At 28.9% G+C, this 57671-nt stretch carries 51 protein-coding genes (1 of these 51 only partly in view); 9 read left to right on the top strand and 42 right to left on the bottom strand.

Annotation, left to right across the window (positions count from 1 at the left end; translation table 11 throughout):
- The 4 genes from ACJDTP_RS04825 to ACJDTP_RS04810 all read right to left on the bottom strand — a co-directional run.
- Positions 1–518 carry the beginning of a putative polysaccharide biosynthesis protein gene (locus ACJDTP_RS04825; protein WP_077837930.1) on the bottom strand. The gene continues 1099 nt to the left of window position 1, outside the view, so the window shows 518 of its 1617 coding nt (coding positions 1–518); its start codon is at positions 516–518; the stop codon falls past the left edge of the window.
- 9 nt (positions 519–527) lie between these two features.
- Positions 528–1502: an RluA family pseudouridine synthase gene (locus ACJDTP_RS04820; protein ID WP_103697699.1), complete on the bottom strand. Its 975-nt coding sequence runs from the start codon at positions 1500–1502 to the stop codon at positions 528–530.
- Positions 1503–1595: 93 nt separating this feature from the next.
- A complete protein-coding gene (locus ACJDTP_RS04815) occupies positions 1596–2777 on the bottom strand; it encodes a M20 metallopeptidase family protein (protein WP_103697698.1) in 1182 nt (393 codons plus the stop codon).
- A 153-nt stretch (positions 2778–2930) separates the two neighbouring features.
- Positions 2931–5024 (bottom strand): cell division protein FtsA, encoded by a 2094-nt coding sequence (locus ACJDTP_RS04810; RefSeq protein ID WP_406760635.1) that lies wholly within the window; start codon positions 5022–5024, stop codon positions 2931–2933.
- Between the two features lie 266 nt (positions 5025–5290).
- Here ACJDTP_RS04810 and ACJDTP_RS04805 point away from each other — a divergent pair, with 266 nt between their 5' ends.
- Positions 5291–5920 (top strand): hypothetical protein, encoded by a 630-nt coding sequence (locus ACJDTP_RS04805; RefSeq protein WP_406760634.1) that lies wholly within the window; start codon positions 5291–5293, stop codon positions 5918–5920.
- 500 nt (positions 5921–6420) lie between these two features.
- Here ACJDTP_RS04805 and ACJDTP_RS04800 read toward each other — a convergent pair whose 3' ends face one another.
- Positions 6421–8163 carry a solute:sodium symporter family transporter gene (locus ACJDTP_RS04800; protein ID WP_406760633.1) on the bottom strand — a complete coding sequence of 581 codons (1743 nt, stop codon included), beginning with the start codon at positions 8161–8163 and terminating at the stop codon, positions 6421–6423.
- A gap of 450 nt (positions 8164–8613) precedes the next feature.
- Between ACJDTP_RS04800 and ACJDTP_RS04795 the strand changes: the two genes are divergently transcribed.
- The 3 genes from ACJDTP_RS04795 to ACJDTP_RS04785 all read left to right on the top strand — a co-directional run bounded on the left by ACJDTP_RS04795 (position 8614) and on the right by ACJDTP_RS04785 (position 13376).
- Entirely contained in the window at positions 8614–10353 is a 1740-nt protein-coding gene (locus ACJDTP_RS04795) for a sensor histidine kinase (protein WP_406760632.1), read from the top strand.
- Between the two features lie 59 nt (positions 10354–10412).
- Positions 10413–12038 carry a response regulator transcription factor gene (locus tag ACJDTP_RS04790; RefSeq protein WP_406760631.1) on the top strand — a complete coding sequence of 542 codons (1626 nt, stop codon included), beginning with the start codon at positions 10413–10415 and terminating at the stop codon, positions 12036–12038.
- A 342-nt stretch (positions 12039–12380) separates the two neighbouring features.
- Entirely contained in the window at positions 12381–13376 is a 996-nt protein-coding gene (locus ACJDTP_RS04785) for an arabinose ABC transporter substrate-binding protein (RefSeq protein WP_406760630.1), read from the top strand.
- Between the two features lie 94 nt (positions 13377–13470).
- On the opposite strand, the gene ACJDTP_RS04780 is transcribed toward ACJDTP_RS04785, so the two are convergent.
- Positions 13471–15486, bottom strand: a complete 2016-nt coding sequence (locus ACJDTP_RS04780) for an ATP-dependent helicase (RefSeq protein ID WP_103697692.1) — start codon at positions 15484–15486, stop codon at positions 13471–13473.
- 300 nt (positions 15487–15786) lie between these two features.
- On the opposite strand from ACJDTP_RS04780, the gene ACJDTP_RS04775 reads away from it, so the two are divergent.
- Positions 15787–17271, top strand: coding sequence for a nicotinate phosphoribosyltransferase (locus tag ACJDTP_RS04775; RefSeq protein ID WP_406760629.1), 1485 nt, complete (start codon positions 15787–15789; stop codon positions 17269–17271).
- Between the two features lie 142 nt (positions 17272–17413).
- Here ACJDTP_RS04775 and ACJDTP_RS04770 read toward each other — a convergent pair whose 3' ends face one another.
- Both ACJDTP_RS04770 and ACJDTP_RS04765 read right to left on the bottom strand, forming a co-directional pair.
- Positions 17414–17650: a hypothetical protein gene (locus ACJDTP_RS04770; protein ID WP_241394402.1), complete on the bottom strand. Its 237-nt coding sequence runs from the start codon at positions 17648–17650 to the stop codon at positions 17414–17416.
- 142 nt (positions 17651–17792) lie between these two features.
- Positions 17793–18119, bottom strand: a complete 327-nt coding sequence (locus ACJDTP_RS04765) for a hypothetical protein (protein WP_011968671.1) — start codon at positions 18117–18119, stop codon at positions 17793–17795.
- A 413-nt stretch (positions 18120–18532) separates the two neighbouring features.
- Here ACJDTP_RS04765 and perR point away from each other — a divergent pair, with 413 nt between their 5' ends.
- Both perR and ACJDTP_RS04755 read left to right on the top strand, forming a co-directional pair.
- Positions 18533–18940 carry a transcriptional regulator PerR gene (gene perR, locus ACJDTP_RS04760; RefSeq protein WP_406760628.1) on the top strand — a complete coding sequence of 136 codons (408 nt, stop codon included), beginning with the start codon at positions 18533–18535 and terminating at the stop codon, positions 18938–18940.
- A 137-nt stretch (positions 18941–19077) separates the two neighbouring features.
- Positions 19078–20001, top strand: a complete 924-nt coding sequence (locus ACJDTP_RS04755) for a hypothetical protein (RefSeq protein ID WP_103697689.1) — start codon at positions 19078–19080, stop codon at positions 19999–20001.
- Between the two features lie 291 nt (positions 20002–20292).
- On the opposite strand, the gene ACJDTP_RS04750 is transcribed toward ACJDTP_RS04755, so the two are convergent.
- From ACJDTP_RS04750 to hisZ, 21 genes are all read right to left on the bottom strand, one after another.
- On the bottom strand, positions 20293–20817 hold the full coding sequence (locus ACJDTP_RS04750) for a hypothetical protein (protein ID WP_078114952.1): 525 nt from the start codon (positions 20815–20817) through the stop codon (positions 20293–20295).
- A gap of 113 nt (positions 20818–20930) precedes the next feature.
- Complete coding sequence (locus tag ACJDTP_RS04745; protein ID WP_077837945.1) at positions 20931–21179, bottom strand: hypothetical protein; 249 nt, start codon at positions 21177–21179, stop codon at positions 20931–20933.
- 31 nt (positions 21180–21210) lie between these two features.
- Positions 21211–21681: a hypothetical protein gene (locus ACJDTP_RS04740; RefSeq protein WP_077843493.1), complete on the bottom strand. Its 471-nt coding sequence runs from the start codon at positions 21679–21681 to the stop codon at positions 21211–21213.
- A 221-nt stretch (positions 21682–21902) separates the two neighbouring features.
- Positions 21903–22499, bottom strand: coding sequence for a ribosome biogenesis GTP-binding protein YihA/YsxC (yihA, locus tag ACJDTP_RS04735; protein ID WP_077843492.1), 597 nt, complete (start codon positions 22497–22499; stop codon positions 21903–21905).
- A complete protein-coding gene (lon, locus tag ACJDTP_RS04730) occupies positions 22489–24819 on the bottom strand; it encodes an endopeptidase La (protein WP_077843491.1) in 2331 nt (776 codons plus the stop codon). Before lon ends, yihA begins: the two co-directional genes overlap by 11 nt.
- Before the next feature lie 307 nt (positions 24820–25126).
- Complete coding sequence (gene lonB, locus ACJDTP_RS04725; RefSeq protein ID WP_077837949.1) at positions 25127–26803, bottom strand: ATP-dependent protease LonB; 1677 nt, start codon at positions 26801–26803, stop codon at positions 25127–25129.
- A gap of 246 nt (positions 26804–27049) precedes the next feature.
- On the bottom strand, positions 27050–28339 hold the full coding sequence (gene clpX / locus ACJDTP_RS04720) for an ATP-dependent Clp protease ATP-binding subunit ClpX (RefSeq protein ID WP_011968662.1): 1290 nt from the start codon (positions 28337–28339) through the stop codon (positions 27050–27052).
- 42 nt (positions 28340–28381) lie between these two features.
- Complete coding sequence (gene clpP, locus ACJDTP_RS04715; RefSeq protein ID WP_077837950.1) at positions 28382–28981, bottom strand: ATP-dependent Clp endopeptidase proteolytic subunit ClpP; 600 nt, start codon at positions 28979–28981, stop codon at positions 28382–28384.
- A gap of 155 nt (positions 28982–29136) precedes the next feature.
- Complete coding sequence (tig, locus tag ACJDTP_RS04710) at positions 29137–30420, bottom strand: trigger factor (RefSeq protein WP_077837951.1); 1284 nt, start codon at positions 30418–30420, stop codon at positions 29137–29139.
- Between the two features lie 95 nt (positions 30421–30515).
- On the bottom strand, positions 30516–31331 hold the full coding sequence (locus ACJDTP_RS04705) for a hypothetical protein (RefSeq protein WP_406760627.1): 816 nt from the start codon (positions 31329–31331) through the stop codon (positions 30516–30518).
- Positions 31332–31460: 129 nt separating this feature from the next.
- Positions 31461–31655 carry a hypothetical protein gene (locus ACJDTP_RS04700; RefSeq protein WP_077837953.1) on the bottom strand — a complete coding sequence of 65 codons (195 nt, stop codon included), beginning with the start codon at positions 31653–31655 and terminating at the stop codon, positions 31461–31463.
- 655 nt (positions 31656–32310) lie between these two features.
- The gene (hisE, locus tag ACJDTP_RS04695) at positions 32311–32637 is read right to left on the bottom strand and encodes a phosphoribosyl-ATP diphosphatase (protein ID WP_077837954.1); all 327 of its coding nucleotides are present in this window, start codon (positions 32635–32637) and stop codon (positions 32311–32313) included.
- 31 nt (positions 32638–32668) lie between these two features.
- Positions 32669–32998, bottom strand: coding sequence for a phosphoribosyl-AMP cyclohydrolase (hisI, locus tag ACJDTP_RS04690; protein ID WP_077837955.1), 330 nt, complete (start codon positions 32996–32998; stop codon positions 32669–32671).
- 58 nt (positions 32999–33056) lie between these two features.
- Positions 33057–33818, bottom strand: coding sequence for an imidazole glycerol phosphate synthase subunit HisF (hisF, locus tag ACJDTP_RS04685; RefSeq protein ID WP_077837956.1), 762 nt, complete (start codon positions 33816–33818; stop codon positions 33057–33059).
- Between the two features lie 4 nt (positions 33819–33822).
- Positions 33823–34545 carry a 1-(5-phosphoribosyl)-5-[(5-phosphoribosylamino)methylideneamino]imidazole-4-carboxamide isomerase gene (hisA, locus tag ACJDTP_RS04680; RefSeq protein ID WP_077843489.1) on the bottom strand — a complete coding sequence of 241 codons (723 nt, stop codon included), beginning with the start codon at positions 34543–34545 and terminating at the stop codon, positions 33823–33825.
- A complete protein-coding gene (hisH, locus tag ACJDTP_RS04675; RefSeq protein WP_406760626.1) occupies positions 34542–35162 on the bottom strand; it encodes an imidazole glycerol phosphate synthase subunit HisH in 621 nt (206 codons plus the stop codon). Before hisH ends, hisA begins: the two co-directional genes overlap by 4 nt.
- A gap of 127 nt (positions 35163–35289) precedes the next feature.
- Positions 35290–35877, bottom strand: coding sequence for an imidazoleglycerol-phosphate dehydratase HisB (gene hisB / locus ACJDTP_RS04670; protein ID WP_041895193.1), 588 nt, complete (start codon positions 35875–35877; stop codon positions 35290–35292).
- Between the two features lie 216 nt (positions 35878–36093).
- A complete protein-coding gene (locus tag ACJDTP_RS04665; protein WP_077843487.1) occupies positions 36094–37134 on the bottom strand; it encodes a pyridoxal phosphate-dependent aminotransferase in 1041 nt (346 codons plus the stop codon).
- Positions 37121–38419: a histidinol dehydrogenase gene (gene hisD, locus ACJDTP_RS04660; RefSeq protein WP_406760625.1), complete on the bottom strand. Its 1299-nt coding sequence runs from the start codon at positions 38417–38419 to the stop codon at positions 37121–37123. Before hisD ends, ACJDTP_RS04665 begins: the two co-directional genes overlap by 14 nt.
- Before the next feature lie 131 nt (positions 38420–38550).
- Positions 38551–39180, bottom strand: a complete 630-nt coding sequence (hisG, locus tag ACJDTP_RS04655; protein ID WP_077837961.1) for an ATP phosphoribosyltransferase — start codon at positions 39178–39180, stop codon at positions 38551–38553.
- Between the two features lie 2 nt (positions 39181–39182).
- Positions 39183–40328, bottom strand: coding sequence for an ATP phosphoribosyltransferase regulatory subunit (gene hisZ / locus ACJDTP_RS04650; protein WP_103697683.1), 1146 nt, complete (start codon positions 40326–40328; stop codon positions 39183–39185).
- 276 nt (positions 40329–40604) lie between these two features.
- Here hisZ and ACJDTP_RS04645 point away from each other — a divergent pair, with 276 nt between their 5' ends.
- The gene (locus tag ACJDTP_RS04645; RefSeq protein WP_406760624.1) at positions 40605–41354 is read left to right on the top strand and encodes a YoaK family protein; all 750 of its coding nucleotides are present in this window, start codon (positions 40605–40607) and stop codon (positions 41352–41354) included.
- Between the two features lie 59 nt (positions 41355–41413).
- Here ACJDTP_RS04645 and thiI read toward each other — a convergent pair whose 3' ends face one another.
- The 6 genes from thiI to ACJDTP_RS04615 all read right to left on the bottom strand — a co-directional run bounded on the left by thiI (position 41414) and on the right by ACJDTP_RS04615 (position 48896).
- Entirely contained in the window at positions 41414–42571 is a 1158-nt protein-coding gene (gene thiI / locus ACJDTP_RS04640) for a tRNA uracil 4-sulfurtransferase ThiI (RefSeq protein WP_077837964.1), read from the bottom strand.
- Positions 42571–43719, bottom strand: coding sequence for a cysteine desulfurase family protein (locus tag ACJDTP_RS04635; RefSeq protein WP_406760623.1), 1149 nt, complete (start codon positions 43717–43719; stop codon positions 42571–42573). Before ACJDTP_RS04635 ends, thiI begins: the two co-directional genes overlap by 1 nt.
- 227 nt (positions 43720–43946) lie before the next feature.
- A complete protein-coding gene (locus tag ACJDTP_RS04630) occupies positions 43947–44837 on the bottom strand; it encodes an NAD(P)-dependent oxidoreductase (protein ID WP_406760622.1) in 891 nt (296 codons plus the stop codon).
- A 50-nt stretch (positions 44838–44887) separates the two neighbouring features.
- The gene (locus ACJDTP_RS04625; protein WP_077843480.1) at positions 44888–45712 is read right to left on the bottom strand and encodes a RelA/SpoT domain-containing protein; all 825 of its coding nucleotides are present in this window, start codon (positions 45710–45712) and stop codon (positions 44888–44890) included.
- A 446-nt stretch (positions 45713–46158) separates the two neighbouring features.
- Positions 46159–47379, bottom strand: coding sequence for a dicarboxylate/amino acid:cation symporter (locus tag ACJDTP_RS04620; RefSeq protein ID WP_173711092.1), 1221 nt, complete (start codon positions 47377–47379; stop codon positions 46159–46161).
- A gap of 47 nt (positions 47380–47426) precedes the next feature.
- Positions 47427–48896 (bottom strand): UDP-N-acetylmuramoyl-L-alanyl-D-glutamate--2,6-diaminopimelate ligase, encoded by a 1470-nt coding sequence (locus ACJDTP_RS04615; protein ID WP_406760621.1) that lies wholly within the window; start codon positions 48894–48896, stop codon positions 47427–47429.
- Positions 48897–49202: 306 nt separating this feature from the next.
- On the opposite strand from ACJDTP_RS04615, the gene ACJDTP_RS04610 reads away from it, so the two are divergent.
- Positions 49203–50063: an AraC family transcriptional regulator gene (locus tag ACJDTP_RS04610; RefSeq protein ID WP_077837969.1), complete on the top strand. Its 861-nt coding sequence runs from the start codon at positions 49203–49205 to the stop codon at positions 50061–50063.
- Between the two features lie 73 nt (positions 50064–50136).
- On the opposite strand, the gene msrA is transcribed toward ACJDTP_RS04610, so the two are convergent.
- From msrA to ACJDTP_RS04575, 7 genes are all read right to left on the bottom strand, one after another.
- On the bottom strand, positions 50137–50610 hold the full coding sequence (gene msrA / locus ACJDTP_RS04605) for a peptide-methionine (S)-S-oxide reductase MsrA (RefSeq protein ID WP_406760620.1): 474 nt from the start codon (positions 50608–50610) through the stop codon (positions 50137–50139).
- A 172-nt stretch (positions 50611–50782) separates the two neighbouring features.
- Positions 50783–51730 carry an alpha/beta hydrolase gene (locus tag ACJDTP_RS04600; protein ID WP_406760619.1) on the bottom strand — a complete coding sequence of 316 codons (948 nt, stop codon included), beginning with the start codon at positions 51728–51730 and terminating at the stop codon, positions 50783–50785.
- 313 nt (positions 51731–52043) lie between these two features.
- A complete protein-coding gene (locus tag ACJDTP_RS04595) occupies positions 52044–52994 on the bottom strand; it encodes a DUF3800 domain-containing protein (protein ID WP_406760618.1) in 951 nt (316 codons plus the stop codon).
- A gap of 439 nt (positions 52995–53433) precedes the next feature.
- Positions 53434–54666, bottom strand: coding sequence for an anti-sigma-I factor RsgI family protein (locus ACJDTP_RS04590; protein WP_406760617.1), 1233 nt, complete (start codon positions 54664–54666; stop codon positions 53434–53436).
- Position 54667: 1 nt separating this feature from the next.
- Entirely contained in the window at positions 54668–55222 is a 555-nt protein-coding gene (locus ACJDTP_RS04585; RefSeq protein WP_077837974.1) for a sigma-70 family RNA polymerase sigma factor, read from the bottom strand.
- Positions 55223–55589: 367 nt separating this feature from the next.
- Entirely contained in the window at positions 55590–56663 is a 1074-nt protein-coding gene (locus ACJDTP_RS04580; RefSeq protein ID WP_077869743.1) for an anti-sigma-I factor RsgI family protein, read from the bottom strand.
- A 217-nt stretch (positions 56664–56880) separates the two neighbouring features.
- A complete protein-coding gene (locus ACJDTP_RS04575) occupies positions 56881–57021 on the bottom strand; it encodes a hypothetical protein (protein ID WP_011968634.1) in 141 nt (46 codons plus the stop codon).
- Positions 57022–57671 lie beyond the last annotated feature (650 nt).

Here is a 57671-nt window from a genome sequence, read left to right as displayed (position 1 = left end):
GCACAAGCTAAACTAATTGCGATATTTATTACTTGTTCTAATACTTGTGATACCGCAATTGCAGTCATGCTATTTCTTCCTTGAAAATATCCTCTATATGATGATAAAAGTGATGTAACAAATATACTTGGTGCAAGCATTAAAATTCCGTAAGAAGCTGCTGGATTTCCAATCATATTTCCAATAGGAAAAGCAAACAGCATTAAAAAAATAGTTAATACCGCACCAACTAATGATAAGAGAGTTCTTGATATTTTAAGAGTTCTTACAGCATCGTTTGGTTTTCCCAATGCTGTAAGCTCTGCAACAACCTTAGCAATAGCTGGTTGAGTACCAAGGTTGGTAACTGCATATACAAATAAAAACACTTCATAACAATTCTGATATATCCCATATCCATCTAATCCAATTATTCTTTGAAGCAGTGGTATATAAAAAACTGATATAACTTTGGTTAAAAGCCCTGCTATTGAAAGAATTAAAAAGCCTCTGCTACTATTGGCTGATTGCTCTTCCATAATTACCTCCTATCTAAGTGAGAACTTAAATACATCTTGCTTTATTTTTTTAAATATTGGAGGTAATGCCAATGCTATAGTCTTGTTTTTTAGATATTCTAATTTTCCGTTAATTTTTCTAAAATTCAACTTATAAGCATATAAATACTGAAAATTTAGACCATATTTACTTTCAAAAAATGAATTTAATTTCTTATCTCCATATTTATTATCTCCAATTATAGGGTTTCCTAAATGTGCTAAATGCGCTCTAATTTGATGACTTCTTCCTGTAATCAAGTGTATTTCTAAAAGTGAATATGCACCATTGCTTTCCACTATACTTATTTCCATTGATATTTTTTTTGAGTTCTTAACCTCAGTATCGTATATCTTAGATGTGTTAGTTTCAGGATTCTTTAATATGTACGCCTCATAAAGTCCAGCTCTTATTTTTCCTTTTGCCAAAGCGTAATAATATTTTCTTATTTCATCTTCTCTAATGGCTTCATTTATGGCCTTTAAACCTTCGAAAGTCTTTCCGAAGATGACCATTCCTGAAGTATTTCTATCTAATCTATTGCATGCTGCTGGTGTAAATGTTATTTCGTTTTCTGGAATATAGTCACCCTTGTCATTTAAATAAGAAAGAACATAATCTGTAAGAGTTGGTTCTTCACTATTATTGCTATCTGAATGAACTAATACATCTGGCCATTTTTCAATTACTACTACATTTTCATCTTCATATGCAATCTTGATTCTTTTAGGATCAACTTTAATAAACTTTTCTTTTTTATCTTCTTTGTTACTTTGTATGTATTTTATTTCTACTACATCGCCTTCTTGTAAGAAGTATTTCTCATTTTCTTTTTTTCCATTAACCCTTATATCTTTTTTTCTTAAAGCTTTAAAAATTGCGCTTAATGGCACATCTTTTAATAATTTTCTTAAAAATTTATCTAATCTCTGACCTGCCTCGTTTGGACCTATTTCTATTTTCAAATATAATCACTCCTAAATTTATTACCCTTAGCATTATCTAGTTTTTTAAACATATTGTCAATTTATTTTACATAAAATTGCAAAATAATACTATTACTTTGTTAAATAATTAAATGCTGCCAAAGCTTGAATAGAAACTCCAATTGGAAGACAATCCTCATCTATATTAAACAAATTACTATGTGCTGGCTCAGTAGTATTCTTTTCTTTATTTCCTGAACCTAAAAAATAAAATGCGCTTGGTCTTTCATTTGCAAAATAAGCAAAACTTTCAACTCCCATTTTAGGCGCTTTTTGTTCTAAAACATTTTCTTTTCCTAAAATTTCATTTGCGCTATCACTTATTAAATCTACAAACTCATCATCATTATATAAGCAAGGATAACTTTCTTCTATTTTTATTTCTGCTTTAGCTCTTGACATAACTGCAATCCCATTTACAATTTCATTTAATCTTTTTATTGCAAATGCTCTATCTTCTTTTGTCATTGTTCTAATCATTCCACTTAAAGTAGCTTCTCCTGGAATAATATTCTGAGCAGTTCCTGCATGTAATGTACCAACAGTTATAACAATCGGATTAACTGGTGATATTTCTCTACTTACTATTGTTTGAAGTGCTACTACAATATGACTAGCAATAACAATAGGATCAACAGTAGTATGAGGTGATGCTCCATGACCTCCTTGACCTGTTATCTTTATACTAAACGGATTTGAGGCTGCATTAACTACACCTTTTTTTATTTTTATAGTGCCACATTTTGTTTCCTCATCAACGTGAAGTCCAATAACGCAATCAACTCTTGGATTATCTAAAACTCCCTCATTTATCATAGGCGTAGCTCCACCAGTAGTTTCTTCAGCAGGTTCAAATAATAACTTTACTGTACCGGAAAACTTATCTTTATTATCATTTAATAATTTTGCTGCTCCCATAAGTATTGTTGTATGAGCATCATGTCCACAGGCATGCATTCTTCCATCAATTTTTGACTTAAATTCGCAAGTTTTCATATCCTTAATAGGAAGTGCATCAATATCTCCTCTTAAGGCTATAGTTTTATTATTTCCTTCTTTCGTACCTTTTATAATTCCGCATACACCTGTTTTTGCTACTTCAATATACTGAATGTTATTAGCTTCTAAAAAATCCTTAATTACTTTAGAAGTTCTAACTTCTTCAAATCCAAGTTCTGGATGTTCATGTAAATCCCTTCTTATTTTTACAAGTTCGTCTTTTATAAGATTAGCTTCTTTCTTGAAATCTATCACTTCTCTAATTCCTCCATATTTAATAATAATTAAATTTTTAAGCATATTTAAAGAAGACAATATGCCAATTGTACAAAATAAATTCGCATATCGGCTTATTTTAATTTTGAATATGCCTAAATTTAAAATATTAGCTTTAAGAAATAATAAGCTTTAATTATCACTCCAAAAAACTTCTATTATATCTCCATCTTTTATATTTGCTGTGTATGGTGCCTTTTCCCCATTTAAATTCAAGTTAATTATTCCTTTTGGAACTGTTAAGTCAAAATCTATATATTCAAATATATCTACTATTAGATATTGAACTTTTCCTTTCAATATTACGCTTTCTCCATTGATATTAACTGTTATATTATTAATTTCATCTTTAGCAATTGCTATTTCAATTTTGTCTGAATCATTATTTTCAGAATCTTCATCGCAGCTTTCTACATTCTGTATTTGTGTCGTCTCTTTATGATTTTCCTTATCATTTAACTGCGCAGCCTCTTCATGTCCTATATATGAATCCATTGCTTTAATTACAATGTGATCACCTTCTGAAATTTCATAATTATCTTCTAAGTATTCTCCACCTTTTAGTAATATTACTTCTTCTTTTAATATATACTTCTTAAATTCATTAACTTTACATGGCAAGAATACTCTTATTTCATCACCATTTTTTATTGTATAATCTAAACTTTCTATTTTCTCATTAACAAGCGTTACAGGTTCTATATTCATAATATTATCATCTAAATAAATAGAAACTGAATTTATGTTTCTTATATTTTCTGATAATTTAGGTGCTGCATCTTTTCCATTCTGTGCGTATTCTAGTATTATATTGTCATTTGCTTTAACTTCTGTTTCAAGAGTTGCTTCTTCTCCATTTATTGTGATCTTTGCATTAGTTCCATATTCACCAAAAACAATTCTTTTACATCCATTATAGTTAAACCTGACACTTTTACCATTTTTGCTTATAAGCAGCGATGGATTTATTCCCGCCTGAAGCAATACATCCATTATATTATGTTTATGGGAGTTAAATAAACTAATTGGGTCATTATTTAAAACAACATCAATAAAATCATTGCCCATACTACGTATCGCTGTTAAAGCTATTCCTAGAACAGTTACACCTGATGATCCCATATCATTATCTGAAACACACTCTATCACTGCCTGCCTATCTTTAATAGCTATTCTTTGAGGTGGTAATTTTAATTTATCAGCAATGGCCTCTAAAATTCCGGGTGTATGAGCTCCACCTCCTACTAAAAATACAGCACTTGGAGCCTTGCCCCCATTTAATTCTAAAATCTTTTTAGATATTTCTTCTCCAGTCTTAATAACAATAGAATCAATTAGTTTGTATACACTTTCTGATGATATTGTATTTTCCATACCCAGAACATCAATATATTTTATTTCTTCTTCTTTTACTATAGATCTTTTTATATTTTCAGCTGTATTAAAGTCTACTAAATATTCTTGAACAATAGTTTCTGTAATCTCATCTCCAGCCATTGGAACCATTCCATATGCAGATATACTTTCTTTAGAACTTATGGCTATATCTGAAGTTCCAGCTCCTATATCTACAAGCGCGATATTAAGCAGTCTTAAATTTTTAGGTATAGCAGCTTCCATAGCAGCTATAGGCTCTAAAGTCAAATTTACAACCTTTAGGTTAACCCTATTCATTACTGCATAAAGTGAATCAATTACAGATCTAGGTAAAAAAGTTGCTATAACTTCTGCCCCTATGTTTTCTCCCTTATGCCCTAATAAATTAGATATTAAAAACCCATTTAAGTAGAAATTTCTAACTGAATATCCAACACAATATAGTTTTCCTTCAGTTGTAGAAGCTATCTGATCTTCTGCTTTTTTTACTGCACTCAATTCAAGACTTCTTATGATTTCTTTATTAACTTCTTCATCATCATTAAGCTCAATATCTGCTCTTACATCAATAGTTCTTAAAAATCTACCTGCCGCCGCAATAGATACTTCATTTAGCTGTATTTCAAGTTCATCTTCGAGATAATTCTTAACTTTTTGAACAACAGACGCCACTAAATTAATATCGTGTATTTGCCCATCCACCATGGCTCTTTCTTCATGCTCTAAATATTTCTCACATACAACTTGGAACTTCTTATCTTTTACTATTCCTACTGTACCTATAATTGATCTAGTTCCTATATCTAAGGCAAAAATTATATCCTTTTGATTAAATCTTTTTAATTCCATATAAACACAACCAACCTTTATTGTTTTATTTATATTTTTAACTCCTGCATAAATATACTATAAATTATATATTATAAGCCAATTACATACAATGACTTAAAATATTTGTTCACAATTTTGCCTTACTTCAACTTATTTACTTATTAACTTCCCTCTGCTAAAATGGTAGAAGGTGTAATTGCCGTGATTTTAATACATTAAAATGATTAACTATAGAAATAAATGTATACCAAATTAAAATCATTAGTTTTTAAGAGGGGGATAACATGCAAAGTAGACCTAATATATCTTTATTAAAAAATAACTACTTAGAGACCTATCATGCTATACAAGCATGTTTGATGCAACATAACTTTAGCCTTTTATTACCAAGAAATATAGAAAAACAAATTTTTGATATTGTATTTACAGCTCAAAATCAGAAAGTTCCAACAAAAAAATTAGAATGCAACAAGGATCTGGATAAGTTTTGTAATAAGTTAATTTATGAGTATAATTCTTCAGTGTCTGCTATTCAACAAGCACTTGAAGGAATATTTACTTTTTCAATACTGGTTTTTTTCTTTACTTTACTAGATGTTTTATTTGAAAAAGGAGTATTAATGAGTACCTTAATTACTTGTATTCTAATATCTATAGGGTATTTCATCTCAAATACTTTTTTAAGACATAAGGAAACATCCAGTGCTAAACTTCGCTCCTTATTAATCTTTGGAATTGTGTTAATTCCATTTATGATTATGTCTTTTCTAAAGACTAAAATTCCTTCTTTAGCTGTCACCTTTCCATTTCTTGATAGTTTAATATTAACATTAATAACTGGTGTTATTAGCTTTCTTTCATACTCCATACTTTCAAAAAAGTATGATTTGTTTATATTTATAAGACGTAAATAATTTAATATTTTAGAATGTATATATACCTCAATTTAATTTATACATTATTATTTTAATTAGCACTTAGATTATTAGAATTTTAAATGTAAGTTTATTATTGCAACATATATAAAAGCTAGAAAGTATTAAACTTTCTAGCTTTTTGCCTTGATTATAATAAATACAAAGCTCCTATAAAGGAGCTAAGTAATGTTAAAAGAAAATAAATATTAAAAGGATGTTAATATTATATGAGAACATTAATCATTTAATGCACATCATTTATTGTTCTAAATAAAGCATTAATCAAAAAGTCTAAAATCTCCCCCTTAAATAAATAAGGTGGGAGATTTTATCTGAAGAGATGTTTGAAATTATATGGGTATAATATATTATGCAGAAACTCCTATAATAGTACTAACTTTATCAACTTACTAAATGATTGCTTAAGTATAATTTCTGCTTATACATAATGGGGATTAAATATGTGCATCTATACTAAATCCCCAATGACTTTTTAGTTAAAAATCCAATTTCTCTACTGAATTTCTGTAAACTAACTCTGCATTATCTCCCGCTTTCTTTCTTAGACCTCTTGCCTTTACTACTTTCACTAATCCATACATTACTACTGCAATTACGGCTATAGGTATCAATGTTCTAATTCCTATTCCATTTCCACTGGCAAATCCTAATTTTGAGCAAACAACATACATTGATACCATCAAGAATAATACTACTCCACAAGCTTCATAACGATATTCCCATGGCTTAATATCTACTACCTTATTGTCTTTTAATACATATTCCTTTTCTCTTGGTTTTATTTTACCAATGATTAGCATAATCATACATGTGATTACAAATAAGATTCCTAATTGATGAAGAAAATGCATTTCTGGTTTTATTATTAATTGAAGTGTTCCATAAGTTAATACAAAGAATATTATTGATATTTTTGCCGCTATAGCCGGTACCTTTTTTGTTACATATCCTATAAAAACTATTGTGAATATAGGCACATTGAAGAAACCATTTACTGTTTGCAAGTATTGGAATAACCCTTGTGGTGCATACATTATAAATGGTGCTATAGTCATTGAAATTATAGCTAACACAAGTCCAAATATCTTACCCTTTGATATTATTTCCTTATCAGACTTTCCTTTTCCAAATACAGGGCTATATACATTTAATGCAAATAAGGTTGATGCACTATTTAACACTCCATTAAATACACTTAATACTGATCCAAACATAGCTGCTGCAAAGAACCCAATTAGAGGTTTTGGCAATACATCGTTTACTAGTCTTGAATATAATAAGTCTGGATTTTCAACACCTGCTCCATATATATGAAAAGCTACTATTCCTGGTACTATAACTATTAATGGTGTTAATACTTTTAAAAGTCCAGCAAAAATTATTCCCTTTTGCCCTTCCGCTAAATTTTTAGCCGCTAATGCTCTTTGAATGATTGCTTGATCAGTTCCCCAATAATAAAGATTAACTAAAAGCATTCCTGTAAATAAAGTTCCAAAAGGTATAGGATCTTGTGATGTTCCTATAGCATTGAATTTATCCGGATGATTAACTAATATATTTGATAATCCTGTTGAAAAGCTGCCATGACCAAAATATATTATTCCAAAGATAGGTACTATTAATCCACCAATAGCTAGTCCTATACCATTTAGCGTGTCTGATACTGCAACTGCTTTTAATCCACCAAGTATAGCATAAATAAATCCTATTATACCGATAACCCAAACCATAATCCAAATACTAGCTGTATAGCTTATACCAAACATTTCTTGCACATTAAATATTTGAGCCAATGCAATAGCACCTGAATAAAGAGTTATTGGAAGTAAATTCGAAACATAACCTAATAAAAATAATATTGAGACTATCTTTTTAACACCTGAATCGAAACGTTCTTCAAGAAAATCAGGCACAGTTGTAACCCCTTGTTTTAAATATCTTGGAAGTAAAAATAAAGCTACAATTACAAGAGTAATACCAGAGCCAACTTCCCAGCCCATAACACTCATATTACTTGAGTAAGCTTGAGCACTCATGCCTACAAAATTAGATGCACTTAAATTTGTAAGTAATAAAGATGCCCCTATCACACCACCTGTCAAACTACGTCCACCTAAGAAATAAGAATCTTTTGAATTATTTTTTTGCCCCTTTAGCTTACGATACGTAATTGTTGCTACTAATACGATACAAAATAAAAATGAAATAACGGTTAACATGCTTTTTTCCTCCTTTAAAATTACGAACGTTTACATATCACATAGAATTCCACAATTGATTTTAATAAGTGCCCTAAATATAAACTGTTCATATTTCCGTAAACTACAGTATGTTATTGTTTTCTGTAATCGTTAATCACATTATATTGAAATCGTTCCATTATAAAAATCTTATTTATTAACTTTTCTTATAAAATATTAACTTAATTAAAAATAAATTTTATATATCCCTCTTTCATCGTTGGTTTTAAAAAATAATAAACATTTCTTTACTCCGATTTCCATACAGTACTCAATTAAAAATATTCATCATTTTTAATTTAAGATATATTCTACACCACATCTTTAATTTATAATTAGCCAGTACATAAATTTAAATCCACTATTAAGTACATACCTTCACTAGAATTCCTATACTCTTAGTGCTATAATTTCCTATGGTGATGATCAATGAAGGTAAAAAAAATCACAAAGATAAGAAATCGAATAACTATATATTTTTCAATTATAATACTTGGATTAACTTTAGCTGTTACGTCCTCTATAAGTTCTATTTTTTCTAAAGAAATAATTAAACAATATAATAACGTTGCTACTGAGAAAATAACTGTAATTTCTAAAATCCTTAATGAAAATTTAGATTCTATAAGGCATGATTCTTATATGATTGAAAATGATAAAAATATTTATGATTATATGTCTAAAGTTAATAGAAATAACTCTGCAACTCCAGAAACTAATACAGAATTTTTTAATACTCTTTCAGAATATTGTAAATGGAGTAACTATATAATTTCTATAATTCCTTTAACAACAGATAAAAAAATAATGGATCCTCTTTATTCACAATATCCTTATAGTGAATTAATTTATGGAAATAAAGAATTGGACAACTTTATTGAAAGTGGATATTCAAACAAATTTTCTTCTCCTAATACTTTTCCATTTAATTATGAGAATGCCGACTATGAAAAAAGAACAACTATAACTTATTTTTCTAGGTATTTGGATAAAGAAAACTACTCCCTTATCGGCTACCTTATGATCAATATAAAGAAAAAGAATTTATTTATGAACATAGATGATTACTGCCATGGAGTCTTTGATAGCACTTTTATTGTTGATAAAAATGGTAATCTGATTTATAAAATAGGAAATATTGATTATGACAATATAATGCTTGAAAAAGTTAATAATGATACTGTAAATGTTAATAACGTAAAGTATATGGAATTTAATAGTGTTATAGAAGCATATCCAGAATGGAGAGTCATTGGATTAATATCTTTGGACTCTTTAACCAGAAACCTTGATTCTATTCGATGGTTAATTTATTGTATTGGTATTTTTAGTATTGCAGTTGTAATTTTTATCAGCCACTTTACTTCAAAGAAAATTACAGATCCTATATATGACATTACAAAAGCAATGAATAAGTTTGAAAATGGAGAATGGCCAGACAAACTAGAGGCCAAAACCGAAGATGAACTTAAGTATCTTATAATTAGTTTTAATAAAATGATTTACAATATAAAAAATCTAATTGAACAAATCTATAAGGAAGAAGAGGAGAACAAAAAGCTTGAAGTTGAATCCATGAAAACCCAGCTGGATTTACTGCAATCACAAATAAATCCTCATTTTATACATAATACACTAAATACAATAAACTATTTGGCTATAAAAAATAATCAAAATGAAATAAGAGAACTTATTCAATCCTTTAATGGTCTGCTAAGGCAAAGCATATCAACAAGTAAAAAGCTTATAACCTTAAAAGATGAACTTACATGCACTCAAAATTATCTGAAGATACAGAAGTATAGATATGGAGATATAGTTAAACTAGTATGTAATATTCCTGAAGAATTGAATAACTGTTTAGTGCCAAAACTTATTCTTCAGCCACTTATTGAAAATTCTCTTTATCATGGAATAGTACCTAAAGGCTGTGCTGGGACTATAAAAATAGATATATTGCCACAAAAAGATTTTATAAAAATAAAAGTTATCGATGATGGCGTAGGAATTAGTAAGAGAAAATCAACTCACAAAGGCTTTAATGGTATAAGCCTAGATAACATAAGCGAAAGACTCAGACTATATTTTGGAAGCGAGTATGACTTAAAAGTATATAGCAAAACAGGAATTGGAACTTGTATAGAATTCAATATTCCATACATTTACTAGAGCACATTCGGGAAATAACAAGTCAGTGTGCCTTAATTCTAAAAAAGGAGGCAAATAGCATGTATAAAGTAATGATTGTAGACGATGAAATACCTGCACGAGAAATTCTCTTATGCATCATAAATTGGGAAGACACTGATTTTAGAATAGTATATAGTGCTTCAAATGGTAAGGAAGCACTTGACAAATATACTGATATAAAACCAGATCTTATTATTACAGATATACAAATGCCTATTATAGATGGCTTAGATTTAATAGAAGAAGTACAGAAAATAAATAAATCTCAAAAATTTTTAATATTAAGCTGCTATGAGGACTTTACGTATGCGCAAAGAGCTATGAAAATGGGCGTAACAGACTACTTGATAAAAGATTTAATAACACCTAATGATCTATATGGAATATTAGCAAAAACTAAAACTGATCTTGATAATATAACTATAAAAAAGAGTGAAATAAAAAAAGAACATAAACTTTTAAATTTTCTAAGGGAAAATAAGGATATTGCACTAAGAAAGCTTATATTTAATGATATAAGTCAAGATGATTGTTATAACCTTATTGAAAACCTTAACCTTAATCTAAATGGAAAACTTTTTGTTCTTTTCCTCATCCAGATAGATAACTTTTTTAAATATATAGAAGATGAGAATTTCTATACAAATACCCTTAACGAAATAATAAAAAATGTTTCTGAAAGCATCGAAGAACTCAATATTGGTGAATGTTTTTATAGTGAAAATGGAGAATTCACAGCTATTGTACGCTTGACGCCAACCATTAGTGAAGCAGATATAATAAATGAATGTTATTATTTAGCACAGGAAATAAGAAAAAGGATTTCCCTCATGCATAATATCAGCTTAACAATAAGTGTGAGCTCAACATTTAAAAAGCCATTTAAAATAAAGAAATACTTTGATGAAGCATTTAAACTTTCTAAAATGAAAGTATTCCTAGGCAATGATACTATAATTTTAAATAATACCTTTGTTAAAAATTTAGACTTAGATACTGATACTTTAGTAAAAAGAATTAATGCCATTAATATAGCTATTGAACAAAATAATATTGAAAACTTAAAATCAGAGTTAACTCACTTATATGATAAAGATATACGAGGATTTATGCAGTTTAATTATCTAAATTATATAAACTCCTCGCTCCTAGATTTAGTAGTAAGAACCTGTAATAGATATTCTATAGCTTATGAAGATATTTTTTCAACTTCATACCTACCTATAGAAATATTATCAACAAAAGAAACCGTTGAAGAAATGAGCGGATGGTTTATTGAGATCTTTACTAAAATAATAAATATTAATTTTAATAACTCTTTTAAAAATAAATATAGTAAAAAGGTTGCTGATTCCATAGATTACATAAACAAAAATCTCTTTAATCAATCTCTTAGTCTAACAGATATAGCAGAAAACATTAATGTCCATAAAGTTTATTTATGCAGAATCTTTAAAGAAGAAACAGGTGAAAATGTTACGCAGTATATTTTAAGAGCTAGAATTGAAAAATCTAAAGAAATAATTTTATCAACTAACTATAAGCTTTATGAAATATCAGACAAACTTGGATTTAATAGTCCTCAACAATTTAGTATTTTATTTAAAAAAGTTACAGGTATCACTCCAAACCAATTTAGAGACTCTTATTTTAAAAATCTATAGTTGGGTGATGGCTTGCCGAAATCAGAAATATTTTTGTTACGTAGGACTATGAAAATTGCGCTGAAAGGTTCTAAGTTGCAGGTTGCACCCAATTTAGCATGCTCCCACTAAAAGTAGTGACAAGCTAAATTGGAACAACCTACAACTAATAACCTTTAACAGCTCATTTTCAAATGCCTACTACACAAAAATATTTCTGATTTCTAGTTAAGATATTCACTTAAGATTTATTAAACATGTTCATCTATACTATATATTACCTATTTCTAATATAGTGATTTAGTTAATTTATAACTACTCCAAATATATATTTTAACAATTGTGAAAGGAATTTATATTTACATGAATAAGAAAATACTTTTAGTTGTAATAATAATTTTATCTAGTTTTGCTTTCTCTTGTGATACTACAACTTCTAAACAGAGTTTAAAAAAATCTGATTTAGTTATTGCTGTTATTTACAAAACTTTAGATGAAGCTTGGTTTCAGGAAGAAAGTGAAGCTGCAAAAAAGAAAGCTTTGGCTATGGGAGCAAAAGATGTAATTACTATAGATGCTAAAATGAATCCTGATGTGTATTTATCTGCTTTGGATAATTTAATTACTCAAAAAGTAGATGGTATATTAATATGCGTTCCTGATCAAAAATTAAGTAAAATCACTGTAGATAGATGTAAGAAATCAAATATTGCTGTTATAGCCTGCGACGATCCTCTTACTGATGATGAAGGTAATTATATTGCACCATTTGTTGGAATAGGTTCTAATCAAATCGGAAGGGATATGACTAGTCTCATGGTTGATTATTTAGAAAAGAATAATAAATTAAGTGATCCTAATTCTTCAGGACTTCTGCTTATGTCAATGGATTCTGTATCTAGTTGCATACCTAGAACTGAAGGACAATTAGAAACATTTAAAAATAAACTTCCAAGCTTTCCAAGAGAAAATATTTTTCAAGCTGAATATAATGGACAATCAGAAAAAAGTTTTTATTCTGCTGCCTCAACTATAACCTCTAATAAAAATATAAAAAATTGGTTTGTCATGTCTGCAAATGAAGCTGGCACCATTGGTGCAATAAAAGCACTGGATCAATCTGGTCTTGCAGAAAATTCTGTTGCTGTAGGGGTAGGTGGATATGTAGCAAAGGATGAATTTCAAAAAGAAAACTCTCCTCTTATAGCTTCCGCATACATAAGTGCTACAGAAGTTGGAGAAATCGCAGCTCAGGAACTTATGGAGAATCTTTTACTTAATAAAAATATTCCTGATAAATATTTGGTAAAAGATAAAGTGATTACAAAAGATAATTATAAAAATCTTGTGATTAAATAATTTAACAATAAAATAACTCCATTCACATAATAATTTCTCAACTGTTACATGAATGGAGTTCTACCAACTTAAATTTAATTATTATCTTTTTAATTTAACATTTTGATATTAAATTGTTATCAACCAAAATTTTCAAAGAAAAACTTCTAAAAATTCCATCATCAAACTTCAATTTAATCTTATCTTTGTCATTTTCATCAAATCCAGCAATCTCTCCAATACCATACGTTCTATGGGCTACTTTATTTCCAATCTCGTATCCATAAGTATCAACTGGCATATCATTTAATTTTCCTTCGATAATAAACCTCGAAACATCCTTAAATTGGCCTTTCCTGCTTCTCGGAGAAAATAGATAAAGGTTATCTATTGCCCTAGTTATTCCAACATAGAAAAGCCTTCTCTCCTCTTCTATATTATCTTTTATACTATTTGAATGTGGGATTGTTTCTTCTACACAATTTATAACATAGACATTTTTAAACTCCATTCCTTTCACACCGTGTATAGTACTTAAGATAACGCCTTCTCTCTTAGTTTTTCTTTTACTTTCCTCTATACTTTGTTTTACTTCCTCTATATGTTCTAGAAATTCAAATATAGTTTTATATCCTTCTGCTGATAATTTAAATTCTTCTATTATATCTTCTAAATCCTCAAAACTTTGATTAAATTTATTAGCATATTCCTGAAGATAATCTCTATATCCTAAATCCATTACTATATATGCGATTGCTGATGATAAAGATATCTTATTTAAATAGTTTATATCCTTTCTTAGCTCATCGAGTTTTTTCTTTTGAAATGGTGGTGTATCATCTTTGCTAATCATTATAGTGAATGGACTTTCTTCTCTATCATAATTTTTTATATAAAATAAATTTCCCTTACTTATATATCTGAAAGGCCTATTTATTATTTGCAAGAAACTATTTCTATCGAACTCATCTACACTTAATCTTAAGTATGAGATTAAATCTCTACAAATAAAATGCTCAAAAAAATTATATTCTCTATCAAGTAGCGTAAATGGAATCTTTCTTTTAGTTAATACATCAATAATAGACATAGACTCTATATTAGTCCTATACAATACTGCATTTTCTTCATAATTAATTCCTAAAGTTTTATTATTTATAACTATATCAGTCAAACTTTCTGCCTGCATCTTTTCATTATATGGATTAAACCACTTAACAATGCCATCACACTCTTTATTCCATTTTATATCTTTATTATTTCGCTTTTCATTATAGCCTATTACAGCTTTTGATTTATCAACTATATTCATTCTACTTCTATAATTTATAGATAAATAATATTTTTTCCCACCTATAAATATTTTATCAAAGTTAACCATATACTCTGGCTTTGACCCTCTAAAAGAATAAATACATTGATCTTCATCTCCCACTGCAAAAAGATTATTATCTTCCCCCTCATTTATTAACCTTAAGAAATCTATTTGCATTTCATCACAATCTTGAAATTCATCAACTAAAACATACTTGAATAATTTCCTATAAGACAACAACATATTCTTATCATTCTTTAGCAGATCTAATACTTCTATAGCTAGATCATCAAAATCTCTTTTATTATGTTCTCTTTTATACTCTTCATATTTTTCTAATGCTTCTTCAAAAATTTCTTTTGCAATTGATGGCTTAAACTCATTTAGAGGAACTCTTGAAGTTTTATACAAAGAAATGTTATTTATTGCTTCTTTAATCTTATCTTCATTAACTTCATCAAAGTATTTGCCTAAAATATTACTAACTATTTTGTGAACAACGGCTCCATCAATTATATCGATATTTCTTCCACATCTCAAAAGTATCTTATAAAATAATCCATGGAATGTCCCAAAAAATGGTGAACTGTTCGTATTGAATTTAGATACATATCTATTCTTCATATTCTGAGCTGCAGCTTTTGTAAATGTAATTACTATTATATTTCCATTAGCTACTCTTTTATGCTTTACTAGATAATCAACTCTATTTATTATAACCGTAGTTTTTCCAGATCCAGGTGCTGCAACTATCAAGACATTTTTTTCTTCTGCCTTTACTGCATCCATCTGATATTTATCAAGATCGTACCCCACTGTAATGCTCCTTCTTTCATTCCTATTTACATTTCAGCATTTATGAATTTCTTTATATAAGACTTACATATTTTAAATTCTTTCCATAATTACTATATGAATTTCATTTTCCTCTCATAATACTGAATATTTTCTACTTAAATTCAAAAAATTAATATATGTCTGATTTTAAGTTATAAGCAACTATATTGTAATCAAACTCTTATAGATGTACAATAGTTTTATGCATTTTAATTTATAATGGATTAAACGATAATTATAAAATAAAATTATTTACATGTTTTTTTAAAGGAGATTATTATGGATAATAAATCTAGTTTTAATGTTAAGGATGAACGAAATTTAACGATGTTAGTTGATTTTTATGAATTGACTATGGGTAATGGTTATTTCCGTAAAGGACTTAAAGACAAAATAGCATATTTTGACATGTTCTTTAGGCGAATCCCCGATGATGGCGGATACTGTATAATGGCTGGAGTTGAACAATTAATTGATTATTTAAGTACTTTAAAATTTACTGATGACGATATTACTTATCTAAGAAATAAACACGCCTTCTCCGAAGAATTTCTTGACTATCTAAGAGACTTCGATTTTAGTTGCGATGTTTGGGCTGTTCCAGAAGGAAACCCAGTATTTCCAAACGAACCTCTTGTAACTGTTCGTGGTCCCGTAATTCAAGCTCAATTCCTTGAAACAATGATTCTTTTAACAATAAATCATCAGACACTGATTGCCACAAAAGCTAATAGAATTTGTAGAGCAGCGGATGGGCGTCCTGTAATGGAATTTGGTTCAAGAAGAGCTCAAGGTTATGATGGTGCAATTTATGGTGCTAGAGCAGCTATTATAGGCGGATGTAGTTCAACAGCCTGCACTATGTCAGACAGAATGTTTAATATCCCTGCTGTTGGAACTATGGCTCATAGTTGGGTTCAATTATATGATACAGAATATGATGCTTTTAAAGCCTGGGCTGAAATTTATCCAGACGACTGCGTATTACTTATTGATACCTACAATGTCATAAAGTCAGGAATTCCAAATGCAATAAAAGTATTTGACGAAGTTTTAAAGCCTCTTGGTAAAAGACCTCGTGGCGTAAGAATAGATTCTGGTGATATTACTTACCTAACAACAAAATGCAGAAAGATGTTAGATGAAGCTGGATATGAGGATTGTGGAATTGTAGTCTCAAACTCTCTTGATGAGCACATTATAAAAGATGTATTAGACCAAGGTGCATGCATAAACTCTTTTGGAGTTGGGGAGCGACTTATAACTGCTAAGTCAGAACCTGTTTTTGGTGGTGTTTATAAATTAGTTGCATTGGAAGGTGATAATGAAATTATCCCTAAAATTAAAATAAGTGAAAATGAAGAAAAAATAACAAATCCAGGTTTTAAGAAGATAATAAGAATATTTGATAAAAACTCTCATAAGGCCATTGCGGATTTAATTACTTTAAGAGATGAAAACATTAACGAGAATGAACCATTAATAATATTCGACCCTATTCACACATGGAAGAGAAAAAAAATCAAGAACTATTACACTAAAGAACTTCAAGCCCAAATATTCAAAAGTGGAAAGTGCGTGTATAAATCTCCTACAGTTTTAGAAATAAAAGATTTTTCAAAACTTGAAACTGATAAGCTGTGGCCTGAAGTACTTAGATTTGAAAATCCTCATACTTATTATGTTGATTTATCACAAAATTTATGGTCTTTAAAACATTCTCTTCTTCATAAATATACAAACTCTTATGAAGCACAAGAGTAAGACTATATAAAACTAAGTTAATTAGTGAACTTGTCTAAAAATATTATAATATATTTATAGATTAAATAAAGATATACTTCTTTTATTTATAAAAATATAGATTAGAATATATGAAAATATTCTAATCTATATTTCTTTAGCATTAATAGTTAATATTTATTCTCTTTTCGTCATCATATATAGACAAATTTAGAAAACCATAGTCTTCTTTCATAATTTCCTTAAAATCGATACTGGTTGACTCACTACATTCATTAAAAACACAACACTTATCCTCTTGCCCTTTTAATGCTTCACTTTTTATAGGGCATTCGCTATAACACTCCACTTTCTCTTTTGTTGTTGACCAAAATGGACACCTACTCATAAAACCCGCCATCCTTTTCTCATCCTAATAATTTATAAATCTCATAAATTTATGAATTCATTATATTACAAACGCCCTTAAAAGTAAAGATTTTACAATGGAATTCTATGTAAAATTAAGGAGCATTTTTTATAATGCTCCTTAATTTTTATAATTATATTTGACAAATATTCTTAACAACTGATATATTTATAAGTTCATTTTGGAATGCTCTAAGCAATGCTTTTTCCAAAACTTTTTCTTTATCAAAGTTCTCTATGTCTCTACATTCAGAAAAAACTTTATTTTTCTCGCCTTTAACATTTTTATAAGTTAATGTCACATATGGCTTGTCATATTCTACTTCTAATATTTTTATTCCCCAAGATATTTGTGCGAAGTCTCCATCAACAGTTAATTTTGTTAATTCCTTTAACTTCTCATTATCCTTGCTTGGATCATTTACAATTATTAATTCGTCCCCAACTTTATATTTTCCCACAAAAATACGCCTCCTCATCAATTTCTATTTATATTTTTATCATAGGCTAAATGATTTTGATTAAGTCTGTAATAAAAATTATCATTTTTTTGTAGAAATAGTAATTATAATTACTGTAGTATGTTAATTAATTAACATACTCTGCTTAGTTATATTTTAACAGACTTTTCTTTAATGTACAACAAATTTTTGATATTTTCATTCAATTATCAGAAAATTAATTGAAATTTGGTATTTATTTATAATTAAATGTTCAAATTAAACAAACTCAATCTTTTTCTTTGCATTTTTATTAACAATATTTCTCTAAATAATAATAATTGTTTAAAAATAGTATTAATTAATTAATTGACTCTTTATTTATTTTTATGTTATAATCGATACATAAAACTAATAGAAGTGAGGTTTTTACAATGGATCAAATAGCTTCAGTTTTTAAAGAAAAAAAGCTAAAATTAACTCCTCAACGTCTTGCAGTATATAACTATTTAATTAATACTACTTCTCATCCTTCAGCAGATGTCATTTATTCTGATATCCATATCCAATATCCAACTATGAGTTTAGCTACTGTATATAAAGCATTAAAAACATTAGTTGATGTAGGATTAATTCAAGAAATAAATGTTGGTGAAGGAAACTTTAGATATGATGGAAATTCATCACCTCATCCTCACTTACAATGCTTAAGTTGCGGAAGAGTCGATGATTTTAATGATCTATCTCTAGATAATCTTAATGCTTTTGCAAAAGAGCATACTGATTATCAGATTGTTTCAAATAAGGTTTATTTTTATGGTTATTGTAGCAACTGCAAATAATTGTTATCTTTTTCATCCTGATCATAACTTAGGCAAGAAATATTTTGCTTGAAGTTATGGTCTTTTTTTATTTTATCGCTTTTATATTATTAATATGCATCACTATATCAACATATAATTTATTGAGGTGATACATAATGAAAATCATAATATTAAAGAAAAGGATTTTAGTAAACTCAGTACTATATATATCAGCATTATTTTTAATTTTAAGTATGGTTTACTTTATTTCTAATAAGTTTAAGTCCTTACAAACTATGTCTCCAATAAACATTACCCAAAATACACAATACGACTTAACAGGTGATGGCAAAAAAGATACTTTTCAATTATTAAGTTCACAAAATAAGGTTGATTTTAATATAAATTGTTTTGATAATGATCATTATCTTTCAAATCAGCTTAGTGACAAAACACTTTTCACAACTAATCTTCATTTTGAGCCTAAAGTTTATTTTCATAATCTTTCTAGAGATAATATTCCTGAAATTATACTTCTTGGCTCTAAAAATAATAAATCTACCTCTTATGTATTTAAGTGGAATAAGAAAAACTTTGATTTGCTTTATTCAAGTAATAATAATATTTTTGGTATATTGGATTGTAAAAATTCTAAGACTCCTCAATGTTATTCAATATCATCATCAGAAGGGCTTTCTTCATTAAATAGCTTTATGCTCATTAATAATGATATTTTAGATACTAGTAAGGATAATACAAATCTTCCATCATTAGATTCTGCAACAAGTTTTATTAATTTAGTTGAACTTCCTTACGTAGTTGATGATCTTCCTGATATCTTCTCTTCTGCAATTGACAAGGAGAATTTATCTTTACTTTGGAGTTTAGACAAAGATAATTATTCGTATACTTTTCAAAATGCCTTTTTCTATGATTATAAGTGGACTGACTCATTAGAGCCGTCAGCTATAAGGTGGAGACTATCTTTTGAAAAAAGCAATCTTAAAGGTACAAATAATAAGAGTGAGTTGATATTATTAATAGATTTTGAAAAGCAAGGTTCTTCTTATAAAATAAATAGTATACAAAAAGCTAAATAAATATAAAAGGCCGCATTAGCGGCCTAAAGGGGGATGAGGGGTTACTTAATGAAGTAAAAAATTTATCCGATAGTTGAACTGCCATTAACACATCAAACTCTTTAAATGTTAACCAAACGGCATTAAACTTCTGGATAAGTTTAACTAGATTTTAGATGGAAATACCTATCTAAATCAAGTCTTACTTAATAATAATCCATTAAGTTTGTAAGAGAATACTTTCTCTATTACATTAATATTATTGACATGATTTCTTTTTGTATACACAATTTAAAAAATAATTTTTATTTTTTACGCTTCTTTGAGTTCTCCATTCTTATAAGCTTCAATGATTCTATCAATAAACTTTATTCTATCCGGATGAGCATAGCTTCTAATTGCCATTAAAAATTCTAAGTTCGCATCCTTATCCTTAATGTTTTTATTGGTTGTAACATTGCTCTTTTTAACACCTTTATCTTCATTTAGATTTTCAGAATTTTTAGGATTCGTATTGCTAGAATATTCTTTAGGATTTGAATACATATTCTTATTATTTACATTACTTTGACTTCCACTCATATTTCCTTGAAATAAGTTATTATCTAAATTTAACCCCATCATTTGAGCTATTGAATTTAAATTTCCCAAATTAAATCCATTTGTATTCATTGAAGCTAACATATTCCCCATATTATTCATATCAAAATTTCCACCTAGTAATCCCATTAACTGCATAGGATCAATTCCAAAAGGTGCATTTCTAGCATTATCATTAATATTAGAACTAGTATCACTTGATGTTTGACCTTGTTCTCTATGTTTATGCTTAGCCATTTTAAAATCCTCTCACTTAAAATTGTCTCTTTTTAATATATGTATATCATTCTAAAAATGTTTATATTTTTATGCATTTTTTTAGAGGGCTTTAAAGCCCTCTATCCACTATCCTAGCAGCAATAACTACCTTGGTTTCCACTTCCTAAAAAGTCAGTGAAACAGCCACCACATAATAAGAATAGTAAAATAATCAAATAAGATTTATTGCAGTTTAATAAACCTGATCCGCATGCTATTAATAGGAATATAATTGGTGTGCAGCCACTTCCTCCGCCTCCAAATAAACCTGAATTATTAGACTCACAGCAGCACTCATGATGTTTCTTTTCACAGCAACATTTATTCTTCTTTCTAGACATATTTATCTCTCCTTCCTAAAAATTCAGAATTTTAGCAGCTAGCACCGCAACCAAAATTGTTATTATATCCTCCGCCTAAGCCAGGATTGAATCCGCCTCCAATTCCACAGCCACCATTAAAGTTATTATTGCAAAGGAATAGTATTACTAATATAAACAAATATGGTGAGCAGTTGCTTAAGAATCCACTACCATAGCTTCCGCTTCCGCTACCGCAGCAACACTCTTTTTTCTCACAGCAGCATTCTTTTTTTTCACAGCAGCAGTCATTTCCTCGTCTATTTCTGCCGCATCCACAGTAAAATAATATTAATAAAATCCAAATCCAGCTACCAAATCCGCAGCCACAAGCATTTCCAAATCCTTGTTGTCCAAAGCCATAACCTGCTCCTGGAAATCCTCCTATACCTGGTCCTCCGAAGTTTGGCCCGCAACTAGAACTGTTATCACAACAATCGTCATCACATGAATTTAAACCATTTAGGATATCATTCATCTCCATATTTATTCCTCCTTGGAAATATTTTTTTCTTTTTTATACTATATATTATTCCTACCTAAAATTTTTGACACTATTTTTTATAACTTATAATTATTTAAATTTTTTATCAACTATTTTAAGAAATAATGTCATTACTTAAATAGAAATAACCTCTTACAAATATTATATCTGTAAGAGGTTATTTGTTTACTATTATGCAAAAATTTATAAAAAGTATTTTACTAATCTAAATCTGTCGCAAATTCTAAGAAAAGATTATCTATTAGTTCATCTTTCCCATCTTTATTTAATGATGAGAAAAAATATAATTTGTCATCTGGATTTAATTTGAGCGTTTCTTTTATAACCTTCTCGTTTTTCTTCAATTCATTCCGTGTAAGTTTATCGCTCTTTGTAGCAACTACTATAACATCATAACCAAAGTGTTTTATCCATTCATGCATCATTATATCGTCACCTGTTGGCTTATGCCTTGAATCTACAAGCAAAACAACTCTTTTTAGCTGTTCTCTTCCAGTCAAATACATTTCAACAGTTTTCCCCCAGCTATCCTTCTCCGCCTTTGAAACTTTTGCATATCCATATCCAGGCAAATCAACTAAATAAAAATCATCATTTATAAGAAAAAAGTTAACTAATCTAGTTTTTCCTGGAGTCTGACTAACCTTTGCAAGTTTTTTTCTATTGGTTAATGAATTTATCAGCGAACTCTTTCCTACATTAGATCTTCCAACAAATGCAACTTCCACTCTATTATCTATAGGATATTGATTCTTCTTTACTGCTGACGTAATAAAATCTGATTTCTTAATTCTCATTAGTATCCTCTCCAATTAGTGCATTTTTCAATACCTCATTAACTTCTTTAGCTGAAATAATATTCAAGCTATTTCTAATCGAATTCGGTATCTTATCTATATCTTTCTCATTTTCTTTAGGAATTATTATAGTATCTACTCCTGCTCTAAATGCTGCTAAAGATTTTTCCTTTAGCCCACCAATCGGAAGCACTCTTCCTGTTAATGTAACTTCACCTGTCATTGCTACATTATGCTTAACCTTCTTACCAGATAGTGCTGATACAAGTGCAGTTACCATAGTCACGCCTGCCGATGGACCATCCTTAGGCACTGCACCTTCTGGTGCGTGAATATGAATATCCTTTTCCTTATAAAAAGTTTCATTTATCCCAAACTTAATCGCATTAGCTCTAACATAACTGTATGCTGTTCTTGCCGACTCTTGCATAACATCTCCAAGCTTACCTGTAAGTTCAAGTTTTCCTGAACCAGTCATAACCATAGCTTCTATTGGAAGCGTATCGCCTCCATATGCAGTCCATGCCATTCCTGTAACTACTCCAACCTTGTCCACTTTGTCTATTTGATCAAAATCAAACGTCTTCTTACCTAATAATTTTTCAACGCTTTCATTATTAATCAAAAATTCTTTTTGTTCTCTTTTTAACATTTCTGCTAATACTTTTCTTATTAAAGAACTTAATTTTCTTTCTAACCCACGAACTCCTGATTCTCTTGTATATCCTTCAATGACCATTTTAATAGAATCATCTTCTATCTCAATTTTATCTTGTGGAATATCAAGTTCTTTAAATATCTTAGGAATAAGATGATTTTTAGCTATATTGAATTTTTCTTCATACGTATATCCAGATACTTCAATAACTTCCATTCTATCTAAAAGCGGCCTTGGTATGGTTTCTAAAGAGTTTGCTGTTGCTATAAACATAACCTTAGACAAATCCATTGGCACTTCTAAATAACTATCTCTAAAATCTTTATTTTGCTCACTATCTAATATTTCTAATAATGCATCAGATGGATCACCTTTATAGCTTGAACTAATTTTATCTATCTCATCAAAAAGCATTAATGGATTCATAGATTTTGCCTCTTTCATTGCATAGACTATTCTACCTGGAATCGCACCAACATATGTCTTTCTATGACCTCTTATTTCAGCTTCATCCTTCATTCCACCTACAGATATTCTTGTATATTTTCTATTAATGGCATTAGCTATAGATTTTGCTATAGATGTCTTTCCTACACCTGGAGGGCCAACCAAACAAAGAATAGGTCCTTTTTGAGACTTACTGAATTGTTTTACTGCCAAATACTCTATAATTCTATCTTTAACGTCTTCCAATCCATAGTGTTCATTATCTAAAACCTCTCTTGCTTTAGCAACATTAATATTTTCCTTTGTATTCTTACCCCAAGGGATATCCAATACCCAGTCTAAATATGCCTTTACAACATTGCCTTCTGATGACGTAGGACTCATATTTTTAAGTCTTGATAACTCGTAATTAACCTTTTCTTTAACTTCACTAGGAAGTTTAGCTTTCTTGATTTTTTCTTCATACTTAGCTATTTCCTTCTTGTCCTCATCATCTTCACCTAATTCTTCTTGAATAGCACGCAACTGCTCTCTTAGATAAAATTCCTTCTGCTCTTTCGCAACTGTATTCTTTACTTTATTAGCAATCTTTTTTTGGATTTTTGCTATAGAAATCTCTATTTTAATTCTTTCTAATACTTTCTCTACTCTCTTGGTTATATCTACTATTTCCAAAATTTCTTGCTTAAGCTTTTCATCAGTTATTGCATAAGAAGCTACCATGTCTACAAACTGACTTGGTTTTTCCAGTGAATCTATTGATTTAACTGCTTCTCCAAAATTATCTTCACTTAACTTAAGTAGTTTCATAAATTCTTTATCCAAGAATTTAATATAGGCGTCTAATTCCTCATTCTTAACCACTTTATCATCTAATTTTTTTACTGAAACTTTTATATAACTTTCTTCTTCCTCTATATATTTAACTATTTTACCTCTTTCTTGGCCTTCCACAAGAACTCTAATAGTATTATCAGACATCTTTAAGATTTGCTTTATTTTACATATGGTTCCAATCGAATATATTTCATCTTGATTAGGTTCTTCTATCATTGAATCTTTTTGGCCTACAAGAAAAACTTCTTGTTCATCTAACATAGCTTGTTCAATAGCTGCTATGGATTTTTCTCTTCCCACATCAAAATGTACAACCACACTAGGAAAAACAGTCAATCCTCTTAAAGGAATTAGCGGAATCGTATATAGCTTTTTCATAGTACTATTTCCCCCCATATCTTAATTACATTATTTATTTTGACTTATCTAGTATACACATAATAAATATTTTTTTCAATGATTCTAAAAATAAAAAACTCATTATATATTGTATAGTTTACAAAACAAGTATACCTAGTCACTTGCTTTGTAAACTTACAATAATTTTATTTAATAAAACAGCATATACATTACTATAAATACTATTTAGTTTATCTATTATAACATAATATATTAATTTTAAAAGAAAAAGTGTAAAAATATTAAGATTTATTCATATTTTACTGTACTAATTAAAAATATAACTTTACAAGTTATTCAAAATGTTATTGCCTTCAGCTGATAATATTTCTCGCTCACTTTCATTAATTATATCTTCTTCTATAGCCAACTTAATTACCTCTTTAAAATTTGTTACAGGAATTATTTCTATTTCACATATTTCATGTAGTGATTCATCATAATTTTCTTGTGGAATTATAACTTTTTTTGCACCAGCTTTAAAGGCTGCAGATATTTTGGCCTTAACTCCTCCTATAGCTTTTACAGACCCTAATATGCTTATTTCTCCAGTCATAGCAACAAACCTATTTATTTTCTGTTTAGTTATAGCGCTATAGATAGCTGTTGCAATACTTATACCAGCTGATGGGCCATCAACTGGAATTCCTCCTGATATATTTACATGTATATCATATCTATCAGTTGATAAATCGAATAAATTATCTAATACTGTAAGCACATTTTGAACAGATGCAAAAGCAGTGCTTTTCATTTTTATTTTTTTATTGTTATTAGTTATCTCTTCCTCTTCAACTATTCCAGTTATTTTAAGTTCGCCTCTTCTACCTGTAACTTTCTTACAACTAACTTCAAGAGGCATTAACATTCCAATGTTTGCTCCATATACTGCTAATCCATTAACAACCCCAACTCTAGATTGAGATGGTATCTTATTTGAAATTATTTTATTATACTGTCCATTCTCTAATACCCATTTAATATCATCTAATGTAATCTCACTTCTATCTTCATTAATAGCAATTCCAGACGCCAGCTGAATCAAATTTATTACTTCTCTACCATTTGTGCAATATTTACTTACTTCTTCAACACCATCTTTTGAAATTTGCAATCCAACTTTATTAACACAATTTTCAGCTATTTTCTCTATTTCTTCAGGCAATAATGCTCTAAAAAAGATTTCAACACATCTTGATCTTATAGCTGGTATGATTTCATGTGGCGCTCTTGTTGTTGCTCCTATTAATCGAAAATCTGCAGGAAGCCCATTCTCAAATACTTCCTTTATGTACTTAGGCATATTAGCATCTTCTGAACTATAATATGAACTATCTAAAAACACTTTTCTATCTTCTAATACCTTTAATAACTTATTTAACTCAATTGGATGAAGCTCTCCAATCTCATCTAAAAATAATACACCTCCATGAGCTTTTGTAACAGCTCCTGCCTTTGGTTGCGGAATTCCAGCTATACCTAAAGAACCAGCTCCTTGATAAATCGGATCATGCACTGAACCTATTAGCGGATCTGCTATTCCTCTCTCATCAAATCTCAATGTGGTTGCATCTAACTCAACAAATTTTGACTTTTCTGTAAATGGCGATAGTTTAGATTTTCTAGCTTCCTCCAACACCAATCTAGCTGCCGCCGTCTTTCCAACCCCTGGTGGTCCGTAAATTATAACATGTTGAGGATTCGGTCCGCAAAGAGCAGCCTTTAATGCTTTAATACCTTTTTCTTGCCCTATTACCTCATCAAAGCTAGATGGTCTACTTTTTTCAGTAAGTGGCTTAGATAAACTTATTTGTCTTAATCTATTTAGATTATTTAATTCCTTAGTATTTTCCCTATCAATTATTATCTCCCTATTTTTTTGTGGTTTACTTATTGCATTACACATAACATAAACCATGAGAATTAGAACTATAATTTGCAAAATCATTAATATATTTGTCATAATCTTTAAATATACTTACCTTTACTAATATATACATTATTTTCCTTATTATTACTAAAGTAAATATACTTTGCCTCCTTCAATTTTTATTATTAGTATTATTTGCTTATTATTGCAAATATATTCTTGATTTTGAAATATAAATAAAAATAATCCAATATTTAAAATACTAAAAACTTGTAAAAAACGCTAAATAAGTCAGTATATATTAAAAAATATATACTGACTTATTATTCTCGCTAATAATTAAGCTGATTCAATATCTTTCTTAGTTCTAGCTTTTACTAAAGTAGGTCTAATCTTTCCTTCTTCTACTCTTTCAATTCTAGGCTGCTTTTTCTCTTTAATAGCCTCTTCAGTTATTATAACATTAGTTATTCTATTGTCAGAAGGTATCTCATACATTATTTCATTCATTATATCTTCAATAATAGCTCTTAAACCTCTAGCACCTGTCTGTCTGCTAATCGCTTCTTCTGCTATTGCGATTAATGACTTTTCGTCAAACTCTAACTTAACATCATCTAACTCGAATAATTTCTTATATTGCTTTACAAGAGCATTTTTAGGTTTAGTTAAAATTTGAATTAAAGCTTCTTTATCTAAAGACTCTAACGTAACTAGTATTGGAAGTCTTCCAACAAATTCAGGAATTAGCCCAAACTTTAATAAGTCTGCTGGCATAATTTCTTTAAGTAAGCTTCCAACATCCTTTTCATGTTTAGCTTGAATTTGTGCTCCAAATCCCATAGAACTCTTTCTTGTTCTATTTTCTATTATCTTATCAACACCATCAAAAGCTCCACCACAAATAAATAATATATTAGAAGTATTTATTTGGATAAACTCTTGATGAGGATGTTTTCTTCCACCTTGTGGAGGAACAGATGCAACAGTTCCTTCTAGTATCTTTAACAATGCTTGTTGAACACCTTCACCTGATACATCACGAGTAATAGATGGATTTTCTGATTTTCTAGCAATTTTATCTATTTCATCTATATAAATAATGCCTCTTTCAGCTTTTTCTACATCATAATCTGCATTCTGTATTAGTTTAAGAAGAATGTTTTCTACATCTTCTCCAACATATCCAGCTTCTGTTAATGTTGTAGCATCAGCAATTGCAAAAGGTACATTTAAAAATCTTGCTAATGTTTGAGCAAGTAGTGTTTTACCTGAACCAGTTGGCCCTAGTAGTAAAATGTTACTTTTTGATAATTCAACATCAATATCTTCTTTATTAGTATTAATTCTTTTATAATGATTATAAACTGCTACTGCTAAAGATTTTTTTGCTCTTTCTTGCCCAATGACATAAGAATCTAAGTATTCTTTAATCTCATTTGGCTTTGGTACACTTTTAGGGTCAAAATCAACAGTTTCTTGGAATTCATCTGCTATAATTTCAGAACATAAATCAATACATTCATCACAAATATATACTCCAGGACCTGCAATTAATCTTTTTACTTGTTCTTGAGTTTTGCCGCAGAAAGAACACTTTAACTGCTTCTTTTCATCATATTTAGCCATACATTCACCTCACTTAAAAACGTATAAATTGAAAATTCAATCTTATTTATCTTTTCCTATTTTATGCGTAGTTATTACTTCATCAACTAACCCATAAGCTTTAGCTTCTTCTGCAGACATGAAGTTATCTCTTTCTACATCTGCTTTAATTGTTTCTAAAGGCTTACCAGTATTTTCACTTAAAATTCTATTTAAAGTTTCTTTCATCTTTAATATTCTTTTAGCATGTATTTCAAAATCTGTTGCTTGACCTTGAAAACCGCCTAGTGGTTGATGTATCATAACTTCAGCGTTTGGAAGTGCAAATCTCTTTCCTTTTGTTCCAGAAGAAAGTAAAAATGCTCCCATTGAAGCTGCCATTCCTATACATATTGTTGATACGTCACACTTAATATATTGCATAGTATCATATATAGCATTTCCAGCTGTTATTGATCCTCCTGGACTATTTATATATAGATATATATCTTTATCTGGATCTTCACTTTCTAAAAATAATAATTGTGCTACTATTAAATTAGCACTATCATCATTTACTTCTCCACTTAACATGATTATTCTTTCTTTTAATAATCTTGAAAATATATCATAGGAACGTTCTCCTCTACTTGTTTGTTCTACAACCATAGGTACTAAAGCCATATAAATCCTCCTTTTACTATTATACTTTTTCTAATTCTAATTATATATTTTTTTTATTACTTTGTTAATTATTATTTGAATAAATTGCCAGAAAAAAATTTTTTTCTGGCAATTTATAATTAGCATTCTTATTTTATATTATATATTAAAATAAATTATTTGCAATTTTCTTTTAAGAATTTTAAAGTATTTTCTAATATTATGTCTTTTTCAATCATGTTTCTTTGAGACTTAACTAAGATTTTAGCCATTTTTTCTGGGTCTTTTGGTCCATAAATCTTTCCTAATTCTAAAGCTCTTGCATTTAATTCTTCTTCAGTTGCTTTAATTTCTTCTGTTTTTGCAATAGCTTCAAGAACTAAATCAGCTTTAACTTTTCTTTCTGCATTTTCTTTCATAAAGTCTCTCATTTTTTCAGTTGTATTTCCTGTGAATTCCATATATTGTTCTAAGCTTAAACCTTGATATTTTAATCTTCCTTCAAGATCTTGCATCATGGCATCAATTTCTTTATTTACCATAACTTCTGGAATATCCATTTTTGAGTTTTCAATTACTGCAGTTATAACAGCTTCTTCGAATTCTCTTTCTGCTTTTTCATCGTTATTTTTTTCTAATGTCTTTTTAAGATTTTCTTTTAATTCTGCAAATGTGTCAACTGCTGATACATCTTTAGCAAATTCATCATCTAATTCTGGCAATTCTTTAACTTTAATTGACTTAATTTCGACTTCAAACATTGCTGGTTTTCCGTTTAATTCTTCTTTTCCGTAAGCTTCTGGGAAAGTAACATTTACTTCTTTTTTGTCCCCAACTGCTAAACCGATTAATTGTTCTTCAAAATTATCAATGAAAGTACCAGAACCTATTTCTAAAGAATAATCAGAGCCTTCTCCACCTTCAAAAGCAACTCCATCTATGTATCCTTTGAAATCAATAACAGCTATATCCCCTTTAGCTATATTTCCCTCTGTTTTAACTTCTATTCTAGCATTTTTTTCTTGCATTTCTTTAATTTGCTTATCTATTTCAGTATCTTCTACTTCATATACAGGCTTCTTTATATCTAATCCTTTATACTCTCCAAGTTCTACTTCTGGATAAGTAGTAACTGTAGCAGTATAAACTAATTCTTTACCTTCTCCTAATTCTACTATATCAACTTGTGGATAATCTACAGGTCTAATATTTTCTGCATTTAATGCTTCTGGATATGATTCATCTATAGCAAAATTAACAGCATCATCATAGAATACTTCAACTCCATAGAACTTTTTAACCATTGCCATAGGAACTTTTCCTTTTCTAAATCCAGGTATATTATATCTGCTCTTATTCTTATTATAAGCTTTAGTTAATGCTGCATCGAATTTTTCAGCTTCAACCCTTATTTCTAATTTTATCACATTTGTTTCTATTTTTTCCACTTTAGCTTTCATTTTATTCTTTCCTCCTAAATAGTGTGCATCTAATTTAACTAAGTCATTATACCATAAACACTTAAATCTTATCAAATAATTTATTAATATTATCTCTATTGAATATAATTACCATTTACATCGATAAAATAAACTCTACCATCAACAGTAATTTTAACGCCTTTTTCTTCCTTTTCACCAATTTCTATATTAGCTCCAGCTAAATCCCAGATAACCTTATCTTCATTATTTGAAATATCAGTCATCCATACATACTTTTTAAGATTTCCAGCTCCAAAATATGGCCTATTAGTTACAAATATTATTTTATCTTCACTAATAAATTTTGGATTCTGATTCCATAAGTATTTTGGATTTGATTGAATTGTAGCTTCTTTAGTAAAAACACTTCCACTTGTAGATACATATTGATCTTTTGATATCACCTTGTTTGTTCCATCTAAATTATATAGAGTAATTATTGAATTTGTATCTCCTACAATTATTTCCTTACCAGATGGACTTATGCTGTAACTAACACCACTATCATTAGTATCTAAAGTTTTAAAAACTTTTCCAGCATTAGCATCATCTACATAAATTGCTTTTGCAATATTTCCACTCGCTAGAGTTATATTTATATATTCTTCTACCGGTTTTTGAGGCTCTTCTTCAACTACCTCCTCATCTTTTTTTTCATCAGATGTTTCTTCTTTTTCTGCTTTAGTTTGTTCTGAAGAATTATTAGTATCACTATCAATCCATGCCTGTATATTTTGTTTAATATTTTTATAATCTATTGGATTATACGCTATTTTAATTGATAGCGCAGATGTTATTAATATTATTGCCAAAAATATTATTATCGCATTTCTTCTTCTTCGCTTCATCCTTTTTTCATATTCTCTACTAAAAATACTTGGCTTTCCCAAAGATGGCCCCCTCCAAATCTTTCTAATGTATTATAATATAAACAAATTCATTATATATTATTCTTTTGTTTAAATCTACAATATATTTTATATTTTTGTAATCATATAATCCTAGATCAAAAGATAATATTATTTTTTACAACTGTTCTTGCTATTACAATTTGAGCACTTATCCTTTTTATTTTCTCCCTTTAAACAGCAGCCTCCGCATTGCAATAACCCTTCTTTTTTAAGTTCCTCTAGTGTTAATTTACAAACATTTTCTGAATACTCTTCATAATCTATAGTGTTTTTCAATAAGTCTTCCTTATATATTTTAATCATTTTTTTCTCCTACACATATTATTTTATTTTTAAACTTGTCATTATATATTTTAATATTGAATTTATATATTAATATAATAATTAAAAATTTTCACTTCTAAATCTATATCAAATTTAAATTAGTTTCTACATAATATCTATATTATACACCTATAAATTCTTATAATTTTTTCTATACAAAAAGACATTTACTTAGCAACGTAAACCTTACTTATTCCCCTTATATTTTAATTGTCATAATATAAAAAATTATTGTTTTTTTTTGTGATTATTGTATAATTAAATTATCAATATTGTAACAAATATGCCCATACACTTTATGGTTTATCGCCATAAAATTTTATAAACCCACAATAACATGTTCATTTATTTCCTTTCTCGAGTGGACATGCGAAAACCTGTACTATATATACAGGTTTTCTTTTTTATATTTGATATTATAAGTATTCTTGCCTATAATTAATAAAAAAACTTACTTTGTGTTTATCTAATATTATAATACTCAACTTATAATTGACAATCAACCGTTAAAATTTTGTAATTCTAAAACTTATGTTATTCAGATTTCAGCATCTTAACATCAAAAAAAGGATTGTTCAGACAAACAATCCTACTTTTATACTTATAATACCGATTAATTACAAATAGAATTTATTTAAACATTTGTTATCGGTTTTCTCTCACCTTTAAAATTATTAATTTTAGTTCTCCTCTTTTCCAATTCTGCTCCTACTTCTTCAATTGAAATATTCATTTGAGCCATTAGAACAAGTAAGTGATAAGTAAGATCACAAATCTCATTTATCTGTTCTTCTTTATTATTTTCTTTACAACTAATTATAACTTCCGTACATTCTTCTCCAACTTTTTTTAATATCTTGTTTGTTCCCTTTTCAAAAAGATACTTCGTATAGGATCCCTCTTCACCTTCCGTTTTTCTTTTTAATATAGTCTCATATAAAGCTCTTATATTTTCATCCATTTTTAATCCTCCAATACTTCCCATCTATAAATTACAAATCTCTATAAAAACAAGTTCTATTTCCTGTATGACATGCAGCCCCAACTTGTTCAGCTAATATCAAAATAGTATCATTATCACAATCTATTTTTATTTCTTTCACATACTGAAAATGTCCCGAAGTTGCTCCTTTATTCCAAAGTTCATCTCTACTTCTACTATAAAACCAAGTTGTATTATCTTCTAATGTCTTATTTAAACTTTCTTTTGACATATAGGCTAACATTAAAACCTCTTTAGTTTTATAATCTTGAACTATAGTTGGAATCAATCCATTCATCTTTTCAAAATCAACTTGCTCTACTCTCTTGCAACTCTCCATACAATTCTTCTCCCTTCAGGTATATACTAGCTATTTGCTTTTTTATATAATATTAAACTTATATACGTACTGAAATATTTTTATCATGTAAATATCTCTTAACTTCATCAACAGTTAATTCCCCATAGTGAAAAAGAGAAGCGGCAAGTGCTGCATCCGCTATATTATTCTTAAATACATCATAAAAATCTTCTAAACAACCGCATCCACCTGAAGCTATTACTGGAACATTAGTTATATTACTTACAGCTTTTGTTAATTCCAAATCAAAGCCTTTTTTAGTTCCATCTGCATCCATAGATGTTAAAAGAATTTCTCCAGCTCCAAGCGCTGTTGCTTCTTCAATCCACTTTAGCAGATCCAGTCCTGTATCAATTCTTCCTCCGTTTATTACAACGTTCCATCCTGTATTATCAGTTCTTTTCTTTGCATCAGCTGCCAATACTATACATTGACTTCCAAAATAGAAAGCTCCTTCTTTTATAAGCATTTTATTTCTAACAGCTGCTGAGTTTAAGCTCACCTTATCTGCTCCTGCTCTAAGTATTAACTTTATATCATCTAAAGTTTGAAGCCCACCGCCTACTGTAAATGGGATAAAAATTTTTTCAGCTACACTTTGAACAACTTTTTCCATTATGCCCCGTCTTTCATGAGTTGCTGTTATATCTAGGAATACTAATTCATCTGCACCTTGACTATTATAATATTCTGCAAGCGCAACAGGATCGCCTACATCGACCAACCCCTCAAAATTAACTCCTTTAACAACTCTTCCTTCTTTTACATCAAGACATGGAATAATTCTCTTAGTATGCATTCATTTATCTCCCCTCTTTAGAAATTTCTATTGCTTTTTCTAAAGACAATGTTCTAGCATATATAGCTTTACCTGTTATTGCCCCATATAAGCCTATATCTTTTAATTCTTTTATATTTTCAATATCCTTAATTCCGCCAGAAGCTGTAATATCAATACTTACTGTTTCTTTAAGTTTTTTAAGCATTTCCACATTAGGTCCTTCTAAAGTTCCATCCTTACTAATATCAGTCACTATTATATTTTTAACACCTATATTCTCCATCTTTTCAGCAAATTCTATATACTCTAGCTCACTAGCCGCAAGCCATCCTCTTCCGTATACTTTACCGTCTTTGCAGTCTATTCCCACTGCTATCTTACTGCCATATATTGATATTGCCTTTTTTAGTAACTCCTCATCTTCCATTGCTATTGTTCCTAGAATTACTCTTGCTACGCCATTATCTAAAAGATATTTGATAGTTTCAAAAGATCTTATTCCGCCACCTAGTTCCACAGGAATATTAAGTTCTTTAGCAATTTTGATTACTAACTCATGATTTTGATTACTTCCATTTTTAGCCCCATCTAAATCTACTAAATGTATATATTCCGCTCCTATATCTTGAAAAGATTTTGCTGTTTCAAACACATCATCTGCAACAATTTCTTTTTTATTATAATCTCCCTGATACAATCTTACTGGCTTGCCATCAATTATATCAATTGCTGGTAAAATTATCATTTAATCAACTCCCCAAAATTTTTTAAAATAGCCAAGCCTACAGATCCACTTTTTTCCGGATGAAATTGAGCCCCTATTACATTTTTGCACCTAACAACACCTGGTATCTTATTTTTCCCGTATTCGCTGTATGCCACCAAATCTTCATCATTATAACCTTGTGCAAAATAAGAATGCACATAATAGACAAATTCCCCTTCATCTATACCTCTAAGAAGTTCATCGCTTCTACTAAACACCAAATCATTCCAACCGATATGTGGGCTCTTTATATTATTAACTTTATCATCTTTCATTTTAATAATATTACCTTTTAATAAGCCGAGGCCTTTTCTTTCAATTCCTTCAAATCCATTTTCAAATAATAATTGCATACCGAGACATATTCCAAGAAGCGGTTTATTCTTTCTTACTTCTTCTGATATTATTTTGTCTAAAGATAATTTTTCAATAGTCTCCATAGCATCAGGGAACGCTCCAACACCTGGTAATATTAACGCATCAGCATCTCTGATTTCATCTTCATTACATGAAATCTTATTTTCAATCTCAAGATAATCCAAGGCATTCTTAACGCTTTTTAAATTTCCCATTCCATAGTCTATTATAACTATCATTATATAACCCCCTCCTATAATAAAGATTAAAATGAATAACAAATGATAAATTAACATCTCTATTCCCCAAATTTTATAAATATCTTATTAATAATCATAATTATTCATTTTTCTTTTTTATAATTTTTTATAAACTTCCTTTAGTAGATGGTATATCATTATCACTACTTCTAGATATAGCTTCTTTAATTGCTCTTCCAAAAGCTTTAAATAAGGCTTCTATTTTATGATGATCATTTTCACCGTATAAAACTTTTAAATGAAGTGTTATTCCGGCATTAAATGCAAAGGCTCTGAAAAATTCAACCACCATTTCAGTTGACATTTCTCCAACTTTTTCTCTCTTAAAATCACAATCAAAAACCAAAAAAGGTCTATTGCTCACATCAATTGACGCTAAAGCAAGCGTTTCATCCATTGGTACATAAAAAGTTCCATATCTGTTTATTCCATGCTTATCTCCTAGTGATTCTTTGAATGCTTCCCCTAATGTTATTCCGATGTCTTCTATCGTATGATGATCACATACATATGAATCACCTTTAGCAAATACATTCAAGTCAACCTTACTATTAAATGAAAACAAAGTTAACATATGGTCTAGAAATCCAATCCCTGTATTTATTTCACTATTCCCGTTTCCATCTAAGTCAATTTCTACCCTAACACTAGTTTCTTTAGTTATTCTTTCTCTTCTTGAGCTTCTATCTGACATACTAATTCTCCTTAAAACGAATAATTGTATTTTAAATATAGTGTTCCAAAAGAATTCTATATATTAATAATACCTATATAAAACATAATCTTTCTATAGTCAAGCATATCTAAGAAAATAATATGCAGATGATATGATTATTTTTTATTGGGCAGAAGATTATCCATTTAAATAAATCAACATACCAACTTATCACTTTCCTAAATATGCCAGTATTTATACATATATAAAAATCTTCTTTATTCCTTCAACTACTTTCCTATTTTGCATTGGTGAGCCAACTGTAATTCTGAAGCTGTCATCATTAAAATTTCTAATTATTATCCCATTACTCTCAAGTCCCTTAATAAGAGCTTCCTTATGAGGTGTTCGTCCAAAAATGTAGTTTCCCTTTGACGGATAGAATTGTATTTTCATTGCAGCATTTTTTTCAACCTCTTTTAAATTCCCATATAATTCTTCTCTTTGTTTAACTATTTGTTTTGCATTTTTAACGACATTTTCTGGATATCTCAAAGCCATTGAGGCTAAATTTTGCGAAAACGAACTTATTGTATACGGAATTTTATAATTTAATAATTCAGAAATATTATTTTCATGAGTTATCAAAAATCCTACTCTCAACGATGCAAGCCCCCAAGCCTTTGACAAGGTTCTTGTAACAACCAAATTTTTATATTTATTTATATATGGAATCATTGATTTTCCGTAGAACTCATAATAAGCCTCATCCACAAGAACAACTGTATTTTTAAAAACTTCTAAAATACTAACTATATCTTCTAACTCTATTCCAATTCCAGTAGGATTATTGGGATTTGAAAAAATAATTAGATCTACGGCTTCTTGTTTTCCTATATTTATAAATTCCTGAACATTAAAATTCATAGTTTTGCCTATATCATATTTCTTTAATTCTCCACCAAATCTTGAAACAAAAAAATCATACATTGTAAAATCTGGTCCTAGAGTTAATGCCTTCTTTCCATTTTTAATAGCCTTACTTACAACAAGTTCAAGCATTTCATCAGACCCATTTCCTACAATTATATTTTTGCTCTCTATATTGGCATAATTTGCATATAATTCTTTAATGGTAGTCATCTCATTTGTAGGATACCTATGGAAAAGTACATTAGTTAAGCAAGATTTCATTTTCATTAGTATCTTTGGGTCCATCTCTAGATAAATTTCATTGCTATCTAGATTTATTGTATACTCATCATACGAATTTATATACTCATTATAAGTTCCCATTCTCTAATCTCACTTTCACAGAATTAGCATGAGCTGTAAGTCCTTCCTTGCTTGCTAATGTTATAATTTTTTCTCCATTTTCCATAAGTGCTTCTTCTGAATAATAAATGAAAGAAGATTTTTTTATAAAACTATCAACTGATAACGGTGAAAAAAACCTTGCTGTACCACTTGTAGGTAATACATGATTTGTTCCCCCAAAATAGTCTCCTATAGGCTCTGGACAGTATCTTCCTAAAAATACAGACCCTGCATTTCTAACCATACCTAAATATTTCATTGGATCATCTACCATTAGTTCTAAATGCTCTGGCGCTATAGAATTAGAAATGTCAATACATTCTTCTATTGTTCTGCAAATTATTGTGCTTCCAAAGTTTTTAAGAGAAGTTCTTATTATTTCTTCTCTTTCAAGAGTCTTTACTTGTCGTTCCAACTCCATCTCAACTCTCTTGTGTAATTCTTTTGATGTTGTGATTAATATTGATGATGCTAATTTATCATGCTCTGCCTGTGACATTAAATCTGCTGCTACAAAACTCGGATTAGATTTTTCATCAGCAATAACCAATATTTCACTAGGCCCTGCAATCATATCTATATCAACTTCTCCAAATACCAATTTCTTTGCAGTAGCAACAAATATATTTCCTGGTCCAACAATTTTATCAACCTTTTTAATGCTTTCTGTTCCATAAGCCAAAGCCGCAACAGCTTGTGCTCCTCCAACTTTATATATTTTATTAATTCCTGCTATTCTCGCAGCCACTCCAATATATGGATTAATTCCTCCATTTTTATCTGGTGGAGTTACCATAACAATTTCATCTACTCCTGCTACTTTTGCAGGTATTACATTCATAAGCACTGATGATGGATAAGCAGCGGTTCCACCAGGGACATAAACTCCAACTCTTTCTAAAGGCAATACTCTCTGCCCTAGGTATACTCCTTTATCTTTTGTCATTAAAAATCCATTTGATTTTTGTTTTTCGTGATACTCCTTTATATTTGCTTTAGCTTCTTCTAATGCTTCAATGAACTCTTTCTCCACTTTATTAAAACATTCATCAATTTCAAGAGTTGACACTTCTAAAGTTTCAAGTTCAACCTTATCAAATGACTTCGTAAGTTCAAATAAAGCTTTATCCCCATCTTTTTTCACTCTTGATAGAATACTATTTACACTTGAGATTATCTCTTGTTCTGTTTCTGTAACTCTACCTTTAAGTTCACTAATTAAGCTTTCTTTATTACTCTCAGTAATCTCCATTAAATTTAACATATAATTAATAGCCCCCCTTTGACTTGATAAAAAGTAATAACAACAAAAAATACTCTTTAAATTTTATTTATTATTTTTTATTAATTACTCAAGATATCATAATCAATTTTATCAACATCTCACGAATTTTGTCAATTATCAATCACTTTCTTAATCCTATCTATAAAATCCCATATTTCATTCTGCTTCATTTTAAAACTAGCTTTATTCACTATCAATCTAGCACTTATTTCACAAATCCTATCTATAACAACTAAACCATTTTCCTTTAAAGTTGTTCCGGTTTCCATGATATCCACAATTCCATCGCATAGGCCTAATATTGGTGCAAGTTCTACTGATCCCTCTATTTTTATAACTTCTACATCCATCCCTTTCTTTTTAAAATAATCTTTTGCAACTTTTGGATATTTACTTCCTATTTTTATATGACCAACCTTTTTGAAAATATCACTTTCTGGTAATGATGCTACTATAAATCCACACTTTCCAAATCCTAAATCCAAAACTTCATAGCAATTATTATCACTTTCCAAAATAGTATCTTTTCCAACAACTCCAAGATCAGCTACTCCATGTTCAACATAAGTTATTGAGTCTGCTGCCTTTACCAAAAAATAATTTATATCCTGCGTTTTATCTTTAAACACAAGTTTTCTACCTTTATTTTTTAATTCTGAAGGATCGAATTTAGCCTTATCTAAGATTTTTATGGTTTCTTCTTCTAATCTTCCCTTTGTTAATGCTATGCTTATGCTCATTTTTAATATTCCCCACCCTTAACTACTTTTATTTCTTTTACATCTTCATTTGGTAATAAATCAACAATATACCCTTGATTTCTAAACTCTTCACTTTTTTTAATAGCTTCAATTCTAGCATTTTTATTATAGTATATCTTATATATATTTTCCTTTTCACTTGCTATTTTATTGAACTTTACAGTTGGAATCACAGCATCAATATCTATCGAAAATCCTACTGCTGGAACACATTTTTTTGAGAGCTCAATTAAATTATCATATCGCCCACCTCTCAACAATGTATTGCCAACACCTTCTCCATAACCTCTAAAAATAATTCCTGTGTAATAATTCAGTCTCGGAACCATCCCTAAATCAAACGTCACATTTTTACCATAGCCCAACAAATCTAATTCATAGTATAGCGCCTCTAAATAATCAAGATTTTTTCTTATCTCTTCATTAAATGCTAATTTTTTAGCCTCTTCCAAGATCTGTTTATCCCCAAACATCCAAGGCAACTTATTAAAAAATGCCTTATACTCTTCCTTTATATCTAAATCCTCTAAATAATCCTCCAAACTTTTCATATTTTTATCTTCTATAAACTGCGCAATGGCCTCTTTATATTCCTGCTTTATTTCTAAATTTTTGAATGCCCCATTAAAAAAACCGATATTTCCTATTTCAAGCTTAAAATCATTTAATCCTAATTTCTTCAAAGCTTCTAATGCCAATACTAATATTTCTAAATCAGATTTTTCATCTTCAAGTCCTATAAATTCAACACCGCAATCTGTATATTCATTCCTCTTTCCTCCAAGACTTGCGTGAACTCTAAAAACATTTGAGGTATACCTAAGCTTTATTGGTAATTCTACATCTTTGAGCTTAGTTTCCACAACTCTTGCTATTGGAATTGTCATATCTGGCCTCAAAATTAATATACGACCCCTATTATCGAAGAACTTGTACATATCTTCTTCTCTTAGAGTTTGTGAATTATAGTTGAAAGTTTCATAAAACTCCAGCGTCGGTGTTATAACTTCTTTATATCCCCATTTTTCAAAAAGTTTATCAATGTCTTTTTCTAAAATACGTTTTACTGCACATTCATCTAATACTAAATCCCTTGTTCCTTCTGGAAGTATATTCTTCTTATTCATTTTCCACCCCACCTATTCTTATTGCTTAACCTCTATATCATTTTATCATTTTATCAGTTTAGCGCGCTAAATTATCATTTAATTTATGATAACTTATTTTTTCTACCATGTCAATAATTTCAAAAGCTTTTATGCGTTTATAACTATTTATAAGTTATATGTTAAATATTCTTATATCCTTAATTTTAACTATATAGAAATTAGTGTTATAATATAATAGTTTATTTGTAAAAGTATTTTTAATACTGGAAATATATTGAAAGGAGACTTTTTACATTGATTACTAAAGATATACACATAAACGCAATAAAAAAAATGCACATCCATACCAAAACTTCTGAATCAGTACGTCTTGGTATTCTCCTTGCAATTGTTGGAGGTTTCTTAGATGCTTACACCTTTGTCTGCAGAGGTGAAGTTTTTGCTAATGCTCAAACTGGTAACCTTGTTTTACTTGGAATAGCTCTTACGAAGAGAAATTCTGTCCAAGCAATTACAGCTTTACTACCTATTTTAGCATTCGTGCTCGGGGTGATATTTACCGAAAGGATAAAAGATATTAAAGTTCCATCAATGACTTTTGCTACGAATGCAGAACGTATAATTCTAATCAGTGAAATTATTGTACTTTTTATTATAGGATTTATACCAACTACAGTACCACACATATTTGTAACAGTTCCAATTTCATTTGTGTCATCAGTTCAAATCGCATCTTTTGGAAAACTGATTGACTCTCCATATAGTACGGCTATGTGCACAGGTAATTTGCGTTCTGCATCTCAAGCTGCTTATAAAGCATTTATAGAAAAAGATAAAAAACTTGCTTTCAAAAGTATCCGCTACTTAGTTATAATATTTTTCTTTATTGTTGGAGCTTATTTAGGCGGAATCTTAACTTTACACGTTGGCGGTAAATCAATTTGGTTTGCTGTAGTAATATTAATTATTTCAGTAGGCTTGTTTAGCGTTGATAAATATATTTTTGACCATAGCTCCAAAGAACAAATAACAAATGAAACTTAGAATAGCATTTAAAGTATATAAAAAAAATACCTCAGGTAAAATAAACCTGAGGTATTTTTTTAAAATGTTACAACTTCAATATTTTCAATTGATTTTTGTACTAATTCATCCACATTTAATTTTTCTTCTTCTTTTATTATTGCATCAAGCTTTGGATTTGTCTTCGGATGCTTTGGAACAAATATTGTACAACAGTCCTCATAAGGTAAAATTGAAGTCTCATATGTTCCTATTTTTCTTGCTATTTCCATTATATCTGTTTTATCCATTGCAATTAATGGCCTAAATGATGGTCTATCTGCACAATTATCACTTACAATAAGACCATCCATGGTCTGACTTGCAACTTGACCTATGCTTTCTCCTGTACTTACTGAATTTATTCCATACTTATCTGCAAGTTTACATGCTATCCTCATCATAAATCTTCTCATTATTATTGTAAGTTCATCTTCTCTACATTTATTTATAATTTCCATTTGTATATCGGTAAAAGGAACTATGTACAAATTAATTTTTTCTGTATATTGAGCTAAAATTTTTGCTAAATCTTTAACTTTATCCTTTGCTCTTTCCGATGTATATGGGTGACTATGATAATAAACACAACTTACTTCAACACCTCTTTTAGCCATCATATATCCTGCTACTGGCGAATCGATACCACCAGATAACATTAACATTGTGCTACCATTCATTCCATACGGAAGACCTGCTGCTCCCTTTGTTATATCAGTATTTGCCCAAACATAAGCATAATTATTTCTTATTTCAATATTTATTAAAATATCTGGATTTTTAACATCAACATTTATTTCTCCGTCCAAATTAGTAAGAACATATGCTCCTACTTTCCTTGAAACTTCCATAGAATTCAATTCAAATTTTTTATTAGCTCTATTTGTATTAATCTTAAAAGTATTTCCTTCTGATTGTCTAACCTTTTCTAACGCAACCTCTTGTATACTATTAAAATCTATGTCGACTTCTCTAACTAAACATACTTCAAGTATCCCAAAAACTTTACTGATCCTATTAATACTTTCTTCTATTTCATCAGTTTTTATAAAATATCTTCCACTGTCGTGTATAAATTCAGCTTTTATACCCTCAAGCTTTTTAGCTATATTATCTCTTAATTTTCTTTCAAATTTACCTCTGTTTAACCCCTTTAAAAATATTTCTGGTGCATACTTTACTAAAATAAGTTCTCTCATTATTTTTTTATCCTCCTTAAAAATTTAAGTCCTTTTTCTAAAATGTCTACTACATAATCTATCTCTGATTCATCATTGTCATCCGAAAAAGAAAATCTAATTCCTCCTGATATTTCATCCTTAGTTAATCCTAAAGATTTTAATACATAACTGCCACCAATTCTCTCTCTTTCTTTAGAAGAACACGCTGATCCTGTAGACACATATATTCCTGATTCCTCTAAATAATGAAGTAATACTTCGCCTCTTACACCTCTGAAAGAAACATTCAATATATAAGGTGAAAAATCACTATTTAATGGACTGTTTATCTTTATATTATCGATGTTACTTAATTTATCCACGAATTTTTTCTTTATCTGAAATACCTTTTCGTAATTTTCTTTCATTTTATCATTTGAAATCTTAGAAGCTAAAGCCATTCCCATAATTCCAGGTATATTTTGTGTACCCGCTCTTATTCCAAACTCCTGAGATCCACCTTCTATCAACGGTGATAAAGAACTAGTATTTTTTATATATATAAACCCTACACCTTTAGGTCCATGAAATTTATGAGCACTTACTGTTAGAAAATCTATATTCATCTTCTTTACATCTATAGGTAATTTACCATAGCTTTGAACTGCATCAACATGAAATTTAGTTCTATTGCTGCTTGCTCTTATTATGTCTCCTATTTCTTTTAAATCTTGAATTACTCCAACTTCATTATTTACATGCATTATTGAAACCAATACTGTTTCCTTAGTTATGGCTTTTTTTAGCTGTTCTAAGTTAATCTTACCATCTTCATTTATCTCTAAAAATGTTACTTTAATATTATTTTCTTCTAATTTCTTTATAGTATTCAAAATAGAAGCATGTTCAAAAGGAGTTGTAATAAGATGAGTTCCGCTTTTCAAAAGCCCCTTTAGAACTAAATTATTTCCTTCACTTCCACCCGAAGTAAAATGTATTTCATTTTCACTTGCGTTTATAGTTTTAGCTAATATTCCTCTGCATTCTTTAAGTTTTCTTTCACTTTTCAACCCTAAATTATGTAAGGAAGACGGATTTCCGTAAAATTCCTTCATACCAAAACTCACTTCATCTATTACCTCACCAAGCGGCTTTGTTGTTGAACTATTATCAAAATAAACTTCCATATAAGTCTTCTTCCTTTCAAGTTTATAAACGTCTAAAGATCCATTTAAAATATATTCTTCCCTTATTATCTTATAAACTTACTATGTAATATACATGTTTTATTATAACAAAAAAATAATCCCTGCATAGTATTTTTTTAAATATATAAAATGAAGCAGTAAATAAGAAGTTCTTACTTACTGCTTCTGATAGAGAGAGAAAATTATTAAGGGATAATTTCTTAGTATTAATTTTTGCTATACTTTTCGTAATATTTAATAAGACCTTGAGTTCCTAGATCACCCAAATTATCGTTATCTAATGTTTTATACATTTTTAGCACTTCATTTAATACACCTAAATTTATGGAATTATCCGTAGACTCTTCTATTGCTAAATTCATATCCTTAATAAAATGCTTTATATAAAAACCAGGGTCAAAATCTCCTTTTAGCATACGAGGAGCCATATTTTTCATTTGCCAACTTCCAGCTGCACCTTCACTTATACTATCAAGCATGGTCTGAACATCTAATCCTGCTCCTTTTGCATACGTAATTGCTTCGCATACTCCAGCTATCGCACCAGCTAAAGCTATCTGATTTGCCATTTTAGTATGCTGTCCATTCCCAGCTTTTCCTTCATAAATTATATTAGTTCCAAGTGCAGATAAAACATCTTTATGTTTTTCAAAAACTTCTAAATCTCCACCAACCATTATAGATAATGTGGCATTCTTTGCTCCTACATCTCCTCCTGATACTGGTGCATCCAAAGCATATATTCCTCTCTTTTGGGCCTCATTATAAATTTTTATAGAAAGCTTCGGACTTGTAGTAGTCATGTCAATTATACAAGACTCTTTTTCAGCATTCTCTAAAATACCATTTTCCCCAAAATAAACTTCTTCTACATCTTTAGGATAGCCTACAATTGTTATTATGACGTCTTTATTATTTGCACAACTTTTAACATCGTCGCACCATTTAGCACCTTCATTTATAACATCAAGAACTTTTTCTTTTGTCCTTGTATAAATAGATACCTCATATCCTTTCTTCATTAGGTTTCTAACCATAGATTTTCCCATTACACCTACACCTATAAATCCAATCGTCTTCACTTCAAACTCCTCCATTTTTAGTTATAATATTTTGTATCCTCAGATTTAACTTCTTAAAATTAACATTAAGAATCTTTTTCTACGTCAATCCATGTCATTTTACTTTTTAGTCTATTAATTTCTGCTTCCTGATCTTTTATTATTGTTTTATAATAAACTTCTTTGTCTCCCCACTCTTTACTTAAATTGTTTATTAATGATGCCATTTCGTCAGCACTTCCTACAATTCTATTAAAGAGCATTAGGTTAGACTTAAGTATTTCCGGAATTTCATTATGGGAATATCTTAACCTATGATCTATTTCCCCATATCCTTCCTCAAAAATTGTTCTAACTTGTATCTCCGCTATTACCTTCTCATTGATTGGATAAAATTCAACTAAATAATGAACTGAACGATATCCAGAAGCTTTTGACCTTACCTCTATAATAGGATCGTCAAAAACATCTATATTATCTCCTTCTCTTACATTTGCAGTAATCTCAGTTACATTCCAAGTTTTTATTATAAAATCATGTATCCCCTGCCATTGGTCTTTAAATATATGTATAACTCTAATCCCTATTAAATCATTTATTTCATTTCTATAATTATTTACTGTAAATTCAAAATCATCTCCGTATTTATTTTTTCTATCTTCTGTCTTTCTTATAACTTTTTCTATTAATCTCTCAGGATCTTTAATCCTTGATTTAACAGAATGCACCATTCTCTGCGATCGTAAAATGTTTGCTATAAATGCAGCCTGGCTTTCATAGGAAGTTTTATAATTTATGTAGTCTTCGTAGATTTCCTTAAGATTTTCAATATTAATATTATTTTTAGAGATCATTTCTTTAGCCTGAGGATATTTTTCCAAAAATATATCTATGTTAAAACTTTTTTTCATTCTGCATACTCCTCCATAAATTCCATTAATTTCGATACTATATAGATTATACTACATTAGGCATAATCAAAAAATAACAAATCCATCTGCCACACCTATTTTCCACCATGCTGCGTCATCAGATTGCCCTAATAGCTAGCTATGAGCCCAATCTACTTCCTTACCTGATGAAAAATAATCATAGCATTTTGGACTTATTATTTTCTTTCATATGCCTTAATTAAAAATTATTTCAAAAAACTTCAACCAAAATGCGGTTGAAGCTCTTTATTAAAATTATATAGTTTATAATAGCTAATAGTTTAAATTAAATTTCTATAAAATAGACTTTTTAGAACGTATATGAATGTAAATTGTTTATTATCCACCAAAATTTTTGTTTACAAAATCCTTGTAAAGAATATGCTATCCAGCTTCTAATTTAATTCTTAGCAAATTTTTTAGTCCTATTTTTTGTCTATAAATTTCGATATTATCATTGTACAGACAGTATTTCCTGATGAATTTAATAATGTAGCTGGCGCATCAATTATTGTTGCTATTACAAGCATTATGGCTAATGCCTCCTGTGGAAATCCAAATATGCTTAAGATAAGCATTTCACCAATCGCCCCACCTCCTGGCACTGCTCCAACTACTGCACCAATAAGAAGCCCTGCTCCTAATATAGGAAGTAATGAACTAATAGTATTTATGTCTCGGCCAAATATAGCAAACAAGAACATTATTTTATATATTCCTCCAATTACTGAACCATCCTTATGAATGTTAACTCCTAGAGGCATTATTATATTAGCCAAGGTATCTGATACCCCCATATTTTTAGCTGCTTTTATATTTACTGGTATGCACGCAGCACTAGAGCATGTTGCTAATGCAGTTATTGAAGGTTCTGCTGCATTTGTCCAAAATAATTTCACGCCTTCTTTTCTACTTGCTATATAAGCATATATACTGAAGAATACAAAGAAGTATATTATGGAGACAACCAAGTATAGTATAAATATTTTTGCATACCCACTTAATATTTGTCCGCCTAATTGTCCAATTACATTTGCAAAATAAGCTCCAAGTCCAATTGGTGCATAATACATAATTATATTTACAACTTTCATTGTCACTGTAGCTCCACTGCTTAAAAATGACGCAAAAGCCTTGCCTTGTTCCTTAGACAACATAGTTCCAAAACCTATTAAAATAGAAAATAATATTAGTGCTAACAAATTATTTCTGGATAAAAGTTCAGAAAAATCACCTACGCTTATACTCGAAACAATCTTTTCTAAAACTCCTACACTTTTAGGTGTATCTATACTATTAGTGGTCATTAGATTATTAAACATTGATGGATCCAATCCAACTGCTGGATTAAACATTTTAAAACTAATTACTCCTATTATGCCTGAAATAATTGCAGTAATTCCAAATGTAATTAACGTTATTATAAATATTCTTCCAAGCTTTTTTGATTTATCCATATTAGCTATCGCAGAAGCAATACTAAAGAATACTATAGGAACTAACATCGTAAATATTAAGTTTAAAAACAAATTTCCTAGTGGTGCAAATATTTTAGCTTTATCTCCCATTATAATTCCTATTGCCCCGCCTAATAATATCGATAACACTAGAATAAATGATGATTTATAGTTCTTTAAAAATTTCAATTTTCTCGCCCCCTAATATTTTGATATTTAAGTTATAGATCCTCGCACTATCCCAGAGCTTTCCTGACAATTTCCCTATCATCAAAGTATATTTTATCCTTACCTATTATTTGATAGTCTTCATGCCCTTTCCCTGCTATTATTAATAAATCATCCTCTTTTAAAAGTTTTAGCCCTTTCTCAATAGCTTTCTTTCTATCAACAATTTTCTCATAAGTTGAATTTATAACTTCCATTCCTTCTTCAATATCTTCAATTATTTTTATTGGATCTTCTGTTCTTGGATTATCTGATGTTATTATGCAATAATCTGATAAAATTCCTGCCGCCATTCCCATTACTTTTCTCTTACTCTTATCTCTATCTCCACCACAGCCAAATACAGTAATAAGTTTGCCTTTAGTAGTCTCTCTCGCCATCATTAATAGTCTTTCTAATGCATCAGGAGTGTGTGCATAATCAACTATTACATTTTTATTAGAATTATTTTTCACAATTTCTAGTCTTCCTGGAACATTCTTTAGATTAGATAAACAGCTTATAATATCACCCATATCCATACCAAGACCTATACAAGCTCCTATAGCAGCCAAAACATTATATACAGTTATTTTCCCAGGAATGTTTACTTTTACATCTGTAATACACCACCAGCGCCATTTTATGTCCCTAAATTTGATTTTGAATATTATGCAATCATTTCTATATCTAATCTCAGTTGCTCTAATATCAGCCTCTTTATTTATTCCATAAGTTAAAATCTTGCAATTGGCCTTTTCTATAATTTCTTCTGCTATTCCATCATCTAGATTTATAACGCCTAGCTCACATTTCTTAAACAATTTTATCTTTTCATTCTTATAATTTTCCATCGTTCCATGTTCTTCAAGATGATCTTGAGATAGATTTGTAAATACTCCAACATTAAAATCACAATACTCAACTCTCTGTTTTGCTAATGCAGATGAAGTAACTTCCATTACAATATTTTCAGCACCTTTATCAATAAACTCCCTAAATAATCCTTGTAATTCTAATGATTCAGGTGTTGTAGGATTAACCTTTTGTATGCTTGCCTTTTCTTTGTTAAATTCATATCCCAAAGTTCCTATTACAGCTGTTCTTTTTTTATACGCCTCTAATATATCTTTTATATAATGTATAATGGTAGTCTTTCCGTTGGTACCTGTTACTCCAACTAAATTAATTTCTTTAGAAGGTTCATTATAAAATAAGTTAGCTATACTTGCTAAAGCTAACTTAGTATTTCTAACTTTTACTACAGTTATATTTTCATTATTTATTTTAATTTCTTCCTGTATCACTATTGCTAAAGCGCCACTTTTTATTGCTTCGTTTATATAGTCGTGACCATCTGCATTAGCCCCCTGTATGCAGATAAACACCGATTCCCCTTTTACTTTTCTAGAATCATAACTAACGCTACTAGCATCTATATCAGCACTTCCGCTAATTATTTCGTAATCTAAATCTTTTAATAAATTGTATAACTTCATTTTTATTCCTCCAAGAATTACTTAACTTCTTATATTTTCATTATATACAACATTTTCGCATTAAATAGTGCATAAATTGCTTGATATACTGCAAAAAGTGCTTTATGATTTTAATATATATGTTGCATGTGAAATAACAATGTTTCTACTTTCGCTGATAATTGCATAAATCTAGGTTGTATATTGTTTATCTATAAAACTAAAATTTATATATACACAGCTTAGAGTTAATTGAATATATATTTATATCTGATATTTTTAATTAATACAGTTACAATTAAAGTTATTTCAAGGGAGTTTTCAACTATGAATAAAAATAGTAATAAATCAGGCTACTTAAACAATGATTTTCAATTATTTCATTTAAAAGATAAAAAAAATCAAGAATTTGAATTCCATTATCACGACTTTAATAAAATAATAATTTTTTTATCTGGAAAAGTAACTTATTTAATTGAAGGAAAAGCATACAACTTAAAACCATGGGACATTCTACTTGTAAATAATCATGATGTTCATAAACCTATTATTGATTCTTCTGAAATTTATGAAAGAATTATTATCTGGGCGAATTCTGATTTTATAGAAAACCACAACTATGAAAATTGTGATTTATCTACTTGTTTTAGACTGGCGAATGAAAAAAGTTTCAATCTTATTAGACTTAATAGCAAATTACAAGATAACATTAAGTTTATAATAGATTCACTAATGACTTCCTTTAACTCACAAGATTTCGGTAGTAAACTTTTAAGTAATTCATTATTTATTCAATTGCTTGTATACTTAAATAGAGTGCATCTTAACAACATGTATATAAATGATGAAGCATCTCTCAAATATGATAAACAAATTGAAAAAATCCTGAAATATATAAATAATAATTTATCTGAAAATCTTTCTACGGAGACTTTATCTCAAAAGTTCTATATTAGCAAATATTATCTTATGCATAAGTTTAAAAAAGAAACTGGATATACTCTTCACAACTATGTAAATCAAAAGAGATTACTAATGGCAAAGGACCTTATAAGCAGTGGTGAGCAAATTACGAAAGTTTATTTACTATGTGGATTTAATGATTATACATGTTTTCTACGTTCATTTAAAAACCTGTTTAAAAAATCTCCAAGTGAGTTTTCCCCAAAAACAAAAAAACTATCTTAAAATAGTTTTCTATTCTTAAGATAGTTTTTAATAAGTTACCAGTATAAATACGCTAACTCATCAATATTTAATATTAGTTAAATTTAATATGGCAATAACCAGTAGGATTTTTTTCTAAATAATCTTGGTGATATTCTTCTGCTGTGTAATATTTCTTTAGCGGTTTTACCTCAGTTACAACTTTAACATCACATTTTTCTTGAATCTTTTCCTTACTTCTATTAATTGTATCAGCATCAGATTCATCAATATAATAAATTCCACTTCTATATTGAGTACCAACATCTCCAGCTTGTTTATTTAATGTCGTAGGATCAATGATACTCCAAAACTTATCTAATAATTCATCAAGTGAAACCATTTTTTCATCGTATGTTATGTAGCATACCTCAACGAAATCTGTATCATTTTTGCAAACTTCTTCATATGTTGGATTTTCTGTTTTTCCATTTGCATATCCTACTTCTGTTTCTAATACTCCTGGTATCATAGAAAAAAATTTTTCTACACCCCAGAAGCAGCCTCCGCCAAAAACTATTTTTTTCATATTTAACACATCCTTTAACAGCATTATAAACCCAAATAATACTACTTTGCAATTATATATACTACAATTGAGTTTCTAAACTTTTATTTTAACTGGGTTCTTGGCTTAGTATAATAAATGTAGATTTATCATTGCAATAAATCTACCTATTGAAATATCCTGCTTGATAAAATCAAGTTTTCTTTTCATCATTAACTCTATCCATCCAATTTAAAATATCCTTATATACCTGCAATTTATTTACTTCATGTAAAAGATCATGATATTTATCTGAATATATTTTAGTAAAAACTTTCTCATATCCCATTCCTTTCATAAACATTGTTAATTCATTAAATCTTTTTTTACTTATAATAACTATATCCTCTTCCCCCGCAATAGATAGAATTGGGAGATTTAAGTTTCTTTTTGCCCAGTCTTTTTTGCTATAGTCAATTTTTATTAGGTTACATAAATTCTCAAATCCATTTATTGTGAAAATAAATCCACAGCCTTCATCATTCATAAACTTATCTCTTTCTATTTCTGAGGTCGTTATAACATTATCACCTATTCCTCGAAGTATTTTATGTATAAAAATTGACCTATAATGATCTCCCTTTATCTTCTCTATAATTTTACACAATTTTTTAATATACGGGATGACTTTATTCTTTACTGGTGAACCGCATAGTATAAGACCATCTAACTCATAATCATATTTTTTTAAATATGCTCTTGCAATTAGTGATCCCATACTAAATCCAAATAAAAAATAAGGATATTCCCTGTATCTTTTCTTCATATACAGTGTTATCTGATGTAAATCTTCTATAAGATTGGTAGCTCCATTATCATAAAAATAACCATAATCATCTTTTTTAATAACACTTTCTCCATGCCCTATATGATCATGTACTATTGAAATATAACCATTTGATCCTAAATAATCCATAAATCGTATATAGCGTTTTCTATGCTCCATCATACCATGGCTGATTTGAAATATCCCCTTTATTTCACCCTTAGGTACATAAAGCGTTATACCAAGATTTACATTGTCTTGGATAGATTTCATCTTGAAATCTTTAAATTTTTCAGAATAATCTTCCACTTCATTTTCATAAGATAATTTATTCATAAATTCCTCTTTACTAAAAAACTTATTTTTTATATGCTTCCCTTATTTAAAGAAATTTAAAATACTTATTGAGGAAATCTATAAAATTCTAATGTTTTGCTTTATTCTTCTTACAAAATAAAATGCCCAAAAGCTTCATTTAAGATTCTTTCAGGCATTTTAACTTTCCTAATTTAATATAATAAGTTTCTATTATAAATTCTAATATACTACCTTATCATATAACTATATAATTGCGAATAAATAATTCTTTGAAATTGTAATCGCTTTGTCAAACAAAATTCAATATCTACATATAAGAAAATTCGTGATACTATATTATCATTTTTCTGTTCACTAAAACTCTCTCTAACTGTTTAGATAACAATTTAATCTCACTGGTAAGTTCACTAATTTCTTTTTCCTTTTCTTTTATTCTATTATCCTTAAGTTTTAATTGCTCTTTTAGTAATTTTAATTCTTTATTAAAACCTTCAATATAGTTGTGCGAAATGGCTTGTAATTGAGTCCGTGATATTCCTATTTCTAAATCGTTGTATACCTTATGTTTAAGCTCACTAAATATCTTGTCCCTGTTACCATACTCTATGTATGATATTAATTCCTCATTAATTTCTCTATTTCCATTTAAAACTCTAAAAAATACATTAGTTATTATATTTAATATCTCTATTCCGGAACCATAAATTTTATTATTCTTGTCAGATACAATAAACGTATTAATTTTATTCTGAACGTTATCTTGTGTACTTAAATTAATATTTCTATTGTTATATATATCAAAGAAATTTTGCATTATACTACAATTTCTATTTCCTACTTTTGCTTCAATGACTATCCCGCCTGATTCTCCAGCATTCTTAGTAATAAACGAATAGAACTTCTTTAAAAGTCTTTTTGTCACTATTGAATATGAATCCTCTGTTTCACTTAAATTCTGTTTTATTGAGCTTGAAATTATTTTGAATCTTAATTTGCTAATTAATGTTGGTAGTTTGCTTACGAACTCATTCATTCTGGCTTTGTCAAAATTCCTGTATACTTTATCTTCCAATATTATGCTATCTATTGGTATATTAGAATCACTCTCCATAAAACTTTCTTTCTTATATTCATTTAATTTTCTTTTTAATTCACATTCACTGTTTTTTAAATCAATACAGTAATTATATTCAAAAATCAATCCTACCATTGAGAAATTTCCGCTTTTATCTAAACTTCTAATTCCCCTTTCATCAACAAACATTACATATTTTTTTCCCATATAAACTCTCCCCTTTAATAATTACTCCTTAACCTTATATATTCAATCCTCTTCACACTGTACAACAAATTATTCCTATGAGTACATTAAACACGCTTGCTTATATATAACTTATAAAACATCCTCGTATTAAGTCCATCTTTCAAAGGAAATATATTTTTCATCCCCCTACTACTCAAAATTGAATTCCCTTTTATTTTTCAATACGTTGAAATAACAAATACAATCACAAAATAAGTTTAAATTTATCTTGCAATTGTATCCGTTAATACTAAATAAATATATGATACCCCTATACAGATTTAGAACTCAGGTTATTAAATTTATGAAAAATATTTTTCTAGAATTTTAAAGTTCTTAAAATGTTTATAGAGACAGGATAATTTACGTATTAAAATTATCCCATCTCTATAAAAAATGTATCAGTTTAAATTACTGCCTATTTATTTTTATCATTTCCTTTACCTTTGGAATCTGAATTGCCATTATTACTTTTCTCTGACTTTGATGAGTTACTATTTCCATGAGTTTCAGCATCCCTTTTTTCAGATCCATTTGAAGACTTTTTATATTTCTTATCTTCATTTTCTTCTTGCTTAATACCTGCATTGCTATTTTCTTCTTTTTTCAAATTGCCATTATTACTTTTCTCATTCCATGAGTCATTACTTTTTTCTGTCTTAGCTTCTTTAGTTTTTTGTTCTCCTATTGATGATTGTGTAAATGTAATATCTTCTGTAGATTCAGACGTTACATCAGCATCCTGATTGCTATTGCTTGTGTTAGTATCTGTTTCAGTATTAGTATTACTATCTGTAGCATTCGTATTAGTATCTACAGAATTATCTACATCAACAGCATCATTATCAGTTCTAGTCATTTTTCTCAATTCTTTAGCTTTCTTTTGAATTTCCTTAACCGAAATCAATTTATAATCCTCTACCTTAATACTTGGATCTAGTGCTTGAAGCTTTTGTATAAGATTTAATTTTCCTGGAGTTATTCCAAGTTGCCTTGCTTCATCTCTTCTTGCAAGCGCTACTTTATCAGTTTCGACTTCTGCTTCTAAATCATTATCTTTTAATGTTTCATCTGCAGTTTCTTTTAAAGATTCATTTAATTTATCTGCTAAGCCATCCTTATCTGTAGATACTGTAATTTCAACTGCCGCAGAGGTTGTTACATTTGTACTATCTTCCTTTATGTAACCATCTGATATGGCATTTGTTATTACTGTACTGACTGCATTGTCAACTTTAGTGTTTACCAGATTAGTTCCTTCTAGAACTTTTTCACCATCTTTATTATACGCTTCTGCAGATACCACTGTATCAAAAGCGTTTACTCCTAATTCAACACTTGGATTAATATCCAGACTGACATATGCTACCGGAGTTTTAGCATAAGCATATACTCCTCCTCCTAAACTAAATGCTACTGCAATTGATGCAGCTAAAGCTATTTTTCTCTTCATATAAGTTCCCCCTAAAATATTTTTCATATTATTGTTAAATGTATCTTTCTTGCTTAAGTATCCCGTTTTTTTCTTTACAGATTCTTCAATACGTTTTCTAGAAGACAAGTCCATAGATAGATTAATATTTTCATTCAATAATAAATCAGTATCACTAATGTTTAAGTCATCTAATAATTCAAATAATTTGTCATCCAATTTATCTCCCACCTCCCAATAATTTTTTTAATTTTTCCATACATCTAGAGACTTTTTTATCAATTGTATTAACTTTTAAACCCAGATCACTGGAAATGTCTTTCGAGCTTTGATGTAAGTAATATTTTCTTATAATTATTTCGCTATCAGGTTCTCCTAATGATTTTATAGCATTTATAAGCTCAGAATTGCTTTCTTTTAATAAAATCGAATGTGCTGCATCATCTACAACACTATGTAATTCTTGGGCTACATCATCTATTGGAAGATGATTATTATTTTTATTTTTTCTATACATATCTATAGCTTTTCTTTTTGCTATAATTGCCAAAAAGGCTTTAATTGATCCCTTATCTAAATCAATTCTATTTTTATAATGAAATACTTCAAAAAACACATCACTTACACATTCTTCTATATCTTCTTTTGAATACATTCCAGAAAGTTTATTAAATATTATTGTGTAAATAAGTGCCATATAGTTATCCATCAGCTTCTTAAGGCCTATTTCCGGTTTCGTATCCAAAAGGTTTAGTAATTCAATATCCGAAATCAAAACGCACCTTCTTCCCCTAAAATTTCGTTATATATTATACAGTTCGTAATACATAAATAAAATCTGACAATAAATTTCAAAAAATATATTAACTTTTACATTATCAATGATAAATACTTATATTTTCTTTTCTCTCCTGTTCTATGTAATATATATTAAATATATAGATAAATCCTATTAATGCTATTACTAGTGATTCTTCAATAATGATTTTTTATACTATTTAGCTGATATATATTTAAATTAAATTTATTATTCTGCTCTTTCACTTGATTTAATAGAGTTATAAATTCAAATTTGTTATCGCATACATACAAAAATGAGTAGCTATTATTATTTTCTATATTAGCTACTCATTTTAAACTATTTAGTTATTTTTATTTTTATCCTTATTACCATTCTGTGAGTTTGAATTACCGTTATCACTTTGTTTTTGAGTTTTAGCTGAATTATCTTTTGATTTTTCAACTTCTGTGGCATTTTCTTCTTTTTTGCTAGATGAATCACTATTCTCTTCTTTCTTGATACTTCCATTTCCATTTGATTTAGAAGAAGAATTGCTTATTTTCTCTTCTGAAGCTGCATCTTGATTAGTATCATCTTCTACGTTTCCACCAGTATTTGCATCATCTTTAACTGTAGTCTCTTCATTATTATTGATCTTCTTTAATTCTTTAGTCTTCTTTTGTATATCTTTTACAGAACTTGATTTATAATCTTCTACATTTATAGTTGGATCTAATTCCTGTAGTTTTTGTATCAAGTTTAGTTTGCCTGGAGTTATTCCTAACTTTCTTGCTTCATCTCTTCTTGAAAGAGCAACATTCTGAGTTTCAACTGTTGCTTCTATGTTATTTTCCTCTAATGATTTGTCAGCAATTTGTTTTAAAGATTCATCTAACTTCGTTGCCACATTATCTTTATCCGTAGCTGTAGTAATTTCAACTGCCGATGTACCGTCTTCCTTTATATATCCATCTGAAACTGCATTTGTAATAATATTCTTAACTGCATCATCAACATCGCTATTTACTAGGTTAGTATCTTCCAACACTTTTTTACCATCTTCATTATATGATTCTGCTGAAATAACTTGATCAAATGTATTTACTGATAATTCAATACTTGGATTAATATCCACACTAACGTATGCTACAGGAGTGGTTTTTGCATGAGCATATACGCCTCCCCCTAAACTTGAAAACGCTACAACAGATAGTACTAAAGCTATTTTTCTTTTCATATAAATTCCCCCTAAAATATAATTTACCTTTTCTTTAAACGTATTATTTGAATTATAATAGCCAGCTTTTTTGCCAACTAATTTTTCAATCCTCTTTATAGTAATATCATCTAATGATAACTTTATATCTTTAGATAGCAACAAATCAGTATCGCTAATGTTTAAATCATCTAATTTTTCAACTAGTTTATTCTCCAAGTTATAAAATCCCTCCCAATAGTTATTTTCTTTTACATAAAGTAACTATTTTTTGTTTACTCTTCTTAATAAATTTAAAACCCTGGTTTTAATAAGTACTGCAAAACTTCTGTCAGTTGTTTTTTTGCTTTTCATAATATAATTCGTATTATTATTATGAAATCTGACAATACTGCTTATAGAATTTAAATAAATTTAATTAAAATAAAAAAGAGCCTTATTTATTTGGCTCTTTTCTTACAGGTTTATATTTTGAATTTGGATCATTTGGATTTATGTAATCATAATCTCCATTTTCAGTCTTTCTTAATCCTAATGATGCCATTTGCTTTTTAGTGACTTTACGTTTATTAGTCATAATTATCTCTCCTTACACTTCTTTAGATTTAACTCATGTTAAAAATTTGTATCAGTAAGCCACATAATGATATATAAATATTATTTCTAAATAACATATAGACTAACATGACTAAACATTATCATCATTAATCTATATTATATAAGGTATATAGTCCTAAAATCTTCTTTTGTAATATCTTATGTACTTATATCTAAATTTCTATTTTGCATATTATTCTTGACTTTAGTATACTCACTCATTCAAAGTTTATACTAATTAATGATTAATCTCGTTAATCATTAAGCCGCTCATGAAATTACTTACTTAAAACAGCTCCATAATTCCATAATACTATAAATAATAAATCTCCTACTAAATATTAAGCTGATTCAGACGAACCAGTCTTCCCGTAATTTATACTCACAGTTAATGAACTCACTGTTCGCAAATTTAGCTTCATATAGTTATCTAAGAAATAAAAAAGCAAACCCATAAATATTGGTAATTTCTAAGCCTGCATACCTTAATAATTTAATATAAGTTTTAGTTCATAACAATAATGAAATCTAGACAATAAAATTCTCAGCCTTAATTTGAGATATGTTGCAAGAAAGCCCTATCTATATAATTTCTACTTTTATTTAGGAATTTGCTCTCTATTTCTTTAT

It is taken from the genome of Candidatus Clostridium helianthi, from assembly GCF_045310795.1.
GTDB lineage: Bacteria > Bacillota > Clostridia > Clostridiales > Clostridiaceae > Clostridium > Clostridium helianthi.
Note: the sequence above shows the minus strand (reverse complement) of the source record. Positions and strands in the feature narration are given on the sequence as shown.

Excerpts from the sequence above, each read along its gene's own strand:
- ACJDTP_RS04810 (WP_406760635.1), bottom strand. The coding sequence starts at position 5,024 with ATGGAATTAAAAAGATTTAATCAAAAGGATATAATTTTTGCCTTAGAT.
- ACJDTP_RS04805 (WP_406760634.1), top strand. The coding sequence starts at position 5,291 with ATGCAAAGTAGACCTAATATATCTTTATTAAAAAATAACTACTTAGAG.
- ACJDTP_RS04800 (WP_406760633.1), bottom strand. The coding sequence starts at position 8,163 with ATGTTAACCGTTATTTCATTTTTATTTTGTATCGTATTAGTAGCAACA.
- ACJDTP_RS04795 (WP_406760632.1), top strand. The coding sequence starts at position 8,614 with ATGAAGGTAAAAAAAATCACAAAGATAAGAAATCGAATAACTATATAT.
- ACJDTP_RS04790 (WP_406760631.1), top strand. The coding sequence starts at position 10,413 with ATGTATAAAGTAATGATTGTAGACGATGAAATACCTGCACGAGAAATT.
- ACJDTP_RS04785 (WP_406760630.1), top strand. The coding sequence starts at position 12,381 with ATGAATAAGAAAATACTTTTAGTTGTAATAATAATTTTATCTAGTTTT.
- ACJDTP_RS04775 (WP_406760629.1), top strand. The coding sequence starts at position 15,787 with ATGGATAATAAATCTAGTTTTAATGTTAAGGATGAACGAAATTTAACG.
- ACJDTP_RS04770 (WP_241394402.1), bottom strand. The coding sequence starts at position 17,650 with ATGGCGGGTTTTATGAGTAGGTGTCCATTTTGGTCAACAACAAAAGAG.
- perR (WP_406760628.1), top strand. The coding sequence starts at position 18,533 with ATGGATCAAATAGCTTCAGTTTTTAAAGAAAAAAAGCTAAAATTAACT.
- ACJDTP_RS04755 (WP_103697689.1), top strand. The coding sequence starts at position 19,078 with ATGAAAATCATAATATTAAAGAAAAGGATTTTAGTAAACTCAGTACTA.
- ACJDTP_RS04750 (WP_078114952.1), bottom strand. The coding sequence starts at position 20,817 with ATGGCTAAGCATAAACATAGAGAACAAGGTCAAACATCAAGTGATACT.
- ACJDTP_RS04745 (WP_077837945.1), bottom strand. The coding sequence starts at position 21,179 with ATGTCTAGAAAGAAGAATAAATGTTGCTGTGAAAAGAAACATCATGAG.
- ACJDTP_RS04740 (WP_077843493.1), bottom strand. The coding sequence starts at position 21,681 with ATGGAGATGAATGATATCCTAAATGGTTTAAATTCATGTGATGACGAT.
- yihA (WP_077843492.1), bottom strand. The coding sequence starts at position 22,499 with ATGAGAATTAAGAAATCAGATTTTATTACGTCAGCAGTAAAGAAGAAT.
- lon (WP_077843491.1), bottom strand. The coding sequence starts at position 24,819 with ATGAAAAAGCTATATACGATTCCGCTAATTCCTTTAAGAGGATTGACT.
- lonB (WP_077837949.1), bottom strand. The coding sequence starts at position 26,803 with ATGACAAATATATTAATGATTTTGCAAATTATAGTTCTAATTCTCATG.
- clpX (WP_011968662.1), bottom strand. The coding sequence starts at position 28,339 with ATGGCTAAATATGATGAAAAGAAGCAGTTAAAGTGTTCTTTCTGCGGC.
- clpP (WP_077837950.1), bottom strand. The coding sequence starts at position 28,981 with ATGGCTTTAGTACCTATGGTTGTAGAACAAACAAGTAGAGGAGAACGT.
- tig (WP_077837951.1), bottom strand. The coding sequence starts at position 30,420 with ATGAAAGCTAAAGTGGAAAAAATAGAAACAAATGTGATAAAATTAGAA.
- ACJDTP_RS04700 (WP_077837953.1), bottom strand. The coding sequence starts at position 31,655 with ATGATTAAAATATATAAGGAAGACTTATTGAAAAACACTATAGATTAT.
- hisE (WP_077837954.1), bottom strand. The coding sequence starts at position 32,637 with ATGGATGAAAATATAAGAGCTTTATATGAGACTATATTAAAAAGAAAA.
- hisI (WP_077837955.1), bottom strand. The coding sequence starts at position 32,998 with ATGGAGAGTTGCAAGAGAGTAGAGCAAGTTGATTTTGAAAAGATGAAT.
- hisF (WP_077837956.1), bottom strand. The coding sequence starts at position 33,818 with ATGCATACTAAGAGAATTATTCCATGTCTTGATGTAAAAGAAGGAAGA.
- hisA (WP_077843489.1), bottom strand. The coding sequence starts at position 34,545 with ATGATAATTTTACCAGCAATTGATATAATTGATGGCAAGCCAGTAAGA.
- hisH (WP_406760626.1), bottom strand. The coding sequence starts at position 35,162 with ATGATAGTTATAATAGACTATGGAATGGGAAATTTAAAAAGCGTTAAG.
- hisB (WP_041895193.1), bottom strand. The coding sequence starts at position 35,877 with ATGTCAGATAGAAGCTCAAGAAGAGAAAGAATAACTAAAGAAACTAGT.
- ACJDTP_RS04665 (WP_077843487.1), bottom strand. The coding sequence starts at position 37,134 with ATGGGAACTTATAATGAGTATATAAATTCGTATGATGAGTATACAATA.
- hisD (WP_406760625.1), bottom strand. The coding sequence starts at position 38,419 with ATGTTAAATTTAATGGAGATTACTGAGAGTAATAAAGAAAGCTTAATT.
- hisG (WP_077837961.1), bottom strand. The coding sequence starts at position 39,180 with ATGAGCATAAGCATAGCATTAACAAAGGGAAGATTAGAAGAAGAAACC.
- hisZ (WP_103697683.1), bottom strand. The coding sequence starts at position 40,328 with ATGAATAAGAAGAATATACTTCCAGAAGGAACAAGGGATTTAGTATTA.
- thiI (WP_077837964.1), bottom strand. The coding sequence starts at position 42,571 with ATGAGAGAACTTATTTTAGTAAAGTATGCACCAGAAATATTTTTAAAG.
- ACJDTP_RS04635 (WP_406760623.1), bottom strand. The coding sequence starts at position 43,719 with ATGGAAGTTTATTTTGATAATAGTTCAACAACAAAGCCGCTTGGTGAG.
- ACJDTP_RS04630 (WP_406760622.1), bottom strand. The coding sequence starts at position 44,837 with ATGGAGGAGTTTGAAGTGAAGACGATTGGATTTATAGGTGTAGGTGTA.
- ACJDTP_RS04625 (WP_077843480.1), bottom strand. The coding sequence starts at position 45,712 with ATGAAAAAAAGTTTTAACATAGATATATTTTTGGAAAAATATCCTCAG.
- ACJDTP_RS04615 (WP_406760621.1), bottom strand. The coding sequence starts at position 48,896 with ATGAAGTTATACAATTTATTAAAAGATTTAGATTACGAAATAATTAGC.
- ACJDTP_RS04610 (WP_077837969.1), top strand. The coding sequence starts at position 49,203 with ATGAATAAAAATAGTAATAAATCAGGCTACTTAAACAATGATTTTCAA.
- msrA (WP_406760620.1), bottom strand. The coding sequence starts at position 50,610 with ATGAAAAAAATAGTTTTTGGCGGAGGCTGCTTCTGGGGTGTAGAAAAA.
- ACJDTP_RS04600 (WP_406760619.1), bottom strand. The coding sequence starts at position 51,730 with ATGAATAAATTATCTTATGAAAATGAAGTGGAAGATTATTCTGAAAAA.
- ACJDTP_RS04595 (WP_406760618.1), bottom strand. The coding sequence starts at position 52,994 with ATGGGAAAAAAATATGTAATGTTTGTTGATGAAAGGGGAATTAGAAGT.
- ACJDTP_RS04575 (WP_011968634.1), bottom strand. The coding sequence starts at position 57,021 with ATGACTAATAAACGTAAAGTCACTAAAAAGCAAATGGCATCATTAGGA.